This window comes from Bartonella sp. AP30XZML (assembly GCF_042195945.1).
In the GTDB taxonomy this organism is placed as follows: Bacteria; Pseudomonadota; Alphaproteobacteria; order Rhizobiales; family Rhizobiaceae; genus Bartonella.
On record NZ_JBHIPJ010000118.1, the window covers coordinates 1 to 46773 of the forward strand.

General features: G+C 36.1%; 28 protein-coding genes, 3 tRNA genes and 2 pseudogenes. 18 read left to right on the forward strand and 15 right to left on the reverse strand.

Going from position 1 to position 46773, the window contains the following annotated elements; genetic code table 11:
• The 3 genes and pseudogenes from ACFIL2_RS09255 to ACFIL2_RS09265 form a co-directional block, all read right to left on the reverse strand.
• Positions 1 to 1587, reverse strand: a pseudogene (locus tag ACFIL2_RS09255) (hypothetical protein); the annotation flags it as partial.
• A 593-nt stretch (positions 1588 to 2180) separates the two neighbouring features.
• Positions 2181 to 8624, reverse strand: a complete 6444-nt coding sequence (locus ACFIL2_RS09260; RefSeq protein WP_375676923.1) for a Vomp family autotransporter — start codon at positions 8622 to 8624, stop codon at positions 2181 to 2183.
• 1068 nt (positions 8625 to 9692) lie between these two features.
• The gene (locus ACFIL2_RS09265) at positions 9693 to 10199 is read right to left on the reverse strand and encodes a helix-turn-helix domain-containing protein (protein WP_375676924.1); all 507 of its coding nucleotides are present in this window, start codon (positions 10197 to 10199) and stop codon (positions 9693 to 9695) included.
• Positions 10200 to 10693: 494 nt separating this feature from the next.
• Here ACFIL2_RS09265 and ACFIL2_RS09270 point away from each other — a divergent pair, with 494 nt between their 5' ends.
• Together ACFIL2_RS09270 and ACFIL2_RS09275 are read left to right on the forward strand one after the other, a co-directional pair.
• Entirely contained in the window at positions 10694 to 11140 is a 447-nt protein-coding gene (locus ACFIL2_RS09270) for a hypothetical protein (RefSeq protein ID WP_375608751.1), read from the forward strand.
• Positions 11141 to 11142: 2 nt separating this feature from the next.
• Complete coding sequence (locus tag ACFIL2_RS09275; RefSeq protein ID WP_375629580.1) at positions 11143 to 11406, forward strand: hypothetical protein; 264 nt, start codon at positions 11143 to 11145, stop codon at positions 11404 to 11406.
• A 324-nt stretch (positions 11407 to 11730) separates the two neighbouring features.
• Here the strand turns inward: ACFIL2_RS09275 and ACFIL2_RS09280 are convergent, their stop codons facing one another.
• A complete protein-coding gene (locus tag ACFIL2_RS09280) occupies positions 11731 to 12942 on the reverse strand; it encodes an MFS transporter (RefSeq protein ID WP_375680144.1) in 1212 nt (403 codons plus the stop codon).
• A gap of 591 nt (positions 12943 to 13533) precedes the next feature.
• Positions 13534 to 13761 carry a hypothetical protein gene (locus tag ACFIL2_RS09285; RefSeq protein WP_375680143.1) on the reverse strand — a complete coding sequence of 76 codons (228 nt, stop codon included), beginning with the start codon at positions 13759 to 13761 and terminating at the stop codon, positions 13534 to 13536.
• Between the two features lie 692 nt (positions 13762 to 14453).
• Between ACFIL2_RS09285 and ACFIL2_RS09290 the strand changes: the two genes are divergently transcribed.
• From ACFIL2_RS09290 to ACFIL2_RS09325, 8 genes are all read left to right on the forward strand, one after another.
• Positions 14454 to 15644, forward strand: a complete 1191-nt coding sequence (locus tag ACFIL2_RS09290) for a hypothetical protein (protein ID WP_375632732.1) — start codon at positions 14454 to 14456, stop codon at positions 15642 to 15644.
• Positions 15641 to 15937, forward strand: a complete 297-nt coding sequence (locus ACFIL2_RS09295) for a hypothetical protein (protein ID WP_375680142.1) — start codon at positions 15641 to 15643, stop codon at positions 15935 to 15937. Before ACFIL2_RS09290 ends, ACFIL2_RS09295 begins: the two co-directional genes overlap by 4 nt.
• Complete coding sequence (locus ACFIL2_RS09300; RefSeq protein ID WP_375680141.1) at positions 15934 to 16365, forward strand: ATP-grasp domain-containing protein; 432 nt, start codon at positions 15934 to 15936, stop codon at positions 16363 to 16365. Before ACFIL2_RS09295 ends, ACFIL2_RS09300 begins: the two co-directional genes overlap by 4 nt.
• A 74-nt stretch (positions 16366 to 16439) precedes the next feature.
• On the forward strand, positions 16440 to 16844 hold the full coding sequence (locus tag ACFIL2_RS09305) for a hypothetical protein (protein WP_375680140.1): 405 nt from the start codon (positions 16440 to 16442) through the stop codon (positions 16842 to 16844).
• 23 nt (positions 16845 to 16867) lie between these two features.
• Positions 16868 to 17584: a YqcI/YcgG family protein gene (locus ACFIL2_RS09310; protein ID WP_375632722.1), complete on the forward strand. Its 717-nt coding sequence runs from the start codon at positions 16868 to 16870 to the stop codon at positions 17582 to 17584.
• Between the two features lie 146 nt (positions 17585 to 17730).
• Positions 17731 to 17901: a hypothetical protein gene (locus tag ACFIL2_RS09315; RefSeq protein WP_375632734.1), complete on the forward strand. Its 171-nt coding sequence runs from the start codon at positions 17731 to 17733 to the stop codon at positions 17899 to 17901.
• A gap of 1506 nt (positions 17902 to 19407) precedes the next feature.
• On the forward strand, positions 19408 to 19578 hold the full coding sequence (locus ACFIL2_RS09320; RefSeq protein WP_375632726.1) for a hypothetical protein: 171 nt from the start codon (positions 19408 to 19410) through the stop codon (positions 19576 to 19578).
• A 365-nt stretch (positions 19579 to 19943) separates the two neighbouring features.
• On the forward strand, positions 19944 to 21164 hold the full coding sequence (locus ACFIL2_RS09325; RefSeq protein ID WP_375634037.1) for an MFS transporter: 1221 nt from the start codon (positions 19944 to 19946) through the stop codon (positions 21162 to 21164).
• A 469-nt stretch (positions 21165 to 21633) separates the two neighbouring features.
• Here the strand turns inward: ACFIL2_RS09325 and ACFIL2_RS09330 are convergent.
• From ACFIL2_RS09330 to rplU, 4 genes are all read right to left on the reverse strand, one after another.
• Positions 21634 to 21723: transfer RNA gene (locus ACFIL2_RS09330), tRNA-Ser, on the reverse strand.
• Between the two features lie 1257 nt (positions 21724 to 22980).
• On the reverse strand, positions 22981 to 25485 hold the full coding sequence (gene ptsP / locus ACFIL2_RS09335) for a phosphoenolpyruvate--protein phosphotransferase (protein WP_375680139.1): 2505 nt from the start codon (positions 25483 to 25485) through the stop codon (positions 22981 to 22983).
• 1428 nt (positions 25486 to 26913) lie between these two features.
• Entirely contained in the window at positions 26914 to 27183 is a 270-nt protein-coding gene (gene rpmA, locus ACFIL2_RS09340) for a 50S ribosomal protein L27 (protein WP_100130483.1), read from the reverse strand.
• Between the two features lie 12 nt (positions 27184 to 27195).
• Positions 27196 to 27675, reverse strand: a complete 480-nt coding sequence (gene rplU, locus ACFIL2_RS09345) for a 50S ribosomal protein L21 (RefSeq protein ID WP_375629522.1) — start codon at positions 27673 to 27675, stop codon at positions 27196 to 27198.
• Positions 27676 to 27960: 285 nt separating this feature from the next.
• Here rplU and ACFIL2_RS09350 point away from each other — a divergent pair.
• Positions 27961 to 28050: transfer RNA gene (locus ACFIL2_RS09350), tRNA-Ser, on the forward strand.
• Positions 28051 to 28367: 317 nt separating this feature from the next.
• On the opposite strand, the gene pgi is transcribed toward ACFIL2_RS09350, so the two are convergent.
• The 3 genes from pgi to ACFIL2_RS09365 form a co-directional block, all read right to left on the reverse strand.
• Positions 28368 to 30032, reverse strand: coding sequence for a glucose-6-phosphate isomerase (gene pgi / locus ACFIL2_RS09355; RefSeq protein WP_375634032.1), 1665 nt, complete (start codon positions 30030 to 30032; stop codon positions 28368 to 28370).
• Positions 30033 to 30222: 190 nt separating this feature from the next.
• Entirely contained in the window at positions 30223 to 33357 is a 3135-nt protein-coding gene (locus ACFIL2_RS09360; RefSeq protein ID WP_375680138.1) for an efflux RND transporter permease subunit, read from the reverse strand.
• Entirely contained in the window at positions 33354 to 34493 is a 1140-nt protein-coding gene (locus ACFIL2_RS09365; RefSeq protein ID WP_375680137.1) for an efflux RND transporter periplasmic adaptor subunit, read from the reverse strand. Before ACFIL2_RS09365 ends, ACFIL2_RS09360 begins: the two co-directional genes overlap by 4 nt.
• Before the next feature lie 365 nt (positions 34494 to 34858).
• Here ACFIL2_RS09365 and ACFIL2_RS09370 point away from each other — a divergent pair.
• The 4 genes from ACFIL2_RS09370 to ACFIL2_RS09385 all read left to right on the forward strand — a co-directional run bounded on the left by ACFIL2_RS09370 (position 34859) and on the right by ACFIL2_RS09385 (position 39881).
• Positions 34859 to 34935 (forward strand) — tRNA-Arg (locus ACFIL2_RS09370).
• Positions 34936 to 35609: 674 nt separating this feature from the next.
• Positions 35610 to 37283 carry a formate--tetrahydrofolate ligase gene (locus ACFIL2_RS09375; protein WP_375680136.1) on the forward strand — a complete coding sequence of 558 codons (1674 nt, stop codon included), beginning with the start codon at positions 35610 to 35612 and terminating at the stop codon, positions 37281 to 37283.
• Positions 37284 to 37469: 186 nt separating this feature from the next.
• Positions 37470 to 37703, forward strand: coding sequence for a 30S ribosomal protein S21 (gene rpsU / locus ACFIL2_RS09380; protein WP_273717519.1), 234 nt, complete (start codon positions 37470 to 37472; stop codon positions 37701 to 37703).
• A 1617-nt stretch (positions 37704 to 39320) separates the two neighbouring features.
• A complete protein-coding gene (locus ACFIL2_RS09385; RefSeq protein WP_375680135.1) occupies positions 39321 to 39881 on the forward strand; it encodes an SH3 domain-containing protein in 561 nt (186 codons plus the stop codon).
• Positions 39882 to 39927: 46 nt separating this feature from the next.
• Here the strand turns inward: ACFIL2_RS09385 and irrA are convergent, their stop codons facing one another.
• Positions 39928 to 40440, reverse strand: a complete 513-nt coding sequence (gene irrA, locus ACFIL2_RS09390; RefSeq protein ID WP_375612837.1) for an iron response transcriptional regulator IrrA — start codon at positions 40438 to 40440, stop codon at positions 39928 to 39930.
• Between the two features lie 232 nt (positions 40441 to 40672).
• On the opposite strand from irrA, the gene fabA reads away from it, so the two are divergent.
• From fabA to fabI, 3 genes are read left to right on the forward strand one after another with little or no spacing between them, the layout of a single operon-like run.
• Positions 40673 to 41182, forward strand: a complete 510-nt coding sequence (gene fabA / locus ACFIL2_RS09395) for a 3-hydroxyacyl-[acyl-carrier-protein] dehydratase FabA (protein WP_273722474.1) — start codon at positions 40673 to 40675, stop codon at positions 41180 to 41182.
• Positions 41183 to 41239: 57 nt separating this feature from the next.
• Positions 41240 to 42460 carry a beta-ketoacyl-ACP synthase I gene (gene fabB, locus ACFIL2_RS09400; RefSeq protein WP_375633704.1) on the forward strand — a complete coding sequence of 407 codons (1221 nt, stop codon included), beginning with the start codon at positions 41240 to 41242 and terminating at the stop codon, positions 42458 to 42460.
• A gap of 48 nt (positions 42461 to 42508) precedes the next feature.
• Positions 42509 to 43327, forward strand: coding sequence for an enoyl-ACP reductase FabI (gene fabI, locus ACFIL2_RS09405; RefSeq protein ID WP_375634021.1), 819 nt, complete (start codon positions 42509 to 42511; stop codon positions 43325 to 43327).
• A 1835-nt stretch (positions 43328 to 45162) separates the two neighbouring features.
• On the opposite strand, the gene gpsA is transcribed toward fabI, so the two are convergent.
• Entirely contained in the window at positions 45163 to 46170 is a 1008-nt protein-coding gene (gene gpsA, locus ACFIL2_RS09410) for an NAD(P)H-dependent glycerol-3-phosphate dehydrogenase (protein ID WP_375633702.1), read from the reverse strand.
• Between the two features lie 401 nt (positions 46171 to 46571).
• Positions 46572 to 46773, reverse strand: a pseudogene (locus ACFIL2_RS09415) (cytochrome o ubiquinol oxidase subunit IV); the annotation flags it as partial.

The window sequence follows — 46773 nt, forward strand, 5'->3', positions numbered from 1 at the left end:
AATTTTCCGTTTCCCATTATCTTTATTCAGAATGCTGATTTCAGTACCACCAGTTCCTTTCCCAATGGTGATAAGACCTGTACCCCCCGCACGGAGACTACGCGCTAATTTCTCCTCTTTTTCTTCTTCTTGCTTAACAAGGATACTGTCTCTTACATCAGCAATTTCATTATTTGTTGCAAATAACTGTGAACCATTCACTGCTTGTTGTGAAGTCTCAGTGAGTGCCGCAGCCTTAACTTTCTTTATCTCTTTACCTCCAGCATCAATGCCCGAGGTCGTTATTTTCGGTCCATCAGTAATTACCAGACCTGTTGCATCTAGGGCAGTTGTGCCTGCCTTTAAGCTCGTTAATGTAACATCTTGAGCTAAATCAAATTTTACATTATTGTCTTTATCACCTTTTGTAATGTTAAGATTGGTACTTCCAGTGGAAAAATCTACTCCGCTATCCATAATGACTGTTTTAGCATTTTTACCGTCAACAGATAATTTCCAACCATTTTTTCTTACGACATCTTCTAAGTCTTGCAATTGTCTTAGATTCACTGCGTCTGCATCTTCACTACCAGCCGCTACACCTGTAATTTGTCGTGTTTTGCCAGCATCAACATCACCAACACTAACAGCACCTAATGTAGATTTCCAATAAGATAGCTCATTTTTTGCAGGTCCCTGCAGCACAGAAGTATAACCCGGAACACCAGCAGCCCTATTGGCTACAGAATTGCTTCCTAAAGCAACACCCCCTGCTACCTTCACTTGCGATTTAAAGCCTAAAGCTGTACCGCTGTCCACCTCCACCCGTACAAAACGACCAACAGCAACCGCGTCATTCTTTAGTGCCACTATATCTGCACCAACAGCAACGGATCCACCTCTATGGATCTCAGATTTAGAACCTATGATAACAGATGCCGCTAGCTTTTTATCTCCTTCAGCTAATACCGCCTTCGCTTTATAACCAATAACAACACTGTCCACGGTTTTCGCATCAACATCTTCACCAAAGATGACATTACTTCCCGATACATCACGTTGCATTCCCTCTGTTGAACCACTCCGTAAGATATTAGACACATTAATAATATCTGTATTTTCATCATCCTGTGCAAGCTGTTGGTTTAAAGAGCTATCAACCACAAATGACCGTAGACTGACGAGAGACTTTTTATATTGCCCTCCTGCATCTAGGGTTCTTGCCAATACATTTTTGCTATCCGCCATCAAAACATTCACGACAGGACTATAATCACTTACATCAGAGAGGGTTTTAGTTAAAAAATTTGCATAGTCATTGGCAGCATTAATCTTTTCTAATCCCACTTGATTGAGTACTGTTAAATAATTGTCTTTTGAAACAGAAGAAGCATTCAAACCAGCAACAGAGATAATGCTTTGCGGATAAGAGACACCAGCACTGTTAACACCTTCGAGAAAGGTGTTTCTAAAATCAGGATTTGCTGAAAAAACAGGTGTAACATTCGATAAAAATGTAGCCGCTGTAGCCAATGAAAGAACTTTAACAAAAGAAAAACGAGAAAATTTTAAATCGCTCCCTGCTAATTTTGTATATAATTTTTTCATAATGAACTCCCCAATGAAAAAATAACTATAACCACAAAAAAAACACATTTAAACGCTATAAAGTTCTTTGAAATTGGTTTTTCTAAATATATTCAAAAGCCTAAGGACTGATTGAAAAGATAGAGAAGTTTATAGTTAACGCGCTTTTTTCTCTTACCTTTCCTAAAAAGGTAAGTTTTTTGGTGGTTGTTTTTTTTAATCTTTAAACCTGTTGGTTGTTTTTTGCAAGGGGTAGAATTGGCTTAGTATATTGTTTTTATAACTTCCTCCAGTAAAATTGAAATACGTTTAAATATATATATTTGTCTTACTAGAAATTTTTTTAATAGATTTTTAGAGAGTGAAAGATTTTTTATATTTAAAAGTTAACGCAGAAAATAATGAACTTATAATTTATGAAAAGACTTATTATCTTATTTTGAAATAAGAAGTTCGTTTTGTTGAAAGTGTGCGGTTTTTCTATTTTTTAAACCTGTATTTATTATTATAGCGCTTATCAATTTGTGTATATGTATTTTTACATACGTAACAACAATTCACCCCTGCCTCATGAGATAGGGGTGAAAGGGAATTTTTATGTATTTTGTTTATTATCAATTCAATGTCATATTGAATCCCGCACCTACACCCCAGTGACCTCCAGAAGTTGTTGCGGATATGTTAGAGCGGTATTTTCCATTTTCTGAGGTGTAACCTGCACCAAAGGCAAATGCAGACTGACTGCGCCATAAACCAGTACCAAATCCAACACTTAATTTTCCAGGTGTATCATTGTAGCGTAAGTTAGACACCGCAAGACCAATAGCCGCTGCTTGTCTTGCCTCTTTTTTCACACTCTCAATACTATAGTTTAAAACATCAAACTTCATATCTGTATATTGCTTAGCCCGATCAACAGCATCATCAATCGCATCAATCACAATATTATTAACCCGTTGATCTGTATACTGCTTGGATTCATCAAGAATAATCTTCATCTGTTCTTTAGTATAATCATGAAGTTGACCACCATTTACAGCCTCTTTCGAACCTTTTTCAATTTTACCATCAGCGACATTATCAATCAGAACAGGTTCACTGGCATCCCCCCCCGCTAATGTGATTTTATTGGTTTTTTTGCCGTTTTCATCTCTATCATAACGAACAGCGTCCTCTTCAATGCCGTCAACTCTATTATTGATGTTATCAACTTTGGCATCAATATTGAGAACTGTATCACCAATATCAGCAATCGTATTGGAAATGGTATCAACTCTGTTGGTAAGATGCTTCACATCTTTTTCGACACCAGTGACCCGTTCATTGGTTTCCCAAAGTTGCCCACCATTGACGGCATCTTTCGAGCCTTTTTCAACTTTACCATCAGCTACATTGATAATTTTATTCGGCTTTCCATCGCGACCAGCATCATAGGCTTTTTCTTTATCATTCCACTTTAAAGCATCTGAATCGACCTTGTTGATGACATCATCAATACGGTTATTAATATTTGACATATTTTTATTGACGTCACCAAAAGCATCAGCGACATTATGGTGCTCTGTCTCAACAGTCGTACCATCAGCATTGACTTGAACAATCTTAAAAGTAGGATCTGTCCATTTGCCATTCTCATATTTAGCACCGCCACCGAAATAATTCGCAAGTTGGTTATTCATGGAATAAAGTTGGTTGCCCGTAATGGCATCTGTTGAACCTTGAGCAATCTCACCATCTAAAAGATACTTCAATTTGCTGTTTGTTTTCTGCCCATCTTTTTCATGACGTGCAACAAATGCTTCTTCTTCATCATCCCACAGTAAAGCATCTTTAGAGAAATTTTCAATTTTCTGATTAAACTCATTGGATACATTCGTTAAGCGTTGATTCACATCTTGAACATTATTATCAAGACCTGTTAAAGCATCACCAACATTGTAAAAATTAGCCTTCCCTACTTCACCACCTACAATAGCGGATAAAGTATATTTCAGCCCTTCAAAAGCACCGTTAATGAACTTTGCACCACCGCCAAAAAACTTTGCAATATCTGCTGATATTTTATTAATCTGACTACCATTGATTGCATCGTTGGAATTTTCAGAAATGCTACCATCTTTCACGTTACGAAGAGCAACTGGTCCGTTGTTCTTATCGCCGCCCAAAGTTACACTACCATAATTAACACTATTATCGTCATTCTTATCATAGAGAACCGCAGCAGCAGTTACTGTCTCAATATCTTTCGTAATATCCTTTATGCTTTTATCAAGTTGGTCTTTGTTAACAGCTTCATCCCCCTTCTCTGCTGCCTTAACACCAGAAATGGAACGCGCTACACCAGCATATCCCGCAATATTGATCTCAGTACCAGCTGTATCCTTACCTATGGTAATAACATCTGTATTTTTCTCTTGCTTAACAAGACTATTTTTTACCACTTCGGAAATCTTATTATCAATATTTGTGATAGAAGTATTAACACCTGTAAACGCTTCCGTAACATTATGATAGGTCTCCCCCTGAATAAGGAAAGCTGGTTCTATACCGTTCAATACATCTGTACTACCACCAAAATATTTTGATGTATTTTGAGCAACTTTTGATAAATTATCAGTCACAGCAGTAACATTCTTATTCGTAGCAAACAACTGTGAACCATTTACCGCTTCCGTTGATGTTTGAGAAAGTTCTCCATCTTCTACACCGGAAAGTGTACGATCCATACCACTTTTATTTACAATGCTGATTTCAGTACCACCTGTTGCCTTACCGATAGTGATAAGACCTGACCCATTTTCTTGCTTCACAAGACTATTTTTTGTCACATTATTAATCTGATTATAAATATCTGTGATAGAATTATCGACACCTTCAAAAGCATCAGCGACATTATGGTGTTTTTTCTGAGTAATGGTACCATTCGCTTCACGCTGAGAAATTTTGAACGTAGGATCTATCCACTCTCCATTCTCATAGCTCGCACCACCACCAAAATAATTCGCAATCTGATCACCCATCGTATAAAGTTGGGAACCATTTATTGCATCTGTTGAATCTTCTGAAACATCACCATCTAAAAGATACTTCAGCTTGCTATTTGTTTTCTGTCCATCTGTTCCATGACGTGCAACAAATGCTTGATCCTTTTCACTCCACAGTAAAGCATTTTGAGACAATTTATCAAACTCATTGGTTACATGATGTATATTTTTATTCACATTTTTAACATTTGCATCGAGCCCTGTCAAAGCTTCGCCAACGTTGTAAAAGGTCTTCTGTTCTACTTTACCATCTGTAGAAACTCTAGATAAGTTATATTGTGGACCTGAAAAAACTCCGTTATTAAATTCTGTACCACCACCGAAAAATTCTGCAATATCCTTGGATATTTTATTAATCTGGCTACCATTTATCGCGTCTGTTGACTCTTCTGAAATATCACCATTTAAAAGGTGGGTAATCTTACTATCTGTTTTACGTCCATTTTTTTCATGACGTGCAGCAAATGCTTGTTTACCATCATCCCATAATAAGGCATCTTGAGAGAACTTATCAAATTTATTATCTACATATTTTATACGACTATTCACATTTTTGACATTCGCATCAAGCTTTGTTAAAGCATCACCAACATTTTCAGCTATATACTGAGCTACTTCACCATCTGTAGAAACTGTAGATACGTTATATTGTGGACCTACAAAAGCACCATCCTGAAATGCTGCATTCCCACCAAAGAATTTTGCAATATCTCCAGAAATTGTATTAATCTGGCTACCATTTATAGCTTCTTTCGAGGACTTTCCGATGTTACCATCCGCAATACCAGAGATAACTCGATTTTCACTATTAGAATTGGCAACATTGATTTTGGTACCATCTTTTTGCGCACCAATTGTAATGAGCTTCTGCCCTTCATCCCATTTAACAAGACTATTTGCTGTTACATTGTTAATCTGTGTATAAATATCTGTTATAGAATTATCGACATCTTTAAAAGCATCCGTTACATTATGGTGTTCGTTACCCTGAACAGTAAAAGTTGGCTTGAAACCATCAATCACACCTGTACTACCACCAAAATATTTTGATATATTATCAGCATAATTGAAAAGCTGATGACCATTTATTGCTTCTGTTGAATCAGAACTGACTTTTCCAACTGCAACGCCAGAAATAATTCGATCCTTGCCTTCAGAGTTGGCAATATTGATTTCGATACCTTCTTTTTCAGCACCAATGGTAATATTTTTTTTACTTTTACTCCATTTAACAAGACTATTGTCTTCTATCTCAAACTTCATTTTATATAATTGTGAAAGATTAACAGCATCATGCTCATTGCTACCATCTGCGACTCCTGTAATTTTTGTATTGGCGGCATGAATACCACCCTTGGTCATTCTTGGTCCATCTTTGATCATGAAACCGGCATTACTCATTCTGCTATCCCCTGTTTCTACACGACCAACTTTAATATATTCGCTTAAATCAAACTTTACTTCATTGTTATCACCTCTGGTAATTTTTATATTTGTGTTCTCACTCTCATTATTATCATCGTCTTTCTGCTTAACTGCAACAAACTTTACTGTACTTCCTGCCCCAACATCTGTAGCATTATCACCATCAACAGAAAGCTTCCAGCCTGTTTTAATTCCTGCTGTAAAATCTTGTAATTGTTTATAATTTACTGCATCAGTATCATCAGTACCAGCTTTCACTTTTGTAATCTTTTTGCCACCAGCATCAATACCATTGGCTGTTATGCTTGGACCACCATCAACAAACTTAAAGCCATCGTTGCTCATAATGCTGTTGCCTGTCGTGACACTCGTGAGCTTAAGAGTATCATTCAAAGAAAATGTGACTTTATTACTGTCTTTTGCAATTTTTATATTTTTGCTTCCGTCCTCACCCGCATCCGCAACAAGATCTACTGTACTCCCAGCTTTAACATCTGTAGCATTGTTACCATCAACAGAAAGTTTCCAACCTGTTGCCATCCCTGCTGTAAAGTCTTTCAACTGTTTATAATTTACAGCATCCGTATCTTCTTTCCCTGCCGCTACTCCTTTAATCGTTTTATCACCAGCATGAATACCATTAACAGTTATGCTCGGCCCATTACCATCAGTAAACCCAAAGCCAGCAGCATCCATAATGCTGTCTCCTGCTGTGACAGTCATTACCTGAATATCATCAGCTAGATCAAACGTGACAGTGCGATCACTATCTTTTTCGATCTTGATATTTTTTGTACCGTTATTGTCAGCTGACTGAAAATTTACTGTACCATTTGGACCAATAGCCGTAGCATTTCCACCGTTAACAGCAAGCTGCCAACTCGTTTTGGTTGCATCTTGTACAGCTTTCAGCTGTTTATAATTTACAGCATCAGTATCTTTTTCCCCATCTGCTACGTTTGTGATCTTTTGCTTGGCTGCATCAATACCATCAATAGTCATGCTTGGACCATTATTACCATTAATAAAAAAGCCATCTACAGTCATGCGTGAACCGTTTCCACCGTTAACAAAAAAGCCATCATCACTCATCGTGCTTTGGCCTGTGGAGACTTTTGTCAATTTAAGATGATCATTTAAAGTAAATTCAATTTTATGCTTATTCTCTGTCGTGTTTTTTGCAATCTTTAAGTTGTCTTTTCCCGCTTCTTTTTCACTTTTCACTGAAAAATCTACGACATTGCCTGAATTCACGTCTATAGGATTTGTATCGTTCGCAGAAAGTTTCCAAGCTCCTCCTCCTGCTATGACATCTCTCATAGCTTTCAACTGGGCAACATTCACTGCATCAGTGTCATTACTCCCTGCTGCAACATTTGTAATCTGTCGCGTTAAATTCTGGTTAGTATTACCAACACTAAAATCACCTGCAGTGCTTTTCCATGCAAGATCACTCTTTGTTGTTGTAGTATTTGTTACAGGATCATAACCAAAAACACCACTCTCAACACGAGAGACAGATCCTCCCCCCACAGCAACACCATCTATAACACGTACTTGTGCGTTTATACCAATTGCAACTGAATGAGCCGTCTCAGCATAAGTATGGGAACCTATGGCAATCGAATTTTTACCTTTAGCTATTACTTTTCTTTCCTCCCCGTTGTCTGCAGGTTCCCCACCACCTATTGCAATAGAACCAAGAGCTTGAGCTTCAGCCTTCGTGCCTATAGCAACCGCGTACTCGTCAGTTGCTTTGGTCTTTAATCCTAATGCAATACTATCGTAACCAGATGCAGATGCCACCTTACCAATAGCAACACTATTTATACCGCTCGCTGTTGCATCTGAACCAACCGCAATCGCATCATCCAACGTAGCTTGGGAACGCACACCTATAGAAATGCTATTTTTACCAGAAGCGGTTGCGAGACCACCAAAAGAAACAGCAGATTCGCCCGATGCTTCTGAGCCTACACCCATAGCAACACTTGCTATACCACTTGCAAGTGCGGAAACACCAAAAGCTTGTGCACCCCCTGCCTTTGCTGTCGCACCTGCACCAAATACGGTTGAATAATTACCCGTCGCTGCAGATCCACAACCCGTTGCAAAAGAATAAACACCATAAGCCTCAGGCATAGCATTTGCAGAACCACCGTACAGCGCTCCCATATAGCCACTCACCGGCTGACCACGACTGTTAATCGTCACACCATCACCAGCCCAAGTAACCTTTTCAGTCGTAGCACCATAGGGATGACGTCCAGAAAACTCCTGATCATTAATAAATCTATTATATTGTTCCTTTGCAGTTATTCGATTACCATCAGGAATTGCCTGCTGTTGTTTGCCACCACGACCGATAACATTGTCTGCACCACAGAAATCATCATCACCAGCAAAAACAACACTCCCATGACTACCGTATGGATACAAGACACCACCACCATTTGTGCTTCTAACTGTCTCTCCTGTTATTGAGAGATTCGCAGCAAAAACGGGAGAAACACTCGATAAGAGTGTCGCCATTACCGTACTAAGAGAGACAACTTTAATTAAATTTGGTGTGGAATATTTTTTTTTCATAAGAACCTCCTCCAACAGAGTTCAACATCATTACAACGCGCAGAAACACTCATGACAAAACCCTTAGTTTGCGCACTTCAAAAACCAATAAATCAAGGCAAAACCCTCCCCCCCCTTCGATACCGCTATTTTTTACGGCATCGTCCTACAATCTTTGCAACAACATCGAATCTAGAAAAGTCCCCAACCCTTTTAGCTAGAGGGATTCAAGCTAAAAAATAAATAAAAACACAAGACTTTGAAAATATACCGTTATCTCCATTCAAAAATACTGCGATTTATCTCTTAACAAAAATAGTTTCACTAAAGAGCAATTCTACTTTTCAAATAAAGCGCATCAGAAGAATGGCAAGAGTGTAAAAATAATTTTTTATAAATTTGTAAAAATACTTCTCAATAAATTAGCTGTTCTTATAAGCACAAATTTATGATTTTTTTAACTTATTGCACAATGTAATAGATAATGATTATCATCATAATCTCACTTTTTGTTGCGAGGTAAACTGTTTCAATATATTATATATCTTTTTGAAAGAAATCTGTCTTAAATATAATGATGCACGATCTGTAAAAAGTTTTAACGTGCTCATCTTATCATCTTCATAAAAAGACAAAAGCGCGCCTAATAGTCTTTCGTTCTTCTCTCTTATATATCTGTTACCCTTCTATAGGAACAAAACATCGTCATTGTATTTTCACTGTTGTATAAATTTTTTAATATCACAAACCGAAAAGAAGCTGTTTTCTAAACTCTTTCCTCTCACAGAACCCACTGTATTTTCACTGTTGTCCGTATCTTTTCTTCAACCAACAAATATTTCAGGAATGGCACTATATTAGCTTCTTTTTGAAGAAATTTTGTTTGTATCACTACTCGTCATTCTTTTTATGAACCATTTTATCTTTAATCAGAGAAATATATTGATTTATAATGATAGTTTCTCGTTTTTCAGATCGAATAAGAGACTCGAAGATCGTGAGATTTTCACATTCCAAACTTGGTTATACAGCAGAAAATCAAAAAAGTTTTATTTTTTTAAAGGCTGTTCATTCGTATCTTATGAAATTTTAGATATGCTTTTCAGTTTCGATTTTACGCTTTAAATGTAATTTTAAAAGTGGCAAAGTGGCTTCGACTTCTTCTATATCATTGAGGTTTTGAATAAGCTCTTGCAATCTTCCATAAAGCTCTGCTGCTAATTCCGCAACATCTTCAGGAGAAAGTGTTATTTTTGCATCATGATAGGTCGTATAAACTAAATGTCCCAGCTTTTTCATCAGCCCAGTAGGAATCGCCTGCGGTTTAAAACCAGCGGCTTTCGCCTTTGCCACATCTGAAAACATCTCACCATTTCCCGTTACTAGCCAATCTAATGAAACACCACAAATTTCTTGATATTTGGAGAGCGCAGAGGCTGTAGGCTCACTTATACCAGTTTCATAAGTTCCTACAGAGCCAGCAGTGATACCAAGATGCTCAGCAAACTGCTTACGCTCTGTAAAACCAAGAGCGTGACGCACTTCACGAAAACGTTTTGCCAACTCAGTTTTAGGTTTTGCTTCCGGACGAGCCAAAAAAAACACTCCAAAATCAATATAATTGTTGACTAAATAATTATATTGATTTACATCTATTGTTACTGCCCCTTAAGAAGAGCAGTTATCACATACATAACCCCACAAAAACGGATGTTACAGCATCCATTCAAGCAGGAGCGAAAATTATGACAATTACAAAAAATGCAATCGCCGTGGTATTTTTCTGAGCTGCGCCCCTGTAATATAACCTTGGAAAAACTCAAGCCTATCAGAGGCTATTTTCCAGAGTCAAAAACATTTGGACACAGGCCAATGAAAAAACTAAATGCGCCACTGCCAACTCTATCAGTTTGCATGCCAAGCCAATTCTTGCCAACTGCTTTCTCAAAAGTTGCAGTCATATTCTTTCAAAAGCAAAAAGCCTAATACGATTCTCTTCATTTCATGCTGTGTAATATACCACTGAAATCTTATTACAAAAATATGCTAATGCATTTCCCATAGGTTTTTATAAGGTAAAAAGTTTATCAATGTCTAAAAATCAATATAAAATAGGCAAAATAATTGGTATTCTACAAAAAATGAGATTATCACTCGTTATTAAAAAGTTAGACGTTTACAAACCCTGTTTGCTTATTTTATATATTAATGGCACTGATTTAGCTGTAACTGGCAATAGAGATTTCAGGGTGTTTGGTTTATCGTCAGAATACTCTTCCTCTACGCATATTAAAAGCCTTTTGGCAATGTATTTTAAATGCTATAAATTCTATAGTAAACACATTGCCATCCATATTTACAATTGGGCGCTTCAAAATCTTGGAGTAATAAAATCTTTAATAGGCTTTGATTTAAAAGCGCGTATTTTGCAGAAAATTGACAAAACCATGAGGTTCGTATACATGGCAATTTTAAGTGATGATAGTGGAGTGATACTTAAAAAAGCTGCATGGAAACCCGCAACGTTGAGGAATTAAGCATGACCTCTTTATGCGATAAAGAATTATCTGATACACTGGTTGGTCTTTATGACGACTATCAACGCGGTTTCGACATTGGAGAAGAGCTTAAACTGTGCGTGGATTTGGCGTTATCTCTTGAATTGGAACTCAGTATTCACCGTTTAAGTGAAACAGATGCTGTTTTAAAAAAAGAGATTGTGCAAACCTTGCATCGTCGTAGAAATACTCATTCCAATGAAGATGAAATTGATACAATTTTTCATATGGATTTTGAAAAATAAAAATAATACAATACTCTCCCCATATGATACGATATTACCTCATTGCTTTACTTTCTACTACGCTTAGACAAAAAACTTTCAAGAAGATTTAAAGTGTTACGTTTTCGTCTTCTTAACAGCAGTGAGGTGAATTAAAGAAACGCATCAATTCTTTTAGATCATTATCAAAAAGTAAAGGGTATTCTCTAGCATACATCAATTTATGCTTTATTCATTAAGCACCAACTTTTCATTTTCTCAACTCTCCTTTAAAAGCAAAATATGAAATGTGCTGCAGCGTAGATATTTATAAAATAGCGTATATTGACCACACTTAAATGTAATTTATTGTTTTTCATGTTTATAAAACAGCACTATGAGTATTCCAACAAACGCAACAATGCTTTGAAAAAAATATATCGATTGAGGTGATATGTTACTGTTATCGCTTGCCATAGTGAGGTAGACTCCGAGGATCAAGCATCCAGAGATACCATTAAAACTTGCCTGCAATCTTCCTTGGTATTCAGGATCACAAGAGAGTTGTGATAAAGAAATCGAAAGAGCCCAACTCGAAAGTCCAAATCCAATCATAAAGTAAACAGGAAAAACAACAAAATTGTGTGTATTAACAGATAGAATAGCAAGGCCAATAGCCATAAAAGCTAATAAAATGGCTAATGTTTTCCTTATGGATAAAACTTTACAAAGAAGTGGTGAAAAAAACGCACCTGTCAATACACCCATAGAATAAAGCACCTCAAATATTGCAAAGGTCCTGTTATCCGCATGTAAAACCTCTTGTATATAAGGAACGAGAATAACAGGAATGGTCATCAAAAGAGTCATAATAATCATCTGGCTTATATAAGGTATAACAAGAGCTGGATTCTGTTTAAAATAATGAAGGGATGCTGTATAATTTTCCCACCAATTTTGCTGGTTTTGTTTTTTAGATCTTCGGTTTTTAGGTACCTTCATTGCAAAATTAAATAAACCAGCAATGATAAAGAATATACCACCTATTAGAAGAGTTCCTTTTGTTCCTGCATAGGACAGTATAAATCCACTTAAGCCCATACCTACGATAGTGCCAAATTCATAAACCATATCGATGGTCGCATTTGCATTGATGAGCTGTTCCTTCAGCACAATACTTTGAATTAAAGAAATAGCTGATGGCATATAAAAAGGGATAAAAATACCCAAAAGAGCAGATAAGACCATCAATTCAATTTCTATACCAAAATGCCAAAGCATTACCCAGCTTACAATTACCAAACCTCTCGCAAGATTTGAAATAATAATCTGCGTTTTACGATTATATTTATCTGCCAATATGCCAAAAATAGGCGCAAAAATAATGCTAGGCGTCCAAAGAAAAAGCATCATCAACGCTACACCACGGATTGAGCCCGTCTGATTGTAAGCGAGCCATGACAATGTAATATAATTTAGTCCACTTCCAAATGTAGCAAATAAGCCGCTCAAAGTAAAATAGAGAAAAGTTCTATTTTCAAATAAAGCAATGCGTTCCTTCAAATTTGAAGTGAACATAAATTATCCTCTAAAATGAATACCAGTCGATATGCATAATACATCCTGTTTAAAAACAGGCATTCTTACAATTTTCATTTTAGATCATTAAATTTAAGAAAGCAAAATTTCTTTTTTGAGGCTTTTACAATCTTTGTGCTGTTGTATGATTAATTCTTCTATGAAAACAGAACATTTATGGACAAAAACAAATTTAATATTTTATGTGCGTTTTATTCAGAAGCTACACCTTTATACATATGTGAAACAATTTTACGGTATGGAAGCTTCACTCACATTTTATTGTCCTTATTATTCCGTGCACTAAAATATGTTCGAGTATATTCCTCCATGTCGTTCTTCTATCACCACACTTCGTCTCTAAAAGAATAAACATACTATTATCCTCACAATAAATATTGCTAACTTTTCTACTCCCCTTCTCTAAATCTTTTAAAATAAGCCCATTACAGTTAGTTTTCCAATTAAAATATATAACGTAATATCTTCCTGAGCAGTTAAATTATTGCAATCATATCTCTAAAGTTTCAGATTTAGAGTACAAATACATAAAGGAGGATTTATCGTGGATAACTTGATTAATAAATGATTTTATTCATAATCAAAACAAACCTTATTTATATGATGTCGTATTTGATGATGAATTAAAGAAATAGGAGCAGTTCCATCAATTGTTATAAACTGCTCATCTATTTCCGATAGCACTTTGTAAACTTTTTCAATAAAAGAGAGTTTTTCTTCGTATTTTAAGTTTAAACCATCCCTTTTCTGCAACCGTTCCAGTATAGTAATGGGCGGATCAGCTCTATCTTTTCTCAAACCACTGCCCTCGCTATAAGCATTTGATATCCGATCCCGTCAAAAAGCAGCAGAGCAATTCTTGGAAAACATCGCTGAGATATTGAAATATGCCTTGCAAAAGCGTTTAAATCAAATGTTTCACTATATTTTTCGGTATATTCATAAACTGAAATTAAGAATATTATAATAAGACCTCAAACAACGACGACGCCCAAATCAGCCGTAATAAAGCCTCCTAAAACTGAACCAATAATACCTCTCTATCAGACAGACTACCATGTAAAGGTTTTAATACAATACCTTAGCGCTAATGCCATAAATGTTTCTGATAGATAACGAAGTTTATTGTCACAACAACATCTAACAACGGTCAATAGAAAAACCTAAACCTTGAGTATAAATAAAATCAACTTGAAAGCGCAAAATATATCTCTAGGACATAGTTATATTCGTTATCTGGCTTTCCCCTTATTGGCAAGCCTCCGCAACAGACGCAGTAAAAATACCAGCCTCTATCGCTATTCATTCTCCTGAATAATAAGCTATCACTACCATAAACATCAGCGTTCAAATTTTTCCTACCGAAAAAACTTGACATGCCCAGTAATATGTGTGTATTCATTATTTGTAAACATGATGTGTGCTGATTTATAATACTGCGTGTTTTTAAGAGATTCCGAAATGGGGGGGATAATGTGCACAAGAAACTGATGTTTCGGTTTTATGGGCTTGTTGTCTTGCTATATCTTTCTGATATGGTTTTATTTTTAAGTAATCTGTGGAATGCTTATCGCATAACATCCTCATCGGTTTTCCTAGGCGTAACCATGGCTTTGGGCACCATTATGCCCTATCTTTTGAAAAAAAGCGGTCTTGTGCGCATTAAAGCCTCATTGCGGTTGGTCGATTTATACAAAAGGCGAATCATTATCTATAGCCTTCTTTTATTGATTGCACTTTTCCATTACGCTGATTCCCCCTTTGGTTTTATCGCTGTCTCTATCTCTATCGGCTATCTCTCTTTGATTACCTTAAGCACACTCGAGACTTATAATACTAAACTAGCACTTAGTGGTTATATTAGCGCCCAAAAGGCTTCCCGCATTATGCAAACAGTGGTGCAAATTGGCGCCTTTTTGGGAGCAGCATTGAGTGGTTATCTCTTAGAAGCGACCAGCCCTCGAGGGGCAGCGGCTGAAATTGGCTATAATGGTTTGATTGTGACACTTTGTTTGTTTGACATCATTATAAGCCTTATAGCCGGATATATTATCTTTTGCGATGAATACAATGCTACAGATACCACAGCACCTGCAACCGATAAGAAGACAGCACCTATACCGCAAGCGGATGGACTCTCCCGTGAGCTTAAACTTTTATGCGTCTGCATAGGGCTTATTGGCTTTCATATTTGCGCTTATAATACGCTGGCAACCATTCTTTTTCAGAGTGTGAAAAATTTTGGCTCTGAATATTATGGACTTTGCAGTGCGGTTGCGGGCATGGGCGCTTTTTTGGCTGCTTTTATCAAAATCCCTCGCTTTGAATTTATTCTCCCAGCCCTTATGTTGAGCGTGGCTGATCTTATTTTTAGCACCACACAATCGCCCTATTTGGCTGTGGTCTTTTGCTTTTTTATTGGCTTTTCAATGAATACCATGCGAATTAATGCCCGCAAACATACGATTGAAGCGACTAAAACAGAGGCTCAAGCAGAGCTGGTGGGAAGCTATAGCGGTATGCTTTATACTCTCTCCCAATCGGCAGGTTATGTTATCCTTGGTCTTCTTACAAGCTCTGCCCTTATGGGTCCTCAAGCAGCTGTTTATCTTCTCCCCCTTATAGGGCTAATAATCTTTATTTATATTCTTTTCCTTTTATTGCAGCGGAACAAAGTATGAAAAAACCTATTCTTATTGTCGACCCTTTCTCCACGGGTGCCCTCTATGCCCCTGCTTTGCAAAAATTAGGCTATGCTTGCTATGGTGTTGTCTCTCAACAAGCTCCTTTTTCACACTATATGCTTTCTTATCAGGGAGAGGGCATGGCAGAAGCGAAGCTTCATAGTGTAGATGAGATAAAGAAACGCTTTCCTATCGGCGCGATAGAGGCCGTGGTCGCAGGCGCCGAAGGGGTATTTATTGTGCAGATCAATTGGCGGCTTATTATGGTTGTCTTGGGAATAACCCCTTGACTACCGATTGGCGACGGAAAAAAGCAGCGATGCAAAAACGCCTTTGTGAAAATGATTTATCTTACATCCGATCAAAGATTCTTACAAAAAACGATTGTACTCTCGATGATTTTGAAAGCCACAGCGGCTATGTGGTAAAGCCGAATGATTCTGGTGGAAGCGATGGTGTTTTGTTTTTCTCCAGCCGTGAGAAAGTGGCGGCATGGTCCTCTAGAATCGACTGGACACAAAAAAATATTTTTGGCGCACCTAACGATGCTTATTTGCTCCAAGAAAGATTGGAGGGAGAGGAATACATCGTCGACGCCGTTGTAAATGGAGAGGCTATAAAGATATGTAGTTTGTCACGATATAAAAAAGGTATTCATAATGGAAGTACTTTTGTTTATGAAACGCTTGATGTGCTTGATGCTCAAGATCCCTCTTAGCCCCTCTTATCTCTTATGCAAAACAATGCATTCGCGCACTGGGGATTGAATATGGACCTGCGCATATGGAAATCATGCAAACAGCTCGTGGTCCAGTAATGATCGAAGTAGGAGCCCGTCTCCACGGAGGAATTGCACCCACCTTGTTCGCGCATTGCTATGAAGATGATTTACTTGAAAGCTCCGTTAACCTTATTGCAGGCGTGTTTTCGCAAACCCCAAGTCGCTTTAAGAAAAAATGGCGTATTATCTTCCTTATCAACGAGATCGACGGTCATATTATAAAAGATGTTAACGTATGGCGGCAAAAGCTTCATTCTTGGGAAAATGTGGTTCATTTTACGCTCTTTTTTAAAGAAAACGAGCCCCTCCCCCTAACCATCGATTTAAATACCTGCCCTGCCATTATAGCAATTTGGGGACACAGTGATGATGAATTATCAGCTTTGGAGAGGGTCATTCGTAGCAATTTCTTATAAAATACAACAATTGGGAGGAAAACATGGATTCAGCAGCGCAAATAATTGAAAATATAGACAAATATGAAAAATGGAAGCAGGTCGTTTTTAAAGAATTCGATGCAACCATGAATAACACAATTAGACCTTTTCCCTGCCTATTCGGTGTAAATGGATACTCAAAAAATATGCTTAGATTTGGGTTCTACAATAAGTTGACCGCAAAAAATATGATGGAAGACCTGATAACTTATTGCGATAACTATAAAAGTTTTGGAAAGAACACATCTTTTGTTGCATTCGAGAAGCCTGCCCCCGTACAAAGTATCGAAGTTTATAGAGAAAAATTCTTGTCTATACTTAAAGATTTGCGAACTCTTGATGACCAAGAATGGCCTAAGCATATACCAAAAAATATGGACAATCCTTTATGGGAGTTCTGCTTTCATGGCGAGCCTATGTTTATAGTTTGCAATACCCCATCCCATATAAACAGAATAAGTAGGAGAAGTTCTACATTTATGTTAACTTTCCAGCCTAGGTGGGTTTTTTCTGATCTGCTCGATACAGAACAAAAAGCAAAAAATGCATTCTCCGCTGTAACAAAAAGACTTGAACCTTTTGATATTATAACAAAATCTCCTTTTTTAGGAAAATATGGCGAACCCCAAAATAGAGAATGGACGCAATACTTCCTGCAAGATAATAATATTGAATCCCCACCTTGCCCATATCATATAATGGAGCACGATAATGACTAAATTTTCTAAAATTAAATTAAATAAAAATATCTATGATATATTCAAAATGATGCTTCCAGAGCAAGGATCAATAGAGATACAAAGAGATTTTCCCAAAAAAAATACACGATTGGCATATTCACCAGGTCGATGAAACTCTCTTAATTATAGAGGGAGAGTTAGATTTTTTCTATAGCGAAAAACATATAACCTGTACACCAGGAGATATTATACATCTACCTGCCAATACAAGGCACAAATCAATTGCGGCAGATGTAGGATGCATATATGCAATTGCTACAGAAAATCTCACTATTGGAGATATTAGAAATGGGTAACCGCACGCTCTTTAATGGATTCTTTCTCATACAGGATTTTATTCTTTTACTCCTGCTTCCCATAATGCGCCCATAGATTCTGCGGAAAATAAGGCTATGAAGTTTACGTCCTCTACCCAAACCAACGTAGAAACTTTTCAGAAACGACATTTTACAGTACAAAATAGAACGTTATTCTTTAGGAATAAAAAATGGATCAAGCTTAACGGATTAAACAAAAAGGAAATAATTTTGTTTACAGCTTTATTGTCGAGCATTCACGAATGGATTCTGGTATTATCTCTATCTGAAACTCCCTACAAGCATGAAGCAGAAAAGTTATCAAGCATATTTAGTATACCTAATGAAAACTGCTATTACCATGCGTGATGGCTCTAAAATGTAGATGGATTTGAATTTTTAAATAATTTTTAACTATTACATCACTTTATTTTCATACTTTTTAAATAATATTCAATAACTTAAGTAAAATAAATATTTTTATTTTGGGTTTTGTTGTGTTGTTAATCTAAAGCATGTGAAGAGAATATATTAAAGAATTAAAATATTTATATATCGAAATTGAAGATGTCCTATTTTACCCAAAAAAGAACTATTATGACATAAGTGAATTTAGCTATTAATCTTTTGTTGCCAACAAGTGGAAAAATGATGCTGAATGTAGAAAAAATTGCATAAGAACCTTTAACAAAAATGATTAAAATTTAGATAGAATTACAAGGTATAAAATAGAATTTATTCCATCAGCGCTGCAATTTTTTCTGGTTAATTTATTCTACCAATATCATTAAAGCTTTCTTCTAATGACATCGTCTATCATTGGAGGGAGATATATGATTGTTTTTCGAATTGTGACAGCACACAAATTTCGTGATTTATTTTGTCCATTAAAAGATGTTTGTTAGTTGAGTAAGTTAAAAAAATACATAGAATTCCGTATAATGAAGTGTGTATGTATAAAACTTCTCAGGATGATCGTATTAATAGCAATGTTAAAGGGGGGCTTTTTTTGGAAAAATTGTAAAGAAATTATGAGTATCTCTAGGAGAAAAAACTCTGATTTTTAAAACAGAGAGAAACATTGATTATAACAGCTTATTAAGCTAAACGCAGAATATTTATCCTAATAATTGATGGTTAATTGTAACGGGATAGTTTTTTGATAATCATAAAGAAAAAGGTATAGAGCGTGTTTCTTTTAGTTAAGAAAGAGTGTTGCTCATTTTTTTTCTAAAAGTAAGCAACTTCAAAGCTAATTTTTTGTTCTTATAGTGGTGAGAAAATAATTGTCGAAGTCAGTGAAGGGAAGCTTCCAATAGATTGTTACAAAGTTTAATAAAAGTTGGAATACTTAAAAATTCTTTAGTTTCTATTATGATTTAAGAATACCAGGTCAGGATACGGAGAATTCAAGAGCTCAAAACTTTGTGATAATATTGGTTTAGAATTACATCTTGTTCATTCAGACGAGATGAGCCAATTATTATATGTCATAGAGACATATGGGTGGAAAATTTAAAAAAAGCTTATCCAGAATCTGACTTAAAGGTTATTGGAACTTTAGTAGTAAGATTGGCTTGGTCTCATGTTTCTCAAAAATTAGTAACCAATCTTGTTGTGACTAGACTAAATTTGGAAGATCTGCTCACTGAGCGTTTTTATAATATTATGAAATGATAAAAATATTAATATTTCTTCTTGTCCGGGACATGAAGCCGGTGCTATTTGTATTTATTATCCGTTGCACCATTGTCCGAAATATATTTTAAGTGGTTGTCATTTGAAATATGCCTTGGAAAATTATTTGGCAAGAGAGCGTACTTATATGTATTGGAAAGTAATTTCCTATTATTTGTCTCAATCTATGGGTACAACGTTGTCAAGTATAGAATTCATGCTGACAGATGACTTGCGAAAAATAAGTGTCTATAACGCATTTAGACTAAAATTTTACGAAAAACTAGAATTTAGTCCCGAAACATATTCGACAATGGAGAAAATCATAAAATGGCTTGAATCTCTGTTTAAAAGGGAGGAGGTTATTGCGTAATTCTGTTTTTCTTATGATTGTGATTGGTTGTTTGACGAGTTTTTGTGCTAGTGGTGTATTATCTATTGGCCTTTCTTTGTTACAATTCCAAGATACAACGGGAGAAACTTCTGCTACTTTAAATGTCGTTAATTTAATCGCAATTGGAATTGCTGGCTTATGTTTGGGAAACATGTTGGCGCACTATCAAGGCTTTATAATTGGGTTTTATAGTCAAATTATTTGCGCTTGTTTATTGTCTTTCTTATTATTTATGAACAATCCGGTGCTTATTTTATTTGTATTTTTTTTACTTGCTCTCTTGATGGGGGTTGATAACCCAAATAACAATAGTGCCTTGAATCAGCTGGTTCCAGCTCCCAAACAAAAAGCTGGAGTTTTTGCATTTTACACTAGTTGCTGTCAGTTTTTTGTTATTATATCCCCATTGCTTATATATTTTATAATTGCGCATTTGGGGCACAAAATAGCTATAGCCTTTATTGTATTTATCTATCTTTTGAATGCCTGCTTATGGTTTCGTATAAAGTCTATACAACAACTAAACAGAGCAAAAGAGCTATTAAAAAAGCCATCTCAAAAAGCTTATGGAGTTGGGTTCAGGTGCCTTTGGCGGATTTCTGCGTTGCGTTTTTTAACGATTAATCGTATTTTGAATAATTCTCTCTATACGGGGCCTATTGTTTTATTGCCACTTGTTCTTGCTTCTATAACATCAGATAATATAAAATTTACAGCTATTCAAAATTCTATTTTTGCTTTGTTAGCACTGGGTTTTGTGATCAATGGTCTTATCTCATCTTATTATTTACGGAAATTTCCATCTTTAATTCGTTTTTTTGTATGGGGGGCACCGGCTTTTGCCGTGATCGCAATCTCTTTTGTTTTATATTTAAATTTTACTCAATATTCCCTTTATATTATGGGTTTTTTATTAGGTATTGGGCAATTTTATTTTAGGATATCGGGAATAACAATTGGACAAGCTATAACACCTAGTGAAAATTTAGCCGAGGTGATTTTGGCAGGCGATGCCAGTGTACGCATCATAACAGCTTTATTTTCTATTGTGCTTTTATATGCAGGAAATTTTTTTTCATTTTCTATATTATACATCCTATGTGTATTTATAGGCTTTTGCGCCCCTTTATTTATTTTGCACGGACTATCTATTTACATACAAAGCTTAAAGATAAAAGAAAGCGCCACATGAATGATATTCAATTATTACGTCAGCCTTTTTTTGATTATCGTATAGATAAAAATTTTGTACAAATATTCATGACATTAATTTTAAATGAGCACATTGCGTGAGAAAAGCTGAGGTGTTCGTTACCTCTCATGTGGATAAAACGCATTTAGCCCGTTAAGCAACGAAATTGCAAATAGCACTATGATCACCATTAATTCTAAAAGCTCTACCAGAAGTTAGTGATAATGGCAAAAATCCTTTAATGATATTTGAAGAGATCGTTTATGCTAGATCAGGTTATCTAAAGATCGAGAGGAGAGGAGCTTAAAAAGTATAAAATTCATGGAAATTCAACAGCAATTTCTAGGTGTACATAATGATAGGCATAGATCGACGCGAACTGGTCAAATTCAAACAATAAAAAATCCTGCAAATGCTGAGCTTTTTAAACTATGTCATATCAAGCATATGAAAGTTCGTTTTAAATTAATGGCGGAGAGAGAGGGATTCGAACCCTCGATATGGTTTCCCATATACACGCGTTCCAGGCGTGCGCCTTCAACCACTCGGCCACCTCTCCAGAAGTTTGCACTATACCCAGAAAGAAATAACGTGCAAGTCTAAACTATACATTCAAAACCCAAAAAACAAATTCATTTATTAAAGTAAGAGCTTTTATCTGTTGAATAACAAGCACATCCCTTCTTTTTAAGAAAAAACTTTTTTCGTGGATAGGTTTGTAGAATACAATAATGAGAATAAAAAGATTGTCACCAGTTATAAACTTTCATGCTCATTTACGCACTTTCTGCTTCACAAAAAAATACTTCTCTTAAAATTGGCATACAGTCCATAGTTTTACACAACCAAATAATTAAAATCACTTACTTATACGTCATAGGAAGGGATGGTATGTGGGGAAAGAACATTTTAAGAGAGGATAAGTGGCTCTTATGCATTTTCTTAAATAGCACGAATTTTTGCAACATTGAGAGCTGTAAAATAGTGTGATGGTGTCAGTTTTCTCTTTCATAGGATTATATAATAAGCCCTACTCTAAATCCTCTATTCAATTTCACACTTCTATATTTAGTTGATACTAAAGAAAATAAAATTCAGAAAAAAACTTTGCATTTTTAATTTAATATGTATGAATATATTTTATTTTCTGAAATGAAAAAATAGTCTCATTTTGATCAAATACAAAATAATAAAAATGCAAACCTGTTTTCATTTTTACCATATACTTTTAAATTCAGCTTTACAGTTTTCAAAATATCTAAAGTAATCTCAATTATTTAAAAGAAATTACGTATTACTTCATACTTTTGATTATCGCATTCTTTAAGCGTGATATGGTCTCATCACAAAACAGAATACTCTAAAAATACTATTTTCTTTCTCATCCACACGTTTGTAAAAAAACATCTCTTAAAGCTTGCCACATCTACCTCATACGGTATCTATGAATGGTATAAAATCTATTGGATAGCATCATCTTTCCTTAAATAAAAAGTAAAAGCCAAGTACTATCAAGCTATTTGTCGCCTAATGTTAAAATATCTATTGCTATTTGAGAGAATGCATAAAAGGAATTTATTCTTTCTTAGAGTGTTTTTATCCATACATTACTCCTCCTTGTAATGTATAAAAGAGTAATTTTTATTAATTAAATATAGAGAACTTTAAAACGAAAAAACCCTACAATATTCAGGGTTCTCATTATGTAAAACGATAAATTACCATTATAAATTAATATACTGTATTAATGTTTTACAGCACTAAAGATCTGATTAGTCTGCAAAATGAGCTCGTTCTTTCCCCTTAATGTTCTTTATCACCTTATATCCTTGCTTAGAGCACGTACAGCTCGTGCAGTTTCACATTGTAATGCTTTTTGTGCTAAAATTTTCATATCTTCAAAACTATGAGTCTGTAAACACGCCTTTACTGGAGAAATATCGCAAGATATCATAGAAAGCTCATTAATTCCCAATCCAGTCAAAATCATTGCACCAAAAGGATCTCCAGCCATACCACCACATACACTAACCCAACACTTATGTTGTGCAGCTCCCTGAATAGTCTGATAAATCATACGCAAAACTGCTGGATCAAGGCTATCAGCTTCAGACACAAGGTACGGATTTTGCCGATCAACAGCCATTGTATACTGTGTTAGGTCATTGGTTCCAATTGAAAAAAAATCAACATGGGCGCTCAATACATCTGCCATAATGGCCGCTGCTGGAACTTCGATCATAATACCAAGTTTTAATTTTGGTGCATTAATATCGTTGCGGATTTCTTCTGCAATCTTTTTTATAGCGACAATCTCTGAAACAGACATGACCATCGGAAACACAATCCATAGATCTCCACCCTCTTTTGCCGCTCGATATAAAGCACGTAATTGAGGCACAAAAAGATCACGTCGACGTAACAAAAGCCGCGTTCCTCGAACACCTAAAAAAGGATTGTCCTCTTTAGATAAATGTAAATGCGTAACCTGTTTATCTCCACCAATATCAAGTGCACGAATAATTAATGGCTTATCTCCTACAGCTGTAATCATCGCCCGATATATATTAAATTGTAGCTCTTCATCCGGAATATATGGATTCTCTAAAAACAAAAATTCCGTGCGCATGAGTCCAACACCTTCAGCCCCTAAATCAAGCGCAACAGGAACCTGATTTGCGTAGTTGACATTAGCCATGATACGAATTCTTTGACCATCTGTCGTTTGCGCTGGTAATCTACATGCATTTATTTCACTGACACGTTTTTGCGCAACAGTATCAATATGCCTTTGAGCATCTTCAACGTCTTCAAGCGTAGGATCAAGATAAATAAACCCGTTATCGCCATCAATAATAGCCTGAATATCAGACTGAATTGCTAAAATATCATCACCTGTAGCAACAACCATTGGAATACCAAGAGTACGCGCCAAAATAGCTGTATGAGATAATGGACCTCCCCATGCTGTTGCTAATCCTTTTACCCTTGTACAATCAAGTTGTGCTACATCAGAAGGAGAAAGGTCATTTGTAACCAGAATTACACCATGTGGAATATCATTTAAAAAGAACGATCTATAGGATGGATTGATTTCACCTAAAACACGTCGACCAACATCAACTAAATTAACAGCACGTGCTGCTAACAAAGGATTATCTACCTTAAAAAACATATCTGAAAATTGACGAACCGCTCTATCCCAAGACCAAGCGACACCATGACCTTCCGCTATAAAACGACAAGCTTGAGCTATTAAATTTTCATCTTCAAGCAAAACCATTTGCGCAGAAAAAATCGCAGCAGAATCTGCTCCCATACGCACTGTAATATCAGAAATCACAGATGCCATTTTATGTTTTGTTTTTGTAAGAGCATTTTCAAGACATGCTGCACCAGCTGCAAAATCAATTGGCTGATCTATTATGGAAATATCATTTTGCCTTAAAACAAAAATCTTACCAAATGCTAATCCTGAACTCGCTCCAACACCAGAAATGCCTTTTTGCATAGAGCGTGGATACCAACCATGAAAAGCCTTTGTTTGAGATTCCATTGCTCTCATCAGACATTTTTCACTAATACTCACTTTTTTTGCAATAGCAATGGCATCATTGAGAAGTTGTGCTCCTTCTGCAGCATCTGTAGAAAAAATCAGAACATCACCATTTTTTGCTCCTAATTGCAATAAACCAACCAAATTTTTCATTTCAACGGTATATTGACCATGGCGAACTCTGATAGAGTTTTGAGCCTTTTTCGCAAAATCAACCCATAGAGAAGCTGGTCGTGCATGAAGACCACTTGGATAATCTAAAGTCCATTCCTGACACACCGAAAGGTCACCAATAAAAGTTTTTTCTATCTTCATCTCTTGGTCAAACAAAGTTGTAACAATTTGCTGTTTGTCCATAGTTGTTGCAAGTACTTCAAGCTGTTTTTTATCAAATAAAAGAGACGTCAATTTTTTACAAATTTCTCTATAGCGATCTGGACACGCTGCAATGGCAATAACCAAATATGCTTTCTTGCCATCCTGCCACTCAACACCAGCAGGCACCTGTATAACAGCAACAGCATCCTTGATAATTAAATCACGATTTTCAGCCATACCATGAGGAATGGCTATACCATTTCCAAGCCAAGTATTGGTTGTTTCTTCACGTGCAAGCATACTTGCCAGATAACACTTATCAACTGCACCAACCTGCACAAGCAATTCAGCAGCAGCATAAATTGCATCATTTTTATGATCAAAAGCAGCTGAAAGTTGTACAGATCTTATAGACAAGATTTCACCATCAGTAAAATCTACATTCATTGTTTCTGCTTTCTCATATCTCATCATGAATTCAAATTGCCTCACATTTGAACACCAATATCTCTGATACATTCCTTTTCAAAGCTGCATTTCCCAAAATACAAGCTATAAATACCACCACAGCTCTCTTTATATTCTACAGAATATAGCTAAGTGAGGTGCTTAAATACCTCAATATAACCGATAAAACAATTAGATATTATTATCCACCTAAGTGCTTAAAACCATCATAAACAAGTCTGCCTCTTACTCTTTTACTTTACAAAGACAAAACCCCATTTTTTACAGCACCAATCACCTGAAAAACTATGCTTTCAAAATGCTCTCATTATCCTAAGTTATCCAACATAACTTTTCATTATTCTCCCTACAAGAAAGCATCCTTCCTAATCATCCGTAACTTCAGCTAATATTTTAATTGATTCCTCAAAGTTTATTTAACCTATTATCCCTCTTTATAAATTCATTACATAATTACAAATTGCTCCATGCAACTTATCATCTTTATTCCGTGCTACCCATCTCTTATGATATCAAACTCTCGATATATAATATTTATATATTTTAAGCTACACCTTTACTTCAATCAATATCGCAAATACACAATGCCCTCTGTCGCACATTTGCAAAGTACGACATCCCCCCCAAGCACCATCACCAACTACTAAAATCAAGAAAAACTCTACAAATAAGATAAATAAAGTAAAAAATGAAAAGCAATTATTGCCTTAACCCTAGCTCTTATGCTTGTTTATTTTCAACAATACACAATAATAGTGAAATCAGAAAAAATATTCTTGAAGGGCGCTGATTGCACGTTGGTTATTTTTATATCTTTAAACACCGTAATCCTTAAAAATATAATTTCACTCTCGATTTACCGAAAATTCCTTAATGCACGTCACTTTCAAAGTAGTTTTGACTACCTTCTTATGGATTTTTATCCCTATGTCTTTTTAAATGAATATCCCCACCTATCCACACTACCACCTAAAAACAGTATGACAACTCATCAATACCACAATGCCGATAAAAAGACCCATCTTTATCAAAATGATTACATCAATAATGCTCTCATTAAATTTCTCATAATTTTCTGAAAACAAACTGCTTCTCTTATAAGAAATTACTCAACGCTTCTTCATACATAAAAAGAAAGTCTCTCCTCACTGATTATTATACAGAAACTTATCAATAAACTCTATCATAATATCAATATGTTCAGTATTTAAATACTAACATAACAGCGCACAAACTTTTTCCCTCATTGAGAAAAGCCATTTCCCCAATTCTACCTTTTTATCTTCTACATTTATTATAGTACCAACGCAAAAAGGGAAAGATGAGATTCATCTTTCCCTTTGAATACTTATAAAACCACAACTACAATTCAATGAAATCCCGTTGATGGCTAGAGAGTGTTACAGATTACTCTGCTGCCTCCAGCATAGGAATGACTGAAACATAGGAACGATTACCCGCTTTGCGTTGAAAAGAAACCTTTCCATTTGATAATGCAAAAAGCGTATGATCTTTTCCAATACCAACATTGTTACCAGGATGCCAACGTGTACCACGCTGGCGAATAATAATATTTCCGGCAATAACGGTTTCACCACCAAATTTTTTAACGCCTAGACGTTTCGATTCTGAATCACGACCATTACGCGAGGAACCACCAGCTTTTTTATGTGCCATAGACGCTCTCCTTTAATCTTTCTTACTCTTTGATGCTACAGACGCTTTCTTCTGCGGCGCAGTCTTTTTTTCAACCGTTTTTTTAGCCGTCTTCTCAACAGAAGCAGCAGCTTTTGTTTCTTGTGGTGTAGTTTCTTCTTCTTTTATAGGTTTCGCAGCAACTTTTTTAGGTTTTGAACCACCCATTAAAATTTCTAAAACACGAAGCCTCGTAAATTCTTGACGATGGCCACGCGTGCGTTTAGAATTTTGGCGACGGCGCTTCTTAAATGCGATAACCTTGCGCCCACGTGCCTGTTCTAAAATCTCAGCTGTCACCAATGCATCAGCAACGACAGGGGTACCAATAACCGCATTACCTTCTTGCCCAACCATTAATATGTCATTGAATTCAACAACATCACCCGCATTTCCACTAACTTTTTCAACTTTTACCACTTGATTAGCAACAATGCGGTATTGCTTACCACCAGTTTTAATGACTGCGAACATTTTTTATCCTTCCGTTCACTCCAGCTCTTATTTAATTTCTGCCTTGAAATAAGGGAAAATAGGCTGCTTTTTATCAGTCGTAATAGATCCCAAAGAAGGATAAAACCTTCTTCAACACAAATATGCGCAGATTTCCCCACGCTTATATTTTGTATATATGAAGGAATTTCTATTCTCTGTCAATAAAGTCCCATAAAAAAGAAAAAAAGGTTGTACCAAAAACAATTGAAGGTTATCTACCCCTTATACACTCAAATAGTGCCGATTTTTGTTTCACTTTATTATGGAGAGATGGCTGAGTGGTTGAAAGCACCGCACTCGAAATGCGGCATAGGGGCAACTCTATCGGGGGTTCAAATCCCTCTCTCTCCGCCACAGTTTATAAAGCGATATTATTAAAACTGTCTTTAATCGTAGCTTTCCGGTTGTAGCTTGTCAGCAGGTTTTGTACCAATTTATTTTTTTCGAAGGATTTTAAGGGGGGGCTCAAAGGGTCTTCAAAGACCTCTCAAAGGTCTTTATCGTTTTTGCGAATAAATTCTCATTTTTACAATTTTTGCACTTTTTTGATTTTCTGTTACATAAATCTAATCCAGATAATAAGAGAAGGCATAGTAAAATTAAAGAATTATCTCATATTTCTCCTCCTTCTACTTTTGCTTAGTTAGTACAAAACCTACTGTAAAATTATATTATTTTGCACGTCTTGCTTGAATATGTGCTAGCAACCCTAATGTTGAACTATCACGATTATCCGCTTTACTTTCTCCACGAAGAATTGGTAGTAACTCGTTTGCTAATTCTTTACCAAGCTCAACACCCCATTGATCAAATGAATTAATATTCATTAAAATCCCTTCAACAAAAGTACGATGTTCATAAAGCGCAATAAGACGACCGAGTGCAAAAGGTGTTAATAAATCCTGAACCAGCGTAATGCTGGGACGGTTTCCTTTAAAACTTCTATGAATAGCTAAATAACCTGCTTCACGTTCATCAACTCCATTTTTTATCAAGATATGCTGAGCATCTTCAATACTACGCCCCTTCATCAAGGCTTTTGACTGTGCTAAACAGTTTGCTAGCAACATCTCATACATAGAATGTAAATTTTTCTCATGCCCTTTTATAAATAAAATAAATTCTACAGGAATAACATCTGTTCCTTGATGCAGAAGCTGAAAAAAAGCATGTTGACTATTTGTTCCTGAATCCCCCCAAACAATTGGACCACTTGAAAAACTTAATGGTTTTCCATCCAGCGAGACTTGCTTACCATTTGATTCCATATCAAGCTGTTGTAAATAAGCTGGAAAATGTATTAAACGCTGTGCATAAGGAATGATAGAACGTGATGAATAACCACAAATAACACGATGCCAGAATCCTAAAAGAGCAAAACGAATAGGAATATTTTTATGCAAAGGCATTGTTTTAAAATGTTGGTCCATTTGCAATGCACCATTGAGAAATTGGCGGAAATTTCCACCACCTATTGCAAACATAACAACAAGTCCAATGGCTGACCAAATTGAATAACGTCCTCCCACCCAATTCCAAAATTTAAAAACTCTTGTGGAATCTATGCCAAATTCTGCTACTTTATCAAGCGCACTTGAAACAGCAACAAAATGCGTACCAATGGCTTCTTCTCCTAAATGTGAACAAATCCACTGACGTGCAACTTGAGCATTGACCATTGTTTCAGCCGTTGTAAAAGTTTTAGAAGCAATGACAAACAGCGTTGTTGCTGGATTCAAAATAGAGAGAGTATCAGAAATATGGGCACTGTCAGCATTAGAAACAAAATGACACTGTGGACCATCATGATAAGGTTTTAAAGCATATGTGACCATTGCAGGACCAAGATCAGAACCACCAATACCAATATTGACAATATCACTTATTCTCTCGCCACTGTTTCCCTTATAGCTGCCATCACGCACCTTTTCAGAAAATCTTTCCATATCTTCAAGGACGTCTTGAATATCGCGAATAAGATTATGACCATCCAACATGAAAATTTCATCAGCAGGTAAACGTAACGCAATATGAAGAACTGAGCGTTTTTCAGTTGTATTAATAGCCTTACCAGAAAACATTGCGTCACGCCGGCCTAACACATCTGCTGCGACAGCTAAATCATCTAGAAGTTGCAATGTTTTAAATGTCACACCACATTTTGAAAAATCGAAAAGAAGATCATCAAGTCTGAGGGAAAAATGGAAAAAACGCTGTTCATCTTCTACAAAATGCCGACGAATATCATAGACCCCATCCTTTGCGGCATGGTTTCTTAAAGCTTTTAATGTGGCTTCAAAAGCCATTTCATTTCGAATCGAAAAGCTATCTCCCATAAGCTTATCCTATACGGTTATTGATAATGAAATCTATGCCCAAACAATAACAAAGCAGAAAGCATCTCCTTTATTGATCGCTATTTTCACTGCTCACATAAAAATGAAGGAATATACAAAATATAAAGTATAAGATCCGAAAATGATATTTTTACAAGAATAAACTTTCAAATCTTTTCTATCATATACATCATTTAACTTGATTGAGTTCTTTTATTAAGCGTAAATTTTCTTCTGCTTTTGGTCTTATAAAACGCCCTAAAAAAAGATAAACAACCGGTGTAACATAAAGCGTAAAAATAGTTGCTAAACCTAAGCCACCAACGATAACCCAACCTAAAGCTATACGAGCTTCTGCGCCAGCACCTTTGGCCAAAACCAAAGGAATACCTCCTAAAATGGCACAAATCATTGTCATACAAACTGGACGAAGGCGAATGTTTGCTGCTTCTTCTACGGCTTCACGCACGCTTCTTCCCTGATCGCGTAATTGATCTGCAAATTCAACAATGAGAATACCATTTTTTGCCATAACACCAATTAACAAAATTAATCCAATTTGGCTGTAAATATTAAGACTTACACCACTTAATAGCATAGCAATTACAGCACAACCAATCCCTAATGGGACAGTGGCCATGATAATGAATCCTGAAATAAAGCTTTCAAACTGAGCAGCCAAAATCAATAAAATAATCAAAAAGGCAATGCCAAAAACAATCATAAAATTGGAAGATGTTTCATTAAGCGTTTCGGCTTCCCCTAAAGGAACCAAGTAGGTTCCTTTCGATAACAAAGGAGAAGCAATTTTCTGTACAGTTTGGTAAGCTTCCCCTAAAGCAATATCTGGAGCAAGATTTGCGCTTAAAATAACAGCACTCATGCGTTTTTCCCGTTTTAGTTGGGGAGCAATAGCTTTTTCATGTAAACGCGCAATAACCGATAAAGGAACATATCGATTGTCTTTGGTTTTTAAAAAAATATTTTCTAAATCGCTAGGACTCTTCATAGAATTTGTACGCGATATCAATTTAACATCGTAAGAATGATCATCCACGTTAATGGAACCAATCTTTTTACCATCCAACATTGCTTGTAATGTATCGCCCAAATTCGTGATATCAATCCCTAAATCGGAGGCTTTTTTTCGATTGATTTCAATAAAAAATTGCGGTTGTGTTGCATCAACAGTAAGGCGTGGGCGAATAAAACGCGGATCATCTTGTAAAGCACTAACCAGCTTATCAGCAATGGGTTGTAATGTTGCATAATCATTGCCAAGAATTGCAAATTGCAACCCTTGCCCAGTTCCACTCACACCTAGAGAATTTCCCTGCGCAGCAAACACAAAAACTGCGGGAAACTGTTTAACCTTTGCATTAACATCTTTCACGATTTCTTGCTGACTACGTAAACGTTTATTCCAAGATGAAAGCAATAAAATCAAAAAAGCAGTATTGGGTGAACCTCCAATACCCGCGATAGAGTAACTGTTAGCAATCTCCCCTGCATCACGTAATGGCTGTAGACTTGCTTCAATTTGCTCTACCTGCTCGTTCAAATATTGTGTCGAAATACCTTGTGGTCCATTAATGACCAAAAAGATAAGAGCTCTATCTTCTGCTGGCGTTAATTCCTGTTGTAGCTTCGTATAGCCTCCAACACAAAGACCCGCAAAAATAAGTGAAGCAAAAACAACAGCCCAAGGCTTTTCTAAACACTTATGCAAACTGTAAGTATATGCCTTATGAAAAAAAGTACCTAATTTATATAAAAAAGCAAAATGATGGGACTTTTCCTCTTTTTCCTCAATATGTTCTTTGAGAAAACGCGAAGCCAACATTGAACAAAGCGTTAAGGCAACAACTGAAGAAAGCAAAATAGAAATTGCCAAAACAAAACCAAATTCTCTAAAAAGACCTCCAACTTGCCCAGGAAGAAAGGAAATAGGAACAAACACAGCCACTAAAGTCAATGTTGTTGCTAAAACAGCAAAAAATACTTCACGTGTTCCTATCACCGCTGCTGCTCTGGAACCTAATCCCATGTTGCGCCACCGAACAATATTCTCAAGAACAACAATGGCATCATCCACAACAAGCCCTGTTGCTAAAACAAGTCCTAAAAATGTGAGAATATTCAATGAAAACCCTACAAGATAAATAGCTGCAATGGTACCAATCAAAGCGACAGGAAGAGATAAAGCAGGTATCAGCGTTACACGAATGTCTCTGAGAAAAAGAAAAATGACCAAGATAACGCTCAAAATAGCAATAACCAACGCAACTTCAACCTCATGAAGAGCGCTTTTAATAAAAATTGCATCGTCATTAATAACGTCTATATTTACAGAAGAAGGAACAATACTTTTGAGATTATCAACAACGGCTCTCACACCTTCAGAAATATTAAGAGTGTTGGATTGTGCTTTACGCACGATACCTAATCCAATACCTGTCTTTCCATTGATACGAAGAATAACTGTTTCTATATCCGGCGATAAAGTAACATGCGCAACATCACCAAGATGCACATGAGGCTTTAAAACAACTTGTTCAAAAGATTCTGGTGTTGTTAAACGTGCAGTAGCACGTACAACTAAAGTTTGCTTAGAATTGCGTAATGACCCTACTGGCACATCTGTTGTCATATCAGCAAGAACACGTGAAATATCTGCTACAGTTAATCCATAACTTGCAAGTTTTGCTTGATCTATATCAATCTGAAAAATCTTTGTGCGAGCACTATCGACCTGTACATCACCAATACCATCAACAGCAGAAATAGCATCAACAATCTGATCGTTTACAATCGTGGTTAAATCATCAACACTCATTGTTGGTGACGTCACAACCAAATACATCATGGCAGCAGCATTCGAATCTGCTTTAATAATCAAAGGCGAATCCGCATCTTTCGGTAAAGAATAGGTAACACGAGAGAGAGCATCACGAATATCAGATGCTGCAACATTCAAATCAACACCGACATTAAAGTTAATCTTCACACGGGAGCGTCCAAAAGAAGACGTTGAAGAAATCGTCTTAACACCTGAAACACGAGAAACAGCATCTTCTATAACTTTTGTAACTTCACGATCAATTGTTTCTGCCGATGCACCAGAAAACATCGTCACAATCGTTGTTACAGGAGTATCAACATCGGGTAATTCTCTTACATCAACATTTAACCATGCTGCAAATCCTGCAATGATGATCATAGCATTCAAAACAAGAGTAAAAACCGGTCTGCGAATAAATAAGGTAATGAGACCACCTTGCTCCACCTTTGACGTAGGCTGTTTTGTACTCAATTCTTGGCTCATTGTATATCCGTTCCATAACCTACTGATAATTGCTGTTGATGAGACTTTGGATCATCAATAGTTACTTTACTTCCTGGATAAAGCATTTGCACCCCTTGAATGACAACTTGATCACCATTTTCTAGGGGAGCTTTCACGAAAACATGATCGGCTTTATGCTGAATAATTGTTACGGGAATAGACTCTACTTTTCCTTCTCTCACACGCCAAACGAATGACCCTTTACTATTCCATTGAACTGCAAGAGGATTAACGACAGGAAAAGAACCACCATGAAACTGCAAGGAAACAGAAAAGGACATACCAGACATGAGCGTATCTTTTTCATTATTGATTTCAACCTGAGCATGAAGTGTGCGACTTTCTGGATCAACGATATTATCAATCGCATAAATATGACCAACAAAAGATCGATCTGGCTGCGCGATTAACGTTGCCGTTACCTCATCTCCTTTATGGATGCGCGACACATATCGTTCAGGGGGCCATATATCGACCAAAATACGTTCTCTATTCTCAATACGGCCTATTACAGTATTAAGGGTCACGTTATTCCCCGCATCAACGGGCAAAATACCAACAACTCCAGGAATCGGTGCTCGAATTGTTTGCCGATCGAGATCTAATTCAGCATTACGCAAAACTAAATTTGCGTTATCCAACTCTAAGCGTGCCATAATTTCTTGAACTTCCGTTGCTGTATTGCTGGCGCGTAATTTAAGAATACGCGAAAGCGTCAACGCATTGTTGTCACGTTGCACTTTTGCTTTTGCAGCCGCTATTTCTTCTTTTTTAGAATCAAGCTTTGCAATCACATCATCAGCTTGTACTTTTGTACCCGCTGATACAAAAAGCTTATCAATAACACCTGAGGATAAAGGGGTAAGCTCGACTTCTGCAAGAGCTTTTCCACTCCCAAGAACGTTAAGTTGTTCATAAAGATCTTGAACTTTTACAAGATCAACGACAACATTTACCGGTGGACTTCCCATTTTTTCATTTGAAGCTTTATCTGATACTCTTGTTTTATCCACCATAGAAATGGGTTGGTCCGCACTCTTTTTTCCAGCCCAATAGGTAACCGTTAAAACAACGATTAAAAACACCAATGGAAAGCTCTTTTTTAATAACGCCATACATCCGCCCTTGCTGTGCCAGCTTCATCTGAAATAGTTTTCAACAGTAATATCGGCGTTTTACACAAAAACCCAACAGCGGGTGTATATATCTTACCCCCACCGCAAAAAACACATCTCATCTCTGCTTGACTATCTTTCATAGATTAAAACGTCAAGTTAACTATCGTTCATATTGCTGTGTATGGTCATGACAAAAAAATGTTCATATCAAAACCAACTGAAGCCATAATATATTATATCCTTTTTTAAAATATCTCATAAAAAAGAGAAATTTTTTTATTACTATCCAAGTTTCACTTGCATTTCTTTAATGAAACGATTAGGAACCCTTTGTCTTAGATAATGTAAAAATTAAAATGTATGCACCCGTAGCTCAGCTGGATAGAGCACCAGACTACGAATCTGGGGGTCAGGAGTTCGAATCTCTTCGGGTGCGCCATCATCAACAATATCTTCTTATAAAGTCAGGCTTTTTAAATTCTTTATTTTGTATTTTGTTATTTCATTTTGTTGTGAGTCGTTTCTTTAGCCATTTTGCTAAAATAAGATGTTATGAGTCCTTCAATTCAGCTCTAAGGTGCTTTTATTAGCTTATAATCATAGCGATTGCATGAGTAGCGTGTGTTGTTGTTTTCTTTGTGTCAATCTATGCGCTTGTTTTTGGTCTCTTCCGGATTATACTCTCTACTCAGTTAGGTAATTTTTTACGTGCTTATTTCTAATTGTTCCATAACTGGATGCTTCTGGATATTTTATTCCTAGCAGTCCTATCTTAAGAGGGGCTTCAGATGTGCCGCCATAAATTCCGGTTTACCACCATGTGAAACTTTTTCAGTGTGTTGTTGGAAAGAATAAATAAACTACTTCTCAAACATACTACTATGAAACACTTATGATATCCATTAATATCATCAGCATTTGTTGCAAACCAAAGATTCTTTTTCCTAAAAACAATAAAACTCTTCTTGTGCTTCTTTAGCATTATCTCTTGCATGGCATATCATCGATTTCTATGATATCTTAATATTTTTCTGTTCTCTATGAATTTTTCTAATTAATCCATGGGGTACAGATCCCAAACGTTAATAAAAGCTAAGTTTAAAGAATTTTTCCATGCCTAAAACTGATATTGAAATTGCTCGCACTGCTAAAAAGCAACATATTATTGAAATTGCACAAAAAATTGGTATCTCACATGAAAATCTCATTCCCTATGGTCATGATAAAGCTAAAATTTCTTCTGAATACATAAAATCGCTTAATAAAAATCCAGATGGTAAACTTATCCTTGTCACAGCTATCAATCCCACACCTGCCGGAGAAGGCAAAACAACAACAACAGTTGGACTAAGTGATGCTCTTAATCTTATTGGTAAAAAAACAATAGCTACCTTGAGAGAACCATCTTTAGGTCCCTGTTTTGGTGTAAAAGGTGGTGCTGCTGGTGGTGGTTATGCGCAAGTCATTCCAATGGATGACCTTAATTTACATTTTACCGGTGATTTTCATGCTATTACAGCTGCTCATAATCTTCTTGCCGCAATGATAGATAATCATCTTTATTGGGGAAATACTCTAAACATTGATCCACGTCGCATTGTTTGGAAACGCGTTCTTGATATGAATGATCGTGCATTGCGCGATATTGTCATTTCATTGGGGGGCATAACAAATGGTTTTCCACGTCAAACAGGTTTTGATATTACTGTTGCATCAGAAATTATGGCGCTTCTTTGTCTCTCTGAAAATTTAGAAAACCTTACACAAAGACTCAAGAAAATTATTGTTGCTTATCGTTATGATAAAACGCCCATCACCGTTGCTGATCTTAATGCGGAAGGTGCAATGGCAGTTCTTCTAAAAGATGCTATACAACCCAATCTCGTACAGACAATTGAAAATAATCCTGTTCTCGTTCATGGAGGACCTTTTGCCAACATTGCTCATGGTTGCAATTCAGTTATAGCAACAAAAACTGCTTTAAAACTTGCTGATTATGTTGTCACAGAAGCAGGGTTTGGAGCAGATCTTGGAGCAGAAAAGTTCTTCAATATCAAATGTAGGCAAGCAGGTATTATACCAAATGCTACAGTGATCGTCGCAACTATTCGTGCATTAAAAATGAATGGTGGTGTGGATAAAAATAACCTGACAGAAGAAAATATCACCGCTTTAGAAAAAGGAACAGCTAATCTTTTACGGCATATAAAAAATATGGAGCACTACGGTATTCCTTGTGTTGTGGCTATCAATCATTTTGACAGCGATAGCGATGCTGAAATAAAAACATTACAAAAAATAGTTGCAGCAACTGGACACAAAGCTATTATCTGTAGGCATTGGGAACAAGGTGGAAAAGGTGCTATAGAACTTGCACAAGAACTCGTTACCTTGATTGAAGAAAAAGATTCTCATTTTAAAGTTCTCTATCAAGATAATATTCCACTCGTTCAAAAAATTAATTGTATTATAACAAAGCTATACGGTGGGCGTGGCGCCATCATCTCACCTCCTATTCTCAAACAACTTGAATCTTGGGAAAAAGAAGGTTTTGGCGCCTACCCTATTTGTATGGCAAAAACACCTTATTCTTTTTCTTCTGATCCCAAGCAATATGGTGCTCCTGTTGATTTTGAAATTCCCGTACGAGAAGTTCGTCTCTCCGCAGGAGCCGGCTTTATTGTTGTCATTTGTGGAGATGTTATGACCATGCTGGGACTACCCCATTATCCCACGGCTGAAAAAATTCAGCTTGACGAAAATGATCAAATACAAGGACTTTCATAAGTTTATAATCATGAAATCTATCATTCATTATAAAAAGTGTTTTATTGCAAAAAGAATAGAATTTTAAAAAGCGATATAGACAAATGTCTTATTTATATGATATAGGTGCTTGTCCTTTTGGATATGCCTTTAAAAGGACATAGGTTTTTCCTATCATTTATGACACTGAAAAAAGCAGGATAGATAGTGCAAGTACTCGTTCGTGATAATAATGTTGACCAAGCGCTCCGTGCGTTGAAAAAAAAGATGCAGCGTGAAGGTATCTTCCGTGAAATGAAAATGCGTAGTTATTATGAGAAGCCATCTGAGAGGCGTGCTCGTGAAAAAGCTGAAGCTATTCGTCGTACACGTAAGCTTGCTCGTAAGCGTGCGCAAAGAGAAGGTTTTGTTAGTAACGGACGGACTGTTGCGGTAAAGTAATATACTTATAATATTATATAATTGCATAAGCAATAGATAGTAAGCTACTAAGAAATTTTATCTTCATAGGCGATTGCAATAAATTGCTTGTGTGTAGGTTTTTGTGTACAATGTTATCTAATATGTTAGTTATTTGAAAATAATAAGATTTCTATCATATAGGTGGTTTTTATTTCACTCTTATATTTCAAAAAATAGATAACAAACTACACTTGAGATATTTAAGCGACTTTTTCCTATGTAAATTGAGTGCGGGGTGTTTTATTATCACTTTTCGCTATAATTTTCTCCTTCTGGATATCTCTTACATCACTGCTTCTTATGTACAAATTTCATGATGAATTTCTTTTTTGTCATTAAATATTCTACATCTTTCGATCATCCTAGGTCTGATTACAAAACAAAAATAACTATCGCAATATGCGATTGTGTGTAAATATATGATATTAAATGCATAATCCTCTTTACCTTCAGTTATGTAACAAAACGATATAATTCCATAACTTTTATATCTCTTGATTCTGTCTCTCTAAAGGATGACGAATTTCAACCACTGCACTACAGATTCTTTTTTCTTGATAAAATTCTTCTATTCATCACTTATGTAATTACCCTCATCAGTGTATCGAATAAGCCTTTCTATTTCATTCAACTTTCTTCTATACTGAGTTAGAGAAAAAGAAAATTGACAATAAACAGAGAAAATACTGTATTTTAATATGGATGAATGTGCCTTTTATTACCATTTTTGATGGAAATGTTTTTAAAATTTAAATAACGAGTTAAAGTTTTTAACGCGGAGATTTATTATTATAAGTAATCGTTTTTCATATTAAGTAATAATTCTGAATAACGTAAAGTTTCTCAACACTTTCTCATATTGAATCAATCAAGATTATCTTCTTGTACATCATAAGCGGGATTCGTATGCAAATAGAATAAAAGCTATTTAAGAAAAAACAAAAATGCTTCTTATAAACACTATAAATAATAGGAACTGCATAACATTGAAAACTGGTAAATAGAACGATGGAGCCAGCTTATCTACCATACGGATAAGCATTATCATGGCATAAGATTAGAGTGTAGAAAATTTTATAAATGAATTATCACGAAAAAGTGTCCTGTTAAAATTAGCCCTTCATATATCAATCTACTCTATAATGTTGCTCATATTTTTACGCTTAAATGTTTTATTTATCGTATTATTTTGTTCATTCAAAACTTCTTTTCAAGCCACACAATAATCCCTTTCTGAACAGCTCTCCATAGTATGCATACATGCACTTTTACTTCGAGAAACAAACTCAGAAAAGAGATGCAATACTTTAGCCCTAATTTCCTGTACAAAAACTGCTAAGGCTCCAGTAATACTTTACTGTTTTATCACGCGTACAGCTACATAAAAATCCAATGTTTATTTATATCTATCCCCTCATAAAAAAGATACGCACTAAGAAATACAAACCTTTTGTTTTCCTTATTTTGATATTTTTGTAGCAATTTTTTCATCGTTTAGATCTCTTTAACGAGCAATGTGTCATACTTTTTATCAGTTTCCAGTCTTATCTTTCAGATTTTAAATTTCCAATATATGACGAAATAAAGGAGTTCGGTGTGCAAAATTCTCGTTGGTTTCGCGTTTCAATACTCATATCATGTATCTTAATAGCAACAGTCATTGTATTGGGTTCACCTCATTTGTTGCATGCACAAACATTTAATCAAAATTTAGGGACCAGTGGTTTACCACTTCCGCGATTTGCTTCGATTAAACCCACCAGCGTTAATGTACGCGTCGGACCAGGAAGCAACTATTCTATCATTTTCACCTACAAAAAGAAGGGCTTACCTATTGAAATCATTCAAGAATATGATCAATGGCGCAAAATTCGTGATGCAGAAGGCGATGAGGGATGGGTGTATCAATCGCTTTTATCGGGAAAGCGAACTGCTATAACTATTCCATGGCAAAAAGATAAAACAAAAAGGCTGATGCTACGAAAAAACCCCACCGACAACGCAGAACTTGTGGCGGAAGTAGAACCTAACGTCATTGGTAACATCCGCCAATGTGATGGACAATGGTGCGAACTAAACATTAATAATACGCGCGGATGGCTTCAGCAACCCCAGTTATGGGGAATCTATCCTGATGAAAAAGTAAAAGGTTGGTGAATACTCAAACTCAACAAGTTTAATTTTTATTCCTCATTAAATATCCTCACTGCCTATCACAAGATTGATTTTTTGGTTTCAATCGCACGATTAAATCAACATGTGAAATTTCCATACCTTCTGGTGGCTTAGGCAAATTTCTAATAATGGGAGCTTCTTCCAAATTATAAGGAATATCAAGAATACGATTTTCACCTTCTATATAAAAATGGTAGTGATCAGAGGTATTGGTATCAAACCAAGTTTTTGAGCCTTCTACGGCAATAATCCGTAATAATCCCGCTTCCGTAAATTGATGAAGCGTATTATAAACCGTTGCTAAAGATACAGGTACACCTGCCCTCACCGCTTCCTCATAGAGCTCTTCAGCAGTAATATGACGATTTCCTTGAGAAAAAATCATATGTGCAAGTTCCAACCGCTGACGTGTTGGACGCAGACCATTTTGACGCAAATGTTTTTCTAACATAGAAATGGAATAATATTGCACAATTTTTCCACACTCTTTTGTGAACTGCTGCTCTTCATTCATATCTAAATTGTCTGCACTCACTGACATAATTACAAACCCAAATATATTCCTGCTAAATAAGATCAAAATACAAAAAAATGGGAATAGTATGGTGTAATCTTGTATTCCATTTTTAAATAATTACCTATGTAGAATACATAAAAAAAGGCTTTTGTCATTAAAAATGATATAAAATCATTTCCCTCTCTTTAAAATTTGCTCTAAAAGTAGGTTGGGAAAAGCGCAGAAATAAAGATATATGCAAATAAATGGAGTAACAATGGCTGAACAAAAGTCTCGCTACACTTATGAAGAGCTTCTAAGCTGCGCTCGCGGCGAAATGTTTGGTAGAGGTAATGCGCAATTGCCAGCACCGCCAATGTTAATGATTCATCGAATCACTCAAATTAGTGAAACTGATGGTAAATACGATAAAGGAATGGTTCGCGCCGAATTTGACATTACACCAGACATGTGGTTCTTTAATTGTCACTTTATAGGCGATCCCGTCATGCCAGGATGTCTCGGACTGGATGGTATGTGGCAATTAACAGGTTTTTTTCTTGGTTGGCTAGGCGAACCAGGCAAAGGAAGAGCAATATCAACAGGTGAAGTAAAGTTATCAGGGATGGTAACTCCACAAACCAAAATTCTTGAATATGAAATAGATTTTAAGCGTATTCGACGTGGAAATTTAGTCTTAGGAATAGCTGATGGGTGGCTAAAAGCAGATGGAGAGACTATTTATAAGGCGAATGATTTACGCGTTGCTTTATTCAAAGAAGATTGAACGTTATTTCCGTCAGAAAGAACTTTTCACTATTCTGTATGGAACGAGGAGGTATGAATGCGTCGAGTTGTTGTAACCGGAATGGGAATTGTCTCCGCAATTGGAAATAACCCTGGAGCTGTTTTAACCAGTTTACGTGAAGCAAAATCCGGAATTTCTTACGCACCTCAATATGCTGAATTAGGCTTTCGTAGCAGAGTTTATGGCAAGCCCGATATTAATATAGAAGAACTCGTAGATCGACGTGCTCTACGTTTTCATGGGCGTGGAACAGCATGGAATCACATCGCCATGGATCAAGCAATTGCTGATGCGGGTCTAGAACCGCATGAAGTGTCGAACGAACACACGGGTATTATTATGGGTTCTGGAGGTGCTTCAACACATTCAATCGTAGAAGCTGCTGACATTACACGCCAAAAAGGTCCAAAACGTGTTGGACCTTTTGTTGTCCCTAAAGCGATGAGTTCTACAGCATCTGCAACATTAGCAACTTTCTTTAAAATAAAGGGGATCAATTATTCAATCTCTTCAGCTTGTGCTACCTCCAATCATTGTATTGGTAATGCTTACGAAATGATTCAATATGGTAAACAGAAGCGCATCTTTGCCGGTGGCTGCGAAGATTTGGATTGGACACTATCTGTTTTATTCGATGCCATGGGCGCTATGTCCAGCAGATATAATGACACCCCTCACAAAGCTTCACGTGCTTATGATGTTAATCGTGATGGTTTTGTCATTGCTGGAGGGGCTGGCGTTTTAGTCCTTGAAGATTTAGAACTTGCTAAAGCACGTGGTGCAAAAATCTACGGAGAAATCGTTGGATACGGTGCGACATCCGATGGACATGATATGGTTGCCCCATCAGGAGAGGGAGCAGAACGATGCATGCGCATGGCTCTTGCAACAGTCAATAATAAAATTGATTATATCAATCCCCATGCGACAGCAACTCCTGTTGGTGATCCTCCTGAGATAGAAGCTATCCGTCGTATCTTTGGAGCAGGTGATCAATGCCCCCCCATTTCCGCTACCAAGTCTCTAACAGGACATTCCTTGGGAGCAGCAGGTGTTCACGAAGCAATTTATACATTGTTAATGATGAATCATAATTTTATTTGTGAAAGTGCCCACATTGAAGAACTTGATCCAGCTTTTGCTGATATGCCAATCGTTCGTGAACGACGTGATCATCAACAACTGAATACCGTATTGTCGAATACTTTTGGCTTTGGCGGTACCAATGCAACGCTTGTTTTCCAACGTTATGTATAAACAAAAGCTCTTAGTAATTGAAAAAAGTACGGTCTTACGGAGAATAATATGAAAGGTTTGATGGAGGGCAAACGCGGCCTTATTATGGGAATTGCGAATGACCATTCAATTGCTTGGGGCATTGCCTGTCAGCTCGCACAAGCAGGAGCGGAATTAGCGTTGACTTATCAAGGAAATGCTTTTGGAAAACGTGTTCATCCCCTAGCAGATAAACTTGGCTGCAAATTAGTGCTAGAGTGTGACGTTGAAAAAAGTGAAAATATTGATTACGTCTTTGAGCAACTTGAAAAAGAATGGAAAACAATTGATTTTATTGTCCATGCCATTGGTTTTTCAGATAAAACTCAGCTAAAAGGGCGTTACGTTGATGTTACAACACGTGAAAACTTTCAACGCACGATGGTTATTTCAGCTTATTCCTTTACTGAAATTGCTCAGCGCGCCGGTAAGCTTATGCCCAATGGAGGAACACTTTTAACTCTTACCTATGGTGCTTCACAGCAAGTTGTGCCTAATTATAACATCATGGGTGTTGCTAAAGCAGCTTTAGAAGCTATGGTACGTTATTTAGCTGCGGACTTTGGTCCTCAAAATATCCGTGTCAATGCGATTTCCGCTGGTCCTGTTAGAACTTTAGCAGGTAATGGTATTGCAGCTGCACGTGCAATATTTTCACATCAACGGCGTAATGCCCCATTACGGCGTACCGTAAATATTCATGAAATTGGAAAATCTGCTCTTTATCTACTCTCTGACTTATCATCAGGTGTTACAGGTGAAATTCATTATGTTGATTCAGGATATAACATCATGTCTATGCCAATACTTGAAGAACTGAAAAAAAGTGACGATTCCCAAGAAGGATAAATTTTATTTCATTGCACTAAAAAATAAAATCAATCATGTGCATAGTGCTTTAATCGGGTATTGAGTACTTTCTCAGCTATATAATAGTGTATTGACTTATAATAATATGACGTAAGGAATATGTGCAAATATTTGTAAGAATAAGTCAATACAAAACCAGATGTACGATGCCCTGTTTCGCAAAATATTTTATAAAAATCCGGAATATTTCTTCAATCCATGGTTGATAAATTTTGTATTTTATGACGTTATTTACCTTACTAAAGCATACGCTTTTGTCGTTGCTTATAAATCAATCCCCAGCCCTCATGCCACCGTAGTTTGAAAAAGAGATTAGAGAATTATTAAAATCCTTAGTTTCAGCTTTTGTGTAGCAAATTGAAAAAAATATTCCTACCGTTTGATTTATTCTTGAAACGCAAATACAATCTAATTTAGGATGAATATGAAGGCGTAAAGAAATCAATCATTAATCTTACTATATTCTTTAATGAAAGCATTTCTTCTAATGTATCAGGTAAAATAGAACGCCCAAAAATACTATAGCTGTTGCTCTTTCATGCATTTTTTTAAAGATATCGCTCAATGCACGCCATTCCATTTCACAATGGTACCTGTAAAACGTATAAAAATCCCTGTGAAGTACATAAAATCCTTTTTTCACCACCATTTTAATGTTTATACAGATGACAAACCGACACCGTCATTTTACTTGCCATGTTCTAATATTGAAACAACACTTGAGATGATTCATTAGAAGTATCTTTAATAATTTTTATCCACATATTAATCTACTTGTGACAAGTAAACGCATATTTTTAATTAATTCAATACAAAAATAAATTATTCATATAAACCAATTTATTATCTTTATAATCAGATTATTCTTTCAGTTTAAATGACAGCCACAAACAAGCACAATAACATTTTTTTCAATCTTAGATTTTCAAAGTTATAATTCCAAAAATCATTTCTTGCATATAAAAAACAGAATTGATATGTGAGAAAATAAAAGGCTTAAATATCTCTACTGAACAGCTTCAAGTACCTAGAGCTGTCTCAACATTGGGGGGTGTAATGATGATCGGCTTCCTCCTTCATAAACGTAAAAATGGGGATGTGCACAATGGCTTTATCGTTACACTATTTACGGTCACCGTCGCGAATTAGACTTGGGAGTTTTAAGAGAGATCTCTTTAAAACAAGCGCGTGAATATATAACAGCAATCGTGTTTTTTTGGGCGTTCTATTTTACCTGACACATCAGGGAAATGCTTTCATTAAAAAATGAGAAAAATAAAGGTGTGAGATAATCTCCATTATTTAAAAGATATTGCTTTAGATAGCGTAAAACTGAATTTAAAAATGATTGTAGAAATGGGAACTAGTTTTCATCTTTAAAATTTCATCTTCTTCCCAAAACAGATTGTCTTCTTGTTTTAAAGAATTACAAAAACAGAAATACACAATATCCCTGCCCCGATATTCTTAGCTTATACGTTATATAAATAAGATGCTTCTACCTAATGAGTCTTGTATTATTCTGTTTGCAAATATCATTGTGAGATGAATTTAAGAGACAATAAAAATATCTTGTTCATTACATTACACAAACATGTGTAAGTGGAAACGGATAATTTATCTTCAAAGAGATAGCTCTTAGACAAAAGCAAAAACTTTTATATTTCAGCCATGTTTCATAAAGAATCGAATGATATGAATCTATAATTTGCTGGAATATGACTGCCTTATACAACCATCAATACAATCTATTTTATATGTCTATCATAGCATGTTTCTATTTTTTATGATTTGAATTATTAAAAAACAGGATATTATTGTATTTCGTCCTTGAGGGCGCGGCTTAATAATGTGTTTGCTGCTTCAGTTATGTTTTTACCACAATAGAGAATTTGATAAATTTGTTCTACAATGGGCATTTCTACCCCAATACGCTGCGCCAACGTATGTACTTCCTTGGTATTCAAGTATCCTTCCACAACCTGACCAATTTGTTTTTCCGCTTCTTTTATATCTATTCCTTTACCAAGAAGTATTCCAAAACGACGATTACGTGACTGATTATCAGTACATGTCAAAACCAGATCACCTAAGCCTGTCATTCCCATAAATGTGGAAAGCTCAGCACCCATAGCCCCCCCTAAACGACTGATTTCAGCTAGTCCTCGTGTGATAAGAGCTATTCGTGCATTTGCCCCAAAACCTATGCCATCTGATATTCCTGCACCAATAGCAATAACATTTTTGACTGCTCCCCCTAATTGAACACCAATCATATCTGAACTTTTATAAACTCTAAAACTTTTGTCACAATGAAAAAGTTGCTGCAATTCTTTACCAAACTCAACATCAGAAGCTGCTATCGTCATTGCAGTAGGCCAACCAATAGCTAGTTCTTGAGCAAAAGTTGGTCCAGAAAAAACAGCTAAAGGAATTTTTTCACCTAAAATCTCACGAGCAACCTCTTGTAAGAAACGTCCGGTACCATGTTCTAAACCTTTTGTCGCCCAAATAACGCGTGAATGCTGATCTAAATAAGGCTGAATATTATACAAAACTTGATGAAATACATGGCTTGGAACAGCGATTAATATATTGTGACTTGCTGTTATAGCAGTTTCAAGCGAAGCTTCAAGTAATAAATTGTCAGGAAATCGAATATCGGGTAAATATACTTGATTACAACGTTGTTCCTGTAATTCTTTGATATGTTGAGGACTATATCCCCAAAGTAAAACATTATGACCATTACGGGCAAGAGCTATCGCTAATGCAGTACCAAAAGAACCAGCACCTATAACTGTCATTGCAACGGTTTTCATTAAATTTTCTGATTATTCTCTAAATTTTTGATTTCAATTACATATTATTATTACAAATAATTTTAATGCTATCTTTAATATAAATTCTTTAAATCTAAAAATATTACTGCTTCGTAGCTTTTTTATCTCACACAATATAAAAACTTGTTTCGCACATTCTCTTTCTTTGTAGTAAATTTTACAAACATAACTTTTTGTATATTCTACAAATAGCTATTTGTCTCAAAAATTAAAGATTGACTAAATACCCCACGGACTTTCTCTTTTAAATTAAAAGTATATTCAAAATAATGATACTCATTCCACTGATATCTTGTACTTATCTCCTGCTTTATATCCTACGAATTTCTTCTACGAAGCTGATACATGCCGCATCAGAGCTCCGTAGATATTTCTAACAACTACTCCACAGGAAACTGCGTATTTGGATCTTGCTCCATGGGCATTTCTGAACCAGGTGCTTGATCTACAGGAATTTGCGTACCTAGACCCTGCCCCATGGGCATTTCTGAACCAGGTGCCTGATCTACAGGAGTTTGCGTACCTAGACCCTGCCCCATGGGCATTTCTGAACCAGGTGCTTGATCTACAGGAGTTTGCGTA

What these genes read in the sequence shown, in the direction of transcription:
- ACFIL2_RS09260 (WP_375676923.1), bottom strand. Translation starts at nt 8,624, where the DNA reads ATGAAAAAAAAATATTCCACACCAAATTTAATTAAAGTTGTCTCTCTT.
- ACFIL2_RS09270 (WP_375608751.1), top strand. Translation starts at nt 10,694, where the DNA reads ATGTCTAAAAATCAATATAAAATAGGCAAAATAATTGGTATTCTACAA.
- ACFIL2_RS09275 (WP_375629580.1), top strand. Translation starts at nt 11,143, where the DNA reads ATGACCTCTTTATGCGATAAAGAATTATCTGATACACTGGTTGGTCTT.
- ACFIL2_RS09280 (WP_375680144.1), bottom strand. Translation starts at nt 12,942, where the DNA reads ATGTTCACTTCAAATTTGAAGGAACGCATTGCTTTATTTGAAAATAGA.
- ACFIL2_RS09290 (WP_375632732.1), top strand. Translation starts at nt 14,454, where the DNA reads ATGTTTCGGTTTTATGGGCTTGTTGTCTTGCTATATCTTTCTGATATG.
- ACFIL2_RS09295 (WP_375680142.1), top strand. Translation starts at nt 15,641, where the DNA reads ATGAAAAAACCTATTCTTATTGTCGACCCTTTCTCCACGGGTGCCCTC.
- ACFIL2_RS09305 (WP_375680140.1), top strand. Translation starts at nt 16,440, where the DNA reads ATGCAAACAGCTCGTGGTCCAGTAATGATCGAAGTAGGAGCCCGTCTC.
- ACFIL2_RS09310 (WP_375632722.1), top strand. Translation starts at nt 16,868, where the DNA reads ATGGATTCAGCAGCGCAAATAATTGAAAATATAGACAAATATGAAAAA.
- ptsP (WP_375680139.1), bottom strand. Translation starts at nt 25,485, where the DNA reads ATGAATGTAGATTTTACTGATGGTGAAATCTTGTCTATAAGATCTGTA.
- rpmA (WP_100130483.1), bottom strand. Translation starts at nt 27,183, where the DNA reads ATGGCACATAAAAAAGCTGGTGGTTCCTCGCGTAATGGTCGTGATTCA.
- rplU (WP_375629522.1), bottom strand. Translation starts at nt 27,675, where the DNA reads ATGTTCGCAGTCATTAAAACTGGTGGTAAGCAATACCGCATTGTTGCT.
- pgi (WP_375634032.1), bottom strand. Translation starts at nt 30,032, where the DNA reads ATGGGAGATAGCTTTTCGATTCGAAATGAAATGGCTTTTGAAGCCACA.
- ACFIL2_RS09360 (WP_375680138.1), bottom strand. Translation starts at nt 33,357, where the DNA reads ATGAGCCAAGAATTGAGTACAAAACAGCCTACGTCAAAGGTGGAGCAA.
- ACFIL2_RS09365 (WP_375680137.1), bottom strand. Translation starts at nt 34,493, where the DNA reads ATGGCGTTATTAAAAAAGAGCTTTCCATTGGTGTTTTTAATCGTTGTT.
- ACFIL2_RS09375 (WP_375680136.1), top strand. Translation starts at nt 35,610, where the DNA reads ATGCCTAAAACTGATATTGAAATTGCTCGCACTGCTAAAAAGCAACAT.
- irrA (WP_375612837.1), bottom strand. Translation starts at nt 40,440, where the DNA reads ATGTCAGTGAGTGCAGACAATTTAGATATGAATGAAGAGCAGCAGTTC.
- fabA (WP_273722474.1), top strand. Translation starts at nt 40,673, where the DNA reads ATGGCTGAACAAAAGTCTCGCTACACTTATGAAGAGCTTCTAAGCTGC.
- fabB (WP_375633704.1), top strand. Translation starts at nt 41,240, where the DNA reads ATGCGTCGAGTTGTTGTAACCGGAATGGGAATTGTCTCCGCAATTGGA.
- fabI (WP_375634021.1), top strand. Translation starts at nt 42,509, where the DNA reads ATGAAAGGTTTGATGGAGGGCAAACGCGGCCTTATTATGGGAATTGCG.
- gpsA (WP_375633702.1), bottom strand. Translation starts at nt 46,170, where the DNA reads ATGAAAACCGTTGCAATGACAGTTATAGGTGCTGGTTCTTTTGGTACT.